This window comes from Streptomyces coerulescens, from assembly GCF_042657965.1.
GTDB classification, from domain to species: Bacteria; Actinomycetota; Actinomycetes; order Streptomycetales; family Streptomycetaceae; genus Streptomyces; species Streptomyces coerulescens.
In genome coordinates, this window is the sequence record NZ_JBHSKM010000016.1 from 170997 (window position 1) to 227924 (window position 56928).

The window sequence follows — 56928 nt, forward strand, 5'->3', positions numbered from 1 at the left end:
TGGCCGCGGCCAGAACCTGCTGTTCCCGGGCGGCCCTCGGCACGCCCTTGGTGCCGGCCTTGGAGGGGTGCGTTGTCATGGGCCCGATCTTACCCTACGGTAATTTACCGAAGGGTAAATTCCTTGGACCCGCTGGGAGCACACTCATGCCCGTCACCGCGACCGCGATCGACCCCGGCACTTCCCGCCCCCGCTCCTGGTGGGGCTGGGGCTACACCGACGCCCACCCCGACGACGCCGAGTGCGTCGAGATGGGCGCCCTGCTGCCGGGGACTCTCGCCCGCCCGCTGCCGATACCGCGGGTCGCCGACCTCTCCATCGGCCGTCCCGGCGTGACGCCCCCGCCCTCGCTCGCTCACCTTGTCACCGCCGACCCCGAGGCGCGCGCGTCCCACGCCATGGGCAAGGCCTACCGCGACGTCATCCGCGCCCTGCGTGGCCGGCCCGGCCGGATCCCCGACCTGGTCGCCCGCCCGACGGCCGACCAGGAGGTGGCCGACCTGCTGGACTGGGCCGGCGAACATGCCGTGGCCGTCGTCCCCTTCGGCGGCGGATCGTCGGTCGTCGGCGGAGTGGAGTACCGCGGGGACGCCCACCGCGCGGTGCTGTCCCTCGACCTGACCTCGATGGACCGGGTCCTGGAGATCGACACCGTCGGCCGCTCCGCCCTCATCCAGGCCGGAGCCCTCGGTCCCGTACTGGAAGGACAGCTGCGCCCGCACGGCCTGACCCTGCGCCACTTCCCGCAGAGCTTCGAGTTCTCCACCCTCGGCGGCTGGCTGGCCACCCGGGCCGGCGGCCACTACGCCACCGTCCACACCCACATCGACGACTTCGCGCAGTCCCTGCGCGTCGTCACCCCCGCCGGCGCCGGCACGTCCTGGCGGCTGCCCGGATCCGGTGCCGGACCGTCACCCGACCGGCTGTTCCTGGGATCCGAGGGCACGCTCGGCGTCATCACCGAGGCGTGGATGCGCCTTCAGGAACGCCCCCGGCACAAGACCTCCGCATCCCTCGCCTTCACCGACTTCCGCCGCGCGCTCGACGCCGTACGTGCCCTCGCCCAGTCCGACCTCGCCCCCGCCAACTGCCGGCTGCTCGACCCCGGCGAGGCACTGCTGTCCGGCGCCTCGCACGACGGCTCCTCCGTCCTGGTCCTCGGCTTCGAATCCGCGACCGCCCCGGTCGACGACCGCCTCGCGGTCGCCCTGGACCTGGCCCGTGCCCACGGTGGCATCGGCGAGGCACCGCAGGCGGACCGCGGCACTCCGGCCGACGAGGCCGTGGGCGCCTGGCGCTCGGCGTTCCTGCGCATGCCCTATCTGCGCGACGGTCTGGCCCGTATGGGCGCCGTCGTCGAGACCTTCGAGACGGCCGCCACCTGGGACCGGATCCCCGCCCTGATCGACGCGGTCCGCGCCGAGGTCGGGGCCGCCGCCCTCAAGGCCACCGGGCACGAGGCCACCGTCAACTGCCGCCTGACCCACGTCTACCCCGACGGCGCCGCCCCCTACTTCACCGTGGCCGTCGCCGGCCGCCCCGGTGACGAGGTCGCCGTCTGGGACGACATCAAGGCCGCCGCGACCGACGTCCTGCACCGCCACCGCGCCACCATCACCCACCACCACGCCGTCGGCCGCGACCACCGCCCCGGCTACGACCTCCAGCGACCGGCCCCCTTCGCCCTCGCCCTGCGCGCCACCAAGAGCGCCCTGGACCCGCACGGGATCCTCAATCCGGGGGTTCTGCTGGACTGACGACGACCGGGCCCGGTGCCTAGGGTCCGGCCTTCGCGGGCCGGGTCCCGTTCCCTGACGAGCCCTCGGCGCGGCCACGCAGTGCCTGGTGGACCGACCAGAGGACGGCCACGAACGGGACGGCCACGACGGCGCCGATGAAGCCGGCCGCGATCGCTCCGCCGACGACGGCGAGGGCCACGACGACCGGATGCAGACGTACGGCCCAGCTCATGACGATGGGATGCAGGAGGTGGCCCTCGATCTGACCGATGATCACGATCAGCGCGACGACGATGAGCGCGGTCACCGGACCCTTGGTCGCCAGGGCTACGACAGCCGCTACGGCCAGGGCGATGGGCGAGCCGATCAGCGGGATGAACGCGGCCACGAATTCCAGCAGCGCCAGCGGAACCGCGAGGGGAACCCGGAGGATGAGCAGGGCGATGCAGACCAGGAACGCATTGGTCGCCGCGACCAGCAGAATGCCGTGCGTGTAGCCGGTGAAGGTCCGCCAGGCGGCCCGGCCCGCGACCGTGAGATGCTGCCGGGCCCGCGTGGGGAGCTGATCGCAGATCCACTGCCACTGCCGGTCGCCGGAGTGGGTGAAGAAGACGGCGCAGAACAGGGCCAGGGCGAGGACGGTCAGCACTTCGAGCAGTCGGCTCGCGCCGCTCACGGCCTCGCTGATGAGGGTGGAGCGGTGGCTGGAGAGGAGCTTGCCGATCCGGGACTGCAGGTCGTTGAACGTGTCCGGCGGGAGACGGAAGGGCGGCTCCTCCAGCTGGCGTTCGATCCGGTCGATTCCCGCCACGAACTCCCTCTGGAGCCCTCTTCGCTGACCCGCCACGATCTCACCCACCAGGGCCAGCCCGCCGAAGACGACGACGAGGCCTCCGATGACCGCACTCGCCACGGCGAGCGGACGCGGCAGCTTGCGGGCCAGGAGGCCGGCGACGGGACGCAGCAACGTGGTGAGGACCAGTCCGAGGAACACGGCGACGGCGATCCGGTGGAACTGCCCGAGCACGGAGAAGACGGCACGGACGACGATCGCGACCGCGATGATCCGCCACGCGTACGCCGCACAGGTCCGCAGCCACTCCGGCACGCGCGACTCCGCGCCGCTCGGGCGGCCGTCGGACGGGGCGGGCGGATCCGGGGGCGTGGCCATCCTCATGCCCGTACCACCCTTGCCCGGTCGGATCGCGGAGCCGGCCCGGAATTCGCCCGAAGGCCGGTACCGGCCCGGTGGCGCGGTCGCCCGGCAGGTTCCCGGACCTGGCTCCGGTCGGCCCGGTGAGGTGCCGCCGGGTGGGGGAGCGTCGGGCTGCGAGCGGTGCGGGGGCGGTCGACAATTGGGCAGCGGAGGGCGTGTCCGGCCGGCCGCGTCGTGCCGTGGCTCGCTGCCGTGGTGGTGTCGGTCCGAGAGGAACGTGCTCATGGGCGCTGAGTCTTCGCCGGCCGCGCGCACGGGTGCCTTCGTCGCGGGGGCGGTCGCCCTGTTCTGTATCCAGCTCGACTTCTTCGCGCTGAACCTCGCCGTCCCCGGCATCGCCGAGGAGTTCGGGGTCACCGCCTCGGCCGCCCAGTGGACCCTCTCCGCGTACATGCTCGCCATCGGCTGCTGCTTCATCGTCGGCGGCCGGGTCGGCGACGTCTTCGGCCGGCGGGGCGCCCTGCTCGCCGGTACCGCCCTGTTCGCGGCCGGGTCCGTCGGCTGCGCGCTCGCGCCGGGGCTGTGGGCGCTGGTCGGGGCGCGGATCGTGCAGGGTGTCGGCGCGGGCTTCGTCTTCCCCGTGTCGGTCGCCGTGATCACCAACGCCTTCCCGGACGCGACCCGGGCCCGCGCGCTGGGAGCGGTGTTCGGCATCGCCAACGTGGGCACGGCGCTGGGACCGTTCGTCGGCGGCGGCTTCACCGAGGGCCCCGGCTGGCGCTGGATCTTCTGGCTGCTGGCACCGCTGAGCCTGCTGGCCCTGGTCGTGGCGTATGTGTACGTCCCCGACTCGCGGGATCCGACGGCACCACGCCAGCTCGACCTGACCGGCTGCGCGACCGTCGTGGTGGCGCTCGCCGCGCTCACCCTGGCCGTGGAACGCGGCAGCGCCTGGGGCTGGGACCACGCCCGCACCCTCACCCTGCTGGCCCTCTTCGCCGCGGCGGGCGCCCTGTTCGTACGGCGCGAGCAACGCGCCCGGCATCCGCTCATCGACCTCGGCCTCTTCCGCAACACCCCCTACGTCCTGGTGACCGGCACGGGAACCGTCACCAACATGGGCTACGCGGTCACCGTGTTCGTGTCGACGCTGTACCTCCAGCAGGTGCGGGGGCTGTCACCGCTGGAAGCGGGCGTGGTGTTCCTGGCGCCCGCCGCGCTCGTGGCGCTCAGCGGACCGCTGGGCGCCAGGCTGTCGGGACGTATGCGGCCGGTGTCGGTGATGGCCCTCGCCGGGACGGTCGCCGGTACGGGGATGATCGTGCTCAGCGTGGTGACGGCCTGGTGGCTGTACGTTCCGGTGTTCGCCTGGTGCGGGCTGGGCCTGGGGCTGGGCTGGACGTTCGCGAGTGTGGCCACCCAGCAGGTCGTGACGCCCGAGCGGGCCGGTGAGGCATCGGGCGTACTGCTGACGTTCCTCGTCACGCTCGGCGGCGTCGCGCTCGCGGCCGCCGCGTCCGCCATCACGGCGATGGTGCCGGAGCGGTCACCGGAAGCCGCGTACGACGCGATCCTGCGCTGCGGAGGCGCGGTGATTCTGGCGGCTTCGGCGGTTGTCCTGGTGGTACGGCATCGGCTCGCCGGCACTGGCAGCACCACGGGCACCGGGGGCGGGCAGCCGTCAGGCGTGGGAGGTCCGGCCGAGTCGCCGCGCTCGGCGGGCACCCGGACACCGGGCCGTGCCGACGGGCCACTGCCGTGACCAGCGGGGTGGAGCGGACCCGGATCCTGCACCGGTCGGTGCGGGTGACCCTCGCCGCGTCCGTGGGCTTCTACCCCTTCGTGTACGGGCTCGACGAACCGGTGCTCGCCCTGTACGCGCTCTTCGGGCCGATCTCGCTCGGCCTGCTGTCCCCGATCCCCGGATCCGGGCGGCAGCGGGCCGAAGTGATGCTGAAGGCACTGCCCGTGGGGCTCGGGCTGGTGGCCCTCGGGACCGTGCTGGCGGTGCACACCTGGGCGGCCGTGCTCGGCATGCTCGTCGTGGGGTTCCTCCTCGCCTTCGCGGCGATCGCGGGCCCGCGCCCTGCCGGGGCGGCGCCCGGACTCCAGCTCTTCTACATCCTGGCCTGCTTCCCGCCCTACGAACCCGACACGCTGGGGCTGCGCCTGGCCGGGCTCACCTTCGGTGTGCTCGCACTCGTGCTGTGTGAGCTGTTCGTGCTGCCGCCGCCACCGGAGCCGACGTACCGCGCGGCCCTCGCGCGGGCCCTGGCGACCGCGCGCGACACCATCACCGGGGACAACGGCCTCTCACCGGAGGAGCTGAGGGACGCAGGCGCGCAACTGCGGCTGTCCCACACTCAGCCCGCTCAACGTCCCGCCGGCCCGAGCCGCGCGGCCCGCGGCCTGGCGCAGGCGGGTTCCGCCGCCCGACGGCTGCTGGAACAGCTCGCCCATCTGACCGAGATCGGCGAGCTGCGCGAACTCGTACGGAGCGGCCCGGGGAACGAGGGCCGGGGCGGCAGGGACACGGCGCTGCGACTGCTGCTGCCGCGCGTGGTGTCCCTCCTCGACGAGACCGCCGCCGCCCTGCGCACCGGCCGGGCCGCCCCGGGCCCGCAGCGGATGGACGAGGCCATCGACGACTTCCAGCGGATACGGGCTCACCAGGCGGCGGGACCCGCCGACGAGGTACCTGCGACGGACGTCCTGCGCGGACAGGCGGCGCTGCTGGCGATCGCCGAGTCCGTGCGTGCCCTGGAGATCTCCGTGCGGGTCGGCCTCGACGGCCGGCGCACCGCCCCCATCGAACCCACGGAACTCTTCTGGTACACGCACGCCACCACGGCCCAACTGTGGCTGCGCCGGATCACCGGCAACATCTCGCTGCGCTCGGTGCAGTTCCACAACGCCCTGCGGATCGCGGTGGCGTTGGCCGCCGCACGCCTGGTCGCGGGCTCGCTCGATCTGACGCACGGCTTCTGGGTGCTGCTGGCCGTGCTCACCCTGAGCCGGACCACCGTGGGGGAGGCCTGGACGGCCATCCGCCAGGCCGTGACCGGCAACCTCGTGGGCGCCGTCGTGGCGGGCGCCCTGCTCACCGGCCTGGGCCGGCACACCGAGGCGTACGCAGCCATCCTGGCACCGGCCATGCTGATCGCCTTCGCGCTCGGGCCGCTGCTCGGCATCGCCTGGGCGCAGGGCCTGTTCACCCTGGTGGTGGCCACCGCTTTCGCCCAGATCGCCCCGGCCTCCTGGCGGCTGGCCGAGGCGCGGATCGTGGACGTGGTCACCGGCAGCGCCATCGGTCTGCTGTGCGGAATGCTCGCCTGGCCGGCCGGCGCCCGCGCCGAGGTGCGCAGAACCATGGCGGGCCTCCTGCACGAGTGCGGCCCGCTGATCAAGGGCACCGTCGGCATGCTCGCCGCCGTACCGCCCGGCTCGGTACCGGCCCCGCCCTCGCTCCCCGCGCTGCACCGGCTGCGCCTGGCCGAATCCGCCTACGCCCAGTTCCGCAGCGAACCCGGAAGTGATGTGCACGTACGCGCCGACTGGCACGCCCTACTTCTCACCGCCCATCACATCCTCCTCGGCGCCCAGTGGCTGCCCCGCTTCGACCTGCCCACCACCGCCCTTCCCCCGGAGGCCGGCGACCGGGCCCGGGACAGTGCCCGCGCGCTCGCCGGGACCACCGACCGGCTCGCCGACCTGTGCGGCGGCAGACGCCCGACGACAGCCGACGTGGCGCCGCCCGTGCGGCCGGCCGGGCCGCCGCTGCCCGTGCTGGTCGACCTCGACATGTGGCTGCGCAGCCTCACCGCACAGCTCACCCGTATCGAGGCCGGTCTGCCCGAGGCGATCCGACGACCGCAGCGCGGTCCGAAGGCCCCCGGCGCCGATGGACCGGGAAGTTAGGGGGCGCGACGTGTCCGGCCGGCACCTCCGCAGCGAGCTGCGCGGCCCCACCCTGCGCGGCTGGGTGTGGTGGCTGCCGCTGGTCGCCGTGCTCATCGACATCGCCGCCGAATTCATCGTCAGGGGCCGTGAACCGGTGAGCTTCCTGCTCGTCGCGGTCCCGGCCCTGGCCGCCGCGACGCGCGGCCCGCTGGGCACCGCACTGTCGGCGGTCGTATGCCTGGGGTTGCAGATGTGGATGGCGGCCCGTCGGCCCGGCCACTTCGACGAGCAGCACCACGTCGCGCTGTACGCCGCGACCGCCCTGATCGGCATTGCCAGTGTCGCGCTCGCTGCGCAGCGGGAGCGGACCCGGCAACACCTCATCCGCGCCAACTCGGTCGCCGAGGCCATGCAGCGAACCCTGCTGCGTCCTGTGCCGCGAAGACTCGGCCCGGTGCGTGCCGCCGGGTTCTACGAGGCCGGCGAGGGCGGCACCCTCGTCGGCGGCGATCTGTACGACGTGTGCGAGACGCCGTTCGGCGTACGGGCGATCATCGGCGACGTCCGCGGCAAGGGCCTCGGCGCGGTACAGACCGTCGCCGCGGTGCTGGGCAGCTTCCGGGTCTCGGCCCACGAATGGCAGAGCCTGAGCGCCCTCGCCGCCCGGCTGGAACTCAGCATCGCCCGCAACAGCCCGGCCGGCGACGACGGCGACCCCGAACTGTTCGTGACCGCGCTGGTGCTGGAGTTCCCACCGGACGGCGGCGAGGTGCGCATCGTCGACCGCGGCCACCCCCCGCCCCTGGCGGTCGGCCCGCACGGCGCCCGACGCCTGCCCACGGCACCCGGACTGCCACTGGGGCTGGGCGGACTGGCGCCGGACGGTGACGACACCACGGTGCACCTCCTCGAACCGTCGGAGGTGCTGGTCCTGCACACGGACGGAGTGAGCGAGGCGCGGGACGCCGACGGCGTCTTCTACCCGGTGCTCGAACGGCTCGGGCAACGGTTCTCCGGGGAGCGCACACCCGACCCCGAGGCGGTCGTGTCATTCGTACGCACCGACGCGGACCACTGGTCGGCGCAGGCCGACAACGACGACCGTGCCGTGCTCGCCCTCTCCCTGGACGCCGGGACATCCCCGCGGCAGGGCGGACGGGACACCGGCGGCGCCGACGGCGGGTAGCGTCGCCGACGCCGACCCGCGATCAGGGGTGTTCGGTCAGCCGGAAGGACTGCGCGGCCGAGTTGTCACAGGGCCGTTGGACCAACTGCACACCGTTCGCCGAACTGCCCGTCGTACTCAGGCACTTGCCGCTGTGCCGGGCGACGAAGCGGTAGCTCCCCGATGCCTCACGCTCAGGACGCCACTGCTGGTTGGTGCCGCCTCCGTAGGACCACAACTGCAACGGTGCGTTGTCGGCGGTCGAGACGCCGGTGACATCGACGATCTGCTGGGGATTGCCCCGGATCGCGATGCGGGAGTAGCCGCCGTCGGTGGGCCGGAACTGGAACTGCTGGGCCTGGGTCTGATTGCAGGTGTACTGCTGGATCGCGGTGCCGTTGGCGAGTGCGGCCGCCCGGGCGTCGACGCAGGTGCCGTTCTCTGCGTTGCTCACGGAGTACCAGGCGGTGTCCGAGATGGGATCGGTGGGTGTGGGATTGTCGCTAGCGCCGGCGAGCCACTTGAGCCCGTCGATGAGGAAGCGGTTCTGGGTGGGGCTGGCGAACGTGGACGACAGGCGGGTGTTGGTGGCGTAGTCCATGGCGTTGTGGCCGAAGTTCGCGTACAGCATCCGGTACTGGGTGTTGGTCCACAGGATCGGGTAGTAGCCGCCGTACCAGGTCTGGTTGGGGTCGGTGCCGAGGGGGAAACCCGACGGGTCGACGGAGGCCAGGATCTTGATGTTCGGGTTGGTGCGCAGGTCGTTGGACCAGCTGTACCACTCGCTGACCGCCGAGGTGAACGTGGCGGGAAGACCGGTGGTGGAGGGGTGGGTACGGTCCTCCGTGCGCAGCACGGCGGTCGTCGGACCCCAGGTGTTGGAACGGAAGTTCCCGCTGCCGAGGAAGGTGTTGTAGTACCAGGGCCAGGATCCGGCGTCGGTCGTGAACGCCGAGACGTGGAAGCCCATCCAGCCGCCGCCGGCCCGCACGTACCGCTCGAATCCGGCTCGCTGTGCCGCGTTCTGCGGCGCGTCGTCGAGGAAGAGGACGACCTGGTAGTCGTTCACGCCTCCGTTCGCGAGCAGATCCCAGTTGGTCGTCGCGGTGTAGGTGAAGTTGTTCTGGGCGCCGGTGCGCGGGAACCACTCATTGGCTTCCTTGACGAAGTCGATGTGCGCGGCGTCCCAGGTGCCGTGGTAGAAGGCGATGACCTTGAACGGGGCGGCCTCGGGCGCGGCGACGGCTTCGGGCGCGGCGGGGGACGGGGTGACCGCGAGTCCCAGCACCAACGCGAGCCCTGCCAGCAGCCGCACGGCCGGCCGCCTCCTGGGAGCCTCACCGGGGTGGCGGCGCCCGAGTGGGAGTCGAGGGAAGCGCCTTCGGTTGCGGACATGGGCTTGCGGTGGGGTGTCAGGCATGTCTTCTCCGCGTTCACATGTGCATGACAGGACTTATTTCACAGCATGATTTAAGAAGTGCTCGAAATGCCCTGTCAAGGCTTTGGTATAGGCCAATCGGCGTCGCCCGGGATCAAGCGAACTTGTTCGTGACGAACATGTTCGTTAGCCTGTGGACGTGTCCGAAGGAAGCCCCACCCCAAGCAGCCGCCGCGAGCGGCCCGCCAAGCCGGCCCTCACCTATGAGGGCATCGTCGCCACCGCCGTACGCCTGATGAAGTCCGAGGGACTCAAGCGCGTCACCATGCGACGGCTGGCTCAGGAACTCGACACCGGGCCGGCGTCGCTGTACGTGTACCTGGCCAACACGGCGGAGCTGCACGCCGCGATCCTGGAAGACCTCCTCGGCGTCGTCGACCGCACGCCGGTCGACGACGAGGGTGAATGGACCGACCGGCTCATCGCGGTGCTCGGCTCCTATACCCAGGTGCTGTTCGAGCATCCCAGCCTCGCGCACTCCGCACTGGTCGCCCGTCCCTCCGGCCCCAACTATCTGGCGCTGGTCGAGGCGATCCTGGCCCTCCTGCACGAGGGCGGGGTCCCCGACGCGCAAGCGGCCTGGGGCGTGGACGTCCTGCTGCAAGTGGCCACCGCCACCGCCGCCGAACAGTCCGCCCGGGACAGCGACAGCGCCGCCGAGGACGAGTTCCGGTCCCTCACGACGGCCCTGCGCAGGGCGTCGTCCGAGACACATCCGCGTATCGCCGCGGTGGGTGACGCGCTGGTGTCCGGCACGCCTCAGGAGCGTTTGACCTGGATCTTCCGCTCGGTCATCCAGGGGACCCTGACGACCCCCACACCGGCGGACACCACCCGTGCCGACGACGGCCGTCGCGAGCCGCCGGACTCCGGATCCACACCGAGGGGAAAGTAGACCGACCATGACCACCACCACTCACCACCCCGTCCTCGTCGTCGGCGCCGGTCTCGGCGGCCTGACGCTGGCCCGCGTACTGCACGTCAACGGCCTTCGAGCCGTCGTCCTCGACCTGGAGGCGAGTGCGCACATGCGGTCCCAGGGCGGCATGCTCGACCTCCACGAGGAGACCGGTCAGACGGCGTTGCGCATAGCCGGGCTCCATGAGCCGTTCCGCGCCAAAGTGCATCCCGGCGGACAGGCGTTGCGGGTCCTGGACAAGCATGCGCGCGTCCTGCTGGAAGAGGCGGACGACGGCACGGGAGGCCGCCCGGAGATCGACCGCGGGGATCTGCGCGAGATCCTGCTCCGCTCGCTGCCCGAGAACACGATCCGCTGGAACAGCAAGGTCGTCGGCGCGCGAGCGCTCGGCGCCGGACGGCACGAGGTGACCCTCGCCGACGGAACCGTCCTCACCACCGACCTGCTCATCGGCGCGGACGGCGCGTGGTCCCGAATCCGGCCCCTGGTCTCCGCCGCCACCCCCGAGTACAGCGGCATCTCCTTCGTCGAACTCGATCTCCTCGACGCCGACGCGCGTCATCCGGAGTGCGCCGAGCTGATCGGCGGCGGAATGTTCTTCGCCCTGGGCGACGACAAGGGCTTCCTCGCGCACCGGGAGACAGACGGCAGCCTGCACGTCTACACCGCCCTGCGAGCCGCGGAACACTGGCTGTCCGCCCTCGCCTTCACCGACCCCGACGCGGTCAGGGCCGCTCTGTCCGACTGCTTCGCCGACTGGGCCCCCGGCCTGAGGCAGCTGATCGCCGAATGCGACGGCCCGCCGGTCCCTCGGCTCATCCACGCACTGCCCATCGGGCACGACTGGGAGCGCACTCCCGGTGTCACCCTGCTCGGCGACGCGGCCCACCTGATGTCCCCCTTCGCGGGAGAGGGCGCCAATCTGGCCATGATCGACGGCGCCGAACTCGGTCAGGCGCTCGCCGCGCATCCCGGCGACACCGAGGCGGCACTGACGGTCTACGAGAAGGCGCTCTTTCCACGCAGCGAGGAGACTGCCCGGCAGTCGGCGCAGGGCTTGGAGACGATCTTCAACGACCGGGCTCCCCAGCCGCTCATCGACATGTTCGCCTCCTTCGCGACGGACTGACCTGCACACGGCGTACGTCCGCGGGCCCGCCGAAGCGGTGCACACCGGGCGTGCGTCGGTTCGCCGAGATCCGCGGCGACGGCCCAGGTGTCAAGACGACGGCCCAGGTATCAAGGTGCGTCTCCGTAGCGGGCGGCCATCGCGGTCGCGCGGTTGCCCAGGGCGGTGCGCAACGACTTCGGTGCCAGGGTTTCCGCGTCCGTGCCGAGCTGCCACAGCGCCCATTCGGCGTGCCGGGAGTCCTGGAAGGTCACCTCCAGCCGCAACCAGCCGTCCGCGTCGGGTTCTTCCGCGCGGACAGCCAGCGCAGTGTCCAGCAGTTCCTCCCGCAGCACCGGATCCACCCGGACCAGCACGGTGATGTGCTCGCCGTCGGAGAGGAACCGTGCAGAGCGTTCCCGCCAGATCCGGTCCAGGTCGACCCGGTCGGGTCGCTGCGCCGCCTCGGGGAGTTCCTCGGCCGCCAACACCCGTGACAGCCGGTAGGTGCGGTCCTCGCCGGATCTCGTGGCCAGCAGGTAACCCCGGTCGCGTACGGTGACCAGGCCGATCGGGTCCACCGTGCGCCACCGCGGTGCCCGGCCTGTGGCCGCGTAGTGGATGCGCAGCTTGTGGCCGGCGAGCACCGCGCGCCTGACCTCGATCATCGCGGTGTCGGGAACCTCCTCGGTGACCAGCCTGCGTGCGAGCAGGTCGGTCTCCGGGTCGACGAGAAAGCGCTGAGCGGCGTCGCTCGCGGAAGCCAGGTGGCCTTCGGGCAGCGCGTCGACCACCTTCCGGATCGCCGAAGCCAGTGCCGGGCGCAGGCCGAACACCTGCTCGCCGCGCCCCGATCGGGCGGTCAGCAGGGCGAGGGTCTCGTCGTGGTTCAGTCCGGTGAGCTCGGTCCGGAAACCGGGCAGCAGCGCGAAGCCTCCGTGTCTGCCGCGTTCGGCGTAGATGGGGACGCCGGCCGCGGACAGCACTTCGATGTCACGCAGCACGGTGCGGGTGGACACCTCGAGCTCGCGGGCCAGTGTGTTCGCCGTCAGCCGGCCGCGCTGGCGCAGCAGCAGCACCAGGGAGACCAGTCGGTCGGCGCGCATACGAAAACCCTAAGGGAATACGTGACCAAGGGTGTCGTGATTTGTTGGGAGGCTCGTTGACGCGACGCCGAAGCCCGTGACTACCGGGCCGAGGGGGCGTACGCACTCCCGATGAACCGAATGGAGCCGAAGTGGCAGTGGAACGAACGGCGGTCAACCCCGTGACGTGGTCGGTGGGCCTGGGATTCAACCAAGGTGAGGTCGTCTCCGGGCACACACGGACCCTGTACATCTCGGGGCAGACCGCGATGAACCGCGACGGGAAGCCCCGGCATGACGGTGACATCGCCGCGCAGTTGGCGCTGAGCATCGACAACCTGGAGGCCGTGCTGGACGAGGCCGGCATGTCCCTCGCGGACCTCGTCCGCCTCAATGTCTACACGACCGACGTCGATCTGCTGTTCCCGCACTACGGCGTGCTGGCGGCGCGGTTGGGCGCTGCCGGAGTCGCGCCGGCCACCACGATGCTCGGGGTGACGCGACTGGCGATCCCCGGCCAGATGGTCGAGTTGGAGGGCACCGCCGTCGCGTGAGGCGATCAACGACCGGCATCCAGCAGACCGTCGGAGCCTGAACTCATCGACGGCCCCGCTCAGCCGCCGGCTGTCACCGTGTCCAAGGGCAGCCACAGGGTGGTGTTCGTGGACGGGCCGACGTTCGTCTGGCGTACCCGGGTGAGTTCGGTGTTGGTGAGGGCCCGGTTCCAGACACGCACTTCGTCGATACGGCCGGTGAAGAACCCCCGGCTGTCCATGCGCTGGCCGATGTGCACGCCGAACGGCGAGTTGCGGCTGACGGATCCGGCCACGTCGGCCGTACTGATCGCCCTGCCGTCGATGAACAGGGTGAGCTGTCCGCCTCCGCGGCGCAGGGCGAGGTGGTGCCATTGGCCGTCGTTGTGCGCGGCGGTGGTGCTGACAGACGCGGACCGCACGGTCGTAGCGCCGCTGCGCACCGTCATCAGTCCGCGCACCCGGTTGTTCGCCGGTTCGCCACGGAGCCAGAACTGGGGCTGGTCGCCGCCGGTGCCGCCCATCCACAGCAGGGGCTGCTCGCCGGTCCGGCTGGTGTAGCGGAACCACAGGGAGGCGGTGAAACTCTCGGTGCCGAGCTCGAGTTGATTGCGGAACGGCAGGCGTACGGCGTCGTCGGTGCCGTCGAAGGCGAGGGCGCCGCCGAACCGGCCGGTCGTGGGCGCGGCCCCACCGAGCACGCTCGCGCGCTGGGCGGACGGGGCGCGGTCGGTGGTGGTCGGGTCGGCGCCGCGGCGCGGCCTCAGCCACTCCTCGTTGAAGCGGGCGAAGCGGATCTCGTCGCGGGCGTCGACGGTGCCGCCCTCGTACATCAGCCCCACCACGTCGCCGCCGATGTGCACCATGTCGGAGTAGCCCGACCAGTCCTGGGTCACCACGGTGCCCCGGTCCACGCTGTCCCAGGTGCTGCCGCCGTCGTAGGAGGAGCGGATCATCAAGGTCCGGCGGCGGTCGGGGTCGCCAGGGCAGGACAGCAGCAGGCGGCCGTTGGCGAGTTGGAGCGTCGAACCCTGAACCTGCGGGGTGTACAGGCTCGGCAGGGGGCGGAACCGGGAGGTGAAACTGTCTCCGCCGTCCACGCTGAAGGTCTGCGTGCGATGGCCCAGATCGGTGCCGTCCTGCTCGCGACCGCTGACCAGGATGGCACCGTCGGTGCGCTCGGTGATGGTGAGTTCGGACGGCTTCTGGTGGAAGGTGCGGTCGGTGGCGATGGGCCAGGAGTCGGTGGCACCGCGGCGCCAGGTGGTGCCGCCGTCGTCGCTGACGATGAGAGAGGCGTGGTTGGCGGTGACCCGACTGCCGTTCCAGGTCTCCGCGTTGACGCCGAAGACCAGGCGGCCGGCCCGGCTGCCGCGGGTGAGCTGGATCCCGTGGACCGGGCCGGTGGCGTACCAGGAGTTCCAGTTCGCGGGCCTGATCTGCGAGCTCAGGTTGCGCGGCCGGGTCCAGGTGCGGCCGTCGTCGTCGCTGTACTGGAGGTGGGGGCTGCGGTTGCAGGGCACGGAACAACTCGAGCCGTTCGAACTCGCCGGGTTGTGGGTCTGCGGCAGCAGGATGCGGCCGGTCGCCCGGTTCACGAGCGGGGTCGGGTTGCCGTGGGTGTTGCCGGCGCCGTCGGTGACGACCTGGAGCGGTCCCCAGGTGCGGCCGCCGTCGGTCGAGCGTTTCAGCACGATGTCGATGTCCCCGGCGTCACCGCAGGTGCCGTGCCGGCCCTCGGCGAAGGCGAGGAGCGTGCCTTGGTTGGTCTGCACGACGGCCGGGATCCGGAAGCACGCGTATCCGCCGGGGTCCTGCGACGCCCTGAAGATCACCCGCTGCTCGAACAGCGGTACGGCCTTGGCGGGTTGGGCGTGGGCGGGACCCGCAAGCGCCGCCGCGGTTGCCATGACCACGCCTGCGGCGAGGTCGGCTCTCAGATGTGCGCGAAGCCTCGACGGCATAGAGGGCCCTTCGTTGTGCCATTGTCCGAACAAACATCCCAAGTCCAATTTATTAAGATTTGGGAGTATTTGGCACAGGTGACACGCCGTAGTCGGCGAGCGAAGGACCCCTCGATGCGCAACAGCAACTGGCTGTGATTACAGGTTGGTTGGTGTGGAGGCGCGGCCAGGTGCTCGAGACTGCCTGATTACGCGTCAGATTCACCCGGATGGCCCGCAGGGCAGCGCCAGCTCTGCTCGACGTCCTTGACGAACACGATCCCGTCGATGGCGTTCAGATGGGCCGGGTCGAGCGAGGCGTACCCGAACCACGGGGAGACGCGGGGTGCGGGGCGGGTGTCGCCGAGCGCGGCGGCCAGCTGGGCGGGGTCGATGACGGAGCTGGGATGCGGACGGGCGTAGAGCAGTCCTTCCAGGGTGTCCGGCGGGGGTGTGCCGACGCCCTGGTGGTGGATCGTGCCGAGGGCCGTGGCCACGAAGGCGTAGTCCTCGCCGAGTTGGGCGCTCACCAGGGCGCCGGCGCTCCACCACTCCAGCCGGCTGCCGCCCATCCGCATCGAGCTCTTCTCCCGCTGGAGATGGGAGTTGTGGGCGTGGACGAACACCGGACCACGCTCGGCGAGGGACAGGAGGTTGTGGGCCATCATCTGGTCCCGCACGCTGACCAGCCGGGTCAGGCGGGCCGGTGAGGTGTCGGCCATCCAGTGGTGGTAGCGCAGCAGGCCGGTCGCGGTGCGGGCGTAGAGGCGGGCCCGTTGCCATTCCTCCCACGAGGACTCCGCGAGCAGCTGCGGCATCCGCTCGTCCAGCAGCGCGGCCAGATCGTCGGCGATCAGGCGCAGCTCCCCGGCTTGCGTCGATCGCCCCATGGACCGGGACGGGTCCATCATCGCGGCGGGGTCGGTCCACCGGTCGTCGGCCCCGAGCAGGCGGTCGAGTGCGTCGGCGGGGCAGGGCAGCAGGTCTCTGGCCACCCGGGCGGAGAGGTAGTCGTGGAGCCCGCTCAGAACCTGCCGGGGACTCGCTGCTTCCGTGATCTCCAGCGGGCCGTCGAAACCGGCGAAGCGGAGCTGTTCGGATTCGGGGCGGTCCTCGTTGTAGGCACGCATCCAGCGGACCAGCTCGCGGTTGCCCGTGAAGGCGCCCCAGTCGTGGCTGATCCCGTGCTCCATGGCCTCTTCGAGGGTGCCGGTGCCGGAGGTGAGGTAGTCGTCCACCAGCAGGCCCTTCAGGCAGTCGCTCTCGATCGCGATCGTCCGGTAACCCTCCTGCTCGACGAGTTGCCGGAAGAGCTCGTTGCGCAGGTCGAGCAGAGTGTCCTCCCCGTGGGTGGGCTCGCCGAGGGCGAGCAGTCGGGGTCGGGCCGGGAGCAGCCTCATCACGGAAGCAGCCTCGACGGCTTGGGCGGTGTCCTTGATGTCAGTCGCCATGCCTTCAACGGTATCGTTGAACCTTCGATGGAGACTTTGACGCGATGCCGCCCCGATATCGTCGGTTCCATGGACCGAAACCTTCAAACCGGTGAGCGGCTCCGGCCGGTCGATCTGGCGCGCCCGCACGGTCTGTCCACGCAGGCGGTCAGGAACTACGAGGACGCCGGCATCCTTCCGGCCGCCGCTCGCACGCCCCACGGTTACCGCACCTACACCTCGCTCCACGCCGGAGCCCTGCGCGCGTTTCTCGCCCTGGTGCCCGGACACGGCCACCGGACGGCGACGGCGATCATGCGGGCCGTGAACCAGGGGCTCGTGGACGAGGCCTTCCATCTCATCGACGAGAGTCACGCCCAACTCCTCGACGACCGGCGGACCCTTCAAGCCGTGGAGAGCGCCCTGCGCGACCTGGAGCGCGACGCGATGCCCGAGTCCGGCACGGCGTCCGGGTCCGGCGGCACCTTCATCGGCCCGCTGGCGCAGGCGCTGGGGATCCGGCCCGCGACGCTGCGCAAGTGGGAGCGCGCCGGGCTGGTACGCCCGCGCCGTGACCCGCGGACCGGCTACCGCGTCTACGACGAGGCGGACGTACGGGACGCCCGGCTGGCCCACCAACTCAGGAGGGGCGGCTATCTCCTGGAGCACATCGCACCGCTGATCAGCCAGGTGCGGGCGGCCGGCGGTCTGAAGCCACTGGAGGCCGCGCTGTCGGACTGGCACGACCGGCTGGCCGCCCGCGGAAGGGCGATGCTGTCCGGGGCCGCCGAGCTGGAGGCGTACCTTCGCGAGCGCGGCTGAGCGCGGTCAGCGCGGCTGAGGCCGAGAGTCACATGCTGGTGAACCGTTGGCCGACCGAACGTGCCCGGCCCCCCAACACCCTCTCCCACCTCCCGTCCGCCCCGCCGCTCGCACACGGTTCTGCTCGTCCGGCGCGCGATCGAGATGACCTAAACCGGTCCGCGGCCGACCATCCGACCGGTCCATACCAGTGGCAGTCGCACCGGCGGAGCCCGGCAGTCCGCCGAAACGGTGCTTCCCCCTCCCACCTGGGCCGCAGAGTCCGAAGCCGACCCGCCGGGCACAGATGATCCACCGTCGAGCACACGGTCCGGCGGAGCTGACCCACCCCGATGCACCTGCGTTTTTCCGTCAGGTTCCGCAGCAAGAGCACGAAAGCTCCACAGATACATCACTATTTGACGCGACGAATGCGTCGACGACCGGTCTCTGAGGGGGAAGCCGGCGTCACGCGCGGGGGTGGCGTCCGCTCAGCGGAGCAGTGCTCACCCCTGCCCGGGGAGGGGACAGCACCGCATGAAGCGGACCTTACGCACCACGCTGCTGACGACGGGCGCGCTCATAGCCGCCTTCGGTCTGCCGGCCGGACAAGCGGCGGCCGAGCCGTCGCCCCGCATCGACCTGCGGGTGCTCGTCGTCAGCGACGGCGGTCCGGCCACCGACGCCATAGCCGCCGAACTGGACACCGCCGGAACGCCGTACACCGAGATCGACCTCACCCGGTCCGACCGCCCGGTGATCGACGCCGGTTACCTCGCGGACACCGTGAACGGCCAGGACCGCGCCAAGTTCCAGGCGGTCGTCCTGCCCAACGACAACCCGTTCCCGGAGAACTCGCCGGAGATGGCCGCGCTCGTGGCGTACGAGACGGCATTCGACATCCCGCAGGTCGACGCGTACACCTACGCCCGCCCCGAGGCCGGCCTTCAGTACCCCGTCCACGGCGGCTACTCCGGCAGCGTCGACGGAGTGCAGGCCCAGGTGACGGACGCCGGGCGGGCAGGCCCCTTCGGCTACCTGGACGGTCCGGTGCCGTTCGAGGACAACTCGCCCACCGTCGGCGAGAGTTACGCCTTCCTGTCGACGCCGATGGCCGGCGCCGACTTCACCCCGTACGTGCAGGCACCGATCCCGGGCACGGCCGCGCAGGGCTCGCTCGTGGGGGAGTACCGGCACGACGGGCGCCGTGAACTCGTCGTCACGTTCGTCTACAACCAGTACCAGCAGCAGTTCCGGCTGCTGGCCCGCGGCATCGTCGAGTGGATGACCGGCGGGGTGCACCTCGGCTCCTCCCGCAACTACTTCGCCGTCCACGTGGACGACGTGTTCGCCGGGGACGACCGCTGGAACTCCACCCTCAACTGCACACCCGGTGACGTGGACTGCACGGACCCGGACGCCACGCCCGACCCGATCAGGATGACGCCCGACGACGTCGATCACGCCGTCGCCTGGCAGCGCGAGCGCGGTTTCACCTTCGACCTCGCCTACAACGGCGCCGGCAGCGTCGACCACCGCGAGGACAACAACGGGGCCGACCCGCTGGCCGACCGGTTCGTCGCCGAACGGGCCGAGTTCCGGTGGATCAACCACACCTACACCCATGCGTACCTCGGCTGCGAGCAGGACACCACGGTCGTGCCGTGGCGCTGCGCCACCAACGCCGACGGCAGCACCAAGTGGGTGAGCCGGAGCGACGTCGCCGACGAGATCGCCCACAACACCGTGTGGGGCCGGTCGGCCGGACTGCCCCTGGACAACGACGAGTTGGTGACCGGGGAGCACTCCGGACTGCGGGTGCTGCCGCAGCAGTCGGACGACAATCCCAACCTGGCGCTCGCCCTCACCGACACCGGCATCACCTGGCTCGCCTCGGACAACTCCCGCGAGCCCGGCCAGCGGCAGGTCGGCCCCGCCACCACCGTCCCGCGCTACCCGATGAACATCTTCTACAACGCGGGCCGGGCGGCCGAGCAGGTCGACGAGTACAACTGGATCTACACCAGCCGTGCGCAGGGCGGCAGCGGCATCTGCGAGGACAACCCGGCCACCACGACCTGCCTGCCCGCGCCCCTCGACACGGCGACCGGCTATCCGCAGCACATCGTGCCCCTGGAGCGGCAGATCGCGCTCGGCCACGTCCTCGGCAACGACCCCAAGCCGCACTTCATCCACCAGTCCAACCTGGCCGAGGACCGCATCGCCTACCCGGTCCTGGACGGCGTGCTCGACACCTACGACACGCTGTTCGCGCAGAACACGCCGTTGGTCAACCTGAGAATGAAGGACATCGGCAACGAGCTGAAGCGGCGCGCCTCGTGGCGGACCGCGGTGGCCGACGGGCAGGTCGCCGCCTACCGGATCGGCGACACCGTCACGATCGAGAGCCCCGCCGGCGTCGACGTCCCCGCCACGATGCCCGAGGGCACCACGCGGGCGGGCTCCGCCTTCGGCGACGCGTACGCGGGCGAACGGTCCGGGTGGACCCCGGCCGCCACACCGCTCACCCTCACCCTGCCGCAGTCCGCGGCATCCTCCACGGCCGTCGGCGGGGGCGGTTCCGCGCCGGCCACCGACCCGGCACCGGGCGCCCGGGTGCCCGAGGGCGTGGCCGAGCCCGTCTCTCCCGCGGGGAGCTGACCGACCCACCGGCAGCGAGGTCCCGGACGCCCAGCGGCGCGCCGGGACCGGCACCCCTCACCACACCTCGGCCGTGGAGCACATCAATGCACGTTGACCACGGCGCGCGACGCAATGCCGACGCGCGCGTCACCCTGCTCACCGAAGGCACCTACCCGCACAGCCACGGGGGCGTGAGCGTCTGGTGCGACCAGCTCGTCACCGGCATGCCCGACATCGAGTTCGACGTCATCGCCGTCACCGGCACCGGACGGGAGTCGATCGTGTGGGATCTTCCTGACCATGTCCGCGGCGTTCTGTCCGTCCCCATGTGGGGCGCCGCTCCCGAGGGCCGCCCGCCGCGCGGCCGATCGCGCAGGCAACTCGCCGGCGCCTACGAACGGTTCCTGACCGCACTCGTCGACCCCGGCGCCGAGCACGGCTTCGCACCCGCTCTGCACGCCCTGGCGCGCGCGGCGGCCGGCGGCGAGCTCAGCCCCTTCCTGCGGGGCGACACGGCGATAGCGATCCTGACCTCCGTATGGACACGCCCCGGGCTCGCCGTGCGGGAGGCGCGGCCGACGCTGCACGACGCGCTCACCGCCACCGCCCTGCTCGAACACGCACTGAGGCCACTGGCCGCGCCGCCCCCGCAGGACGGCGTCGCACACGCCGTGAGCGGAGGCGTCGCCGTCCTGCCGGGGCTCGCCGCACGGGAGCGGTACGGCGTTCCGCTGCTGCTCACCGAGCACGGGGTCTATCTGCGCGAGCGCTACCTCGGCTATCGCACCGCGCCGTACCGGTGGCCGGTGAAGGCGGTGGTGCTGGGCTTCTTCCGGCTGCTGGCGGAGGAGAGTTACCGCCAGGCGGCGCTGATCACCCCCGGCAACCGCTACAACCGGCTGTGGGAGGAGCAGGGCGGCGCCGACCCGGAGTCGATCCGCACGGTCTACAACGGCGTCGACCCCGCCGCGTTCCCGCCGGCCGGACCGGAGCCGGAGGCCCGCACCCTGAGCTGGGCCGGCCGGGTCGACCCGATCAAGGACCTGGAGACCCTGATCCGCGCCTTCGCCCTGGTCCGGGAGCGACTCCCCGACGTACGGCTGCGGTTGTTCGGGGGCACCCCTCGGGGCGGTGAGGCGTACCGGGAACGCTGCGAGGCCCTGGCCGCCGAACTGGGGCACGGCGGCGCGGTGACCTTCGAGGGCCGTGTCGACGACATCAAGGACGCCTACGCCGCCGGGAACGTGGTGATGCTGTCCAGCATCAGCGAGGGCTTCCCGTTCACGCTGATCGAGGCCATGTCGTGCGGCCGGGCGACCGTGTCCACCGACGTCGGCGGCGTGCGCGAGGCCGTCGGCGACACCGGGCTCGTGGTGCCGCCGCGGGACCCGGCCGCCATGGCCGCCGCCGCGCTGGAACTGCTGGGCGATCCTGAGCAGCGCCGGGCCATGGGCGAGGCGGCACGGCTACGGGTGATCGAGCAGTTCACCTTGCGGCAGACCATCGACACGTTCCGCGCCATCTACCACGAACTGGCCGCAGGGAAAGTCGAGTTGCCCGCCAGAGTCGTGCTGCCGTCTCCGGCGGTCAGCGGCACGGGGAGCCTGACGGGATGAGCGGTCCGATATCCCTGGAGCCCGGTGGCGCCGAGCGGGACACGCTCGCCCTGCGGCTGGCGCAGCCCCGCCCGCCGCGCCGCCGCCCCCGCTGGGCACTGGACGAGGCCGCCCTCGCGATCCGGCTGGCGCGGCGAGGTCCTGACGAGGAGGCCATCAGCACGCTGGCCGCCGAACTCGCCGACGCCGTCGGGCCCGCCGTGCATCCCTACGAGGTGGCGGCACTGCTGGAGGCGGAGGGCCTGTCCGCGTCGGTGATCAAGGAACGGTACGGGCACCCGAACCTCTTCTCGCTGGCGACCGCGCTGTACGAGAGGGTGCCCCGGACCTTCCCCGAACCGCCGCCCGCGACCGATCCCTGGCGGCCCGACACACTGCGCTGCCTGCTGCGCGGCGTGCTGTTCGCGCTGCCGGCGCTCGCTTACCTGCTCACCGCGCCGCTGTGGCCGCTCGACCGGCACGCACCCGTCCTGATCGTGGCGGGCATCGTCTCCTGGGCGTGGGGGCAGGCGCTCGGCCACCGTGCGCACCTGCGGCTGGTGGCGGGACGCCGGGAGGCGGCCGGCACCTTGCTGACCGGGTCCCTGCTGGGCGCCGCGGTGGCCACGTCGCTCGCCGCGCTGCCCGCCGAGAGCGCGGTGGCCGTCGGCGCGGCGGCCGCCCAGTCCCTGTATCTGGCCGCGGCGAGTGTGCTGCTCGTCCTGGCCCGGGAACGGCTGCTGCTGGCCGCGCTCAGCCCACTGATCGCGGGCGCCGCGGTGCTTCCCTGGTGGGAGCCGGGGCCGGAACTGCGGGCCGGGCTGCCCCTGCTGGCGCTCCTGGCCACACTGACGGCCGCCGGCTGGGTCCTCAGGGCGGGCCGCGTCGGCCCGGCAGCAGCCGACGCAGCACGGCCGAGGATTCTCGCGTCCGTGCCGTACGGCCTGTTCGGTCTGGCCGCCGCGGTGCTCGTCATGCTGACGGGCCGACAGCAGCCGTACATGGTGATCGTCCTGACCCTGAGCATGGGCCCCGCCGAGTGGCTGCTGTACCGCTACCGCGGCTGGTCGGTCGCGGCGCTGCGGGCCAGCGCCACCCCCGCCGGATTCCTGCTGCGCTCGGCCGCCGTCCTCGGCCTGTGCCTGTCCTGCTACCTGCTGCTGTTGCTGCCGGCCGCCCTCATCACCGGCTCCGCCGACCCGGTCACACCGCTGCTGCTCGCCGCGGTCCTGTGGACCGCCCTGCTGCTCCAGGCGTTCGGGGTGGCCTGGCCACCCGCGCTGCTCTGCCTGGCCGCCGCCGGAGCGGCCGGAGCGGTCACCCTGCTGGTCCTGCCACCGGGACCGGCCGTCCTGCCCGCGGCCTGCGCCGTGGCCGCCCTCTGTCTCGCGGCCTGCGCGATACGCCGCCTCGGCCGGCCCTCCCCGCACGCCTGACCACGCGCACGACCCCGATCGGACCGCGGACCGGCACCCACCGGGCGCCGGGACTCCGGTCCGGCAACGACTATGAAAGGACCAAGAGTTGACCTCCGCACCGCTCGCCGCCGTCACCGGAGCCGAAGGCTTCATCGGCTCGCATCTCACCGAGGCGCTCGTCGCCTCCGGCCACCGCGTCAGGGCCATGGCCCAGTACAACTCCTTCTCCTCCTACGGGTGGCTGGAGACCCTGCCCGCCGACGTCCTGGACCAGGTGGAGATCGTCCTCGGCGACGTACGCGACCCGGGCTCGGTGCGCGGCCTGCTCGACGGCGCCGACTGCGCCTACCACCTCGCCGCGCTCATCGCGATCCCGTACTCCTACCAGGCCCCGCACAGCTACGTGGACACCAATGTCACCGGCACGCTCAACGTGCTCGAAGCGGTGCGAGCGCTGCAGACCCCCCGCCTGGTGCACACCTCGACCAGCGAGACGTACGGCACCGCGCAGACCGTGCCGATCACCGAGGACCACCCCATCAACACCCAGTCGCCGTACGCCGCTTCGAAGGCGGGCGGCGACCGGCTGGCCGACAGCTACCACGCCAGCTTCGGCACGCCCGTGGTGACGCTGCGCCCGTTCAACACCTTCGGGCCGCGCCAGTCGATGCGAGCGGTGATCCCCACCGTCATCGGCCAGGTGGCCGCCGGGCAGCGCACCCTCACACTCGGCGACCTGCGCCCCACCCGCGACTTCACCTTCGTCGAGGACACCGCGCGGGCGTTCCTCGCCGTCGGCACCGCGCCCGCGGACCAGGTGGTGGGCCGCACCTTCAACGCCGGGACCGGAGGCGAGATCTCCGTCGGTGATCTGGTCGCCCTGATCGGCAAGGTCATGGACGCCCCGCTCGACGTCCGCGAGGACTCCGCGCGACTGAGGCCCGCGGCCTCCGAGGTGATGCGGCTCGTCGCCGACGCCACCCGGCTGACCACGGCGACCGGCTGGCGACCGGACAGCACGCTGGAGGAAGGGCTCGCACGCACCGCGCAGTGGTTCACCGACCCGGCCAACCTGGCCCGCTACAAGACCGGCATCTACAACATCTGACCCGACCGGCACGTACCGCAGGAGGTATGCCATGCACGCAGTGATCCTGGCCGGGGGTAAAGGCGTGAGGCTGCGGCCGTACACGACCGCGCTGCCCAAGCCACTCGTCCCCATCGGCGACCAGCACGCGATCCTGGAGATCGTGCTGCGTCAGCTGTCCACGGCCGGCTTCACCCGCTGCACCATCGCCATCGGCCACCTGGGCGAGATCATCCGCGCCTACGTCGGCGACGGGTCCCAGTGGGGCCTGAGCGTGGACTACGCGACCGAGGAGAGCCCGCTGGGCACCATGGGCCCGCTGCTGACCCTGCGCGACCGGCTGCCCGAGCACTTCCTCGTCATGAACGGCGACGTCCTCACCGACCTCGACTACGCCGATGTGCTGCGCACCCACGAGGCCTCCGGCACGCCACTGACGATCGCCACGTACGCCCGCAAGGTGCACATCGACTTCGGGGTGCTGACCACCGACGCCAGCCGGGTGGTCGCCTTCACCGAGAAGCCCAGCATCGACTACCGGGTCTCCATGGGCGTCTACGGTGTCTCCCGCACCACCCTCGACCACTACACCCCCGGGCTGCCCCTCGGCTTCGACGAACTGGTGATGGACCTGCTCGCCGCGGAACGCCCCCCGCACGCCTACGAGTTCGACGGCTACTGGCTGGACATCGGCCGCCCCGACGACTACGACCGGGCCAACGCGGAGTTCACCAGCCGCAAGTCGCTCCTGCTCAAGGGGGCCTGAGGAGAGTCATGCACATCCTCGTACTCGGTGCCACCGGCTATCTGGGCGCGCATGTCGCCGAGGACCTGCGCGCCCTGCCGGACGCGCGGGTCCTCGTCGCCGGCCGCTCGCCCGCCGCCGACGTCACCGTGGACCTCGCCACCGACCGGCCACGGGACCTGGCGGCCGTGCTGGCCGAGGCCGCGCCCGACGCCGTCGTCAACTGCGCGGGCGCGACCGGCGGTGACGCCGTCACCCTCGCGGAGGTCAACGCCCGCGGCCCCGCCGTGCTGTGCGCTGCGTTGCGGGCGGCGGCGCCGGGAGCCCGCCTGGTCCATCTGGGCTCGGCCGCCGAGTACGGGCCCACCGAGCCCGGAGTGCGGGTGACGGAGTCGGCGGCGACCCGGCCGGCCGGCCCGTACGGCGCGACCAAACTGGCGGGCACGGTGGCGGTGACCGCGTCCGGGCTGGACGCGACGGTGCTGCGGGTGGGCAACCCGGTGGGCGCGGGGGCCCCGTCCACCGGGCTCCCCGGCCGGGTCGCCCGTCTGCTCGGCGACGCCGGGGACGACCCGGACAAGGAGCTGCGGCTCGGCGACCTGTCCGCGCACCGCGACTTCGTGGACGCACGCGATGTGGCACGGGCGGCCCGTCTGGCGGTCACGGCCGCCGGAGGGCTGCCGCCCGTGCTGAACATCGGCGGCGGCGACGCCCACCCGGTCCGCGACCTGGTGCGCGCGCTAGCCCATGCGGCCGGTTTCCGGGGCCGGATCGTCGAGGCGGGAACCGGCGGCTCCACCCGGTCCGCGCAGGTGTCGTGGCAGTGCTCGGACGTCACCGCGGCGCGGGACGCCCTCGGCTGGACGCCGACGCACACCCTCGACGCCTCCGTGGCCGCGCTGTGGGCGACCGCCTTTGCGGCCGAGGGGGTGCCGGCGCGGTGAGCCTGCTGATCCCGCTGTACGTGCATCCGGCCGAGGACCCGGGCGCCTGGCACCGGCTCATCACCTGCGCCACGCGTACCTACGCCGTCGTACTGAACCCGGCGAACGGACCCGGCAGTGCCCCGGACCCGGCGTTCGCCACGGCCGCCGAGGCACTGCGCACCGCGGGGGCCCGGGTGCTCGGCTACCTAGACACGGACTACGGCGCCCGCGACCCCGCCCGGATCACCGAGGATCTGCGCAGGCACCAGGAGTGGTACGGCGTCGACGGCTGCTTCCTCGACCAGGCGCCGGCCGCTCCGTACGGACTGCCGGACTGCCGTCGCCTGGTCCGCTCCGCCCGCCGGCTCGGCGCCTCGACGGTCGTCCTCAACCCGGGCGTCCACCCGGCCCCCGGCTACGCCCGGCTCGCCGATCTGACGGTCACCTTCGAAGGCCCCTGGTCGAGATATGTGTCGGACTTCAGCCGCCCCTCCTGGACCGAGCGGCTGCCCGCCGAGCGCCTGTGCCACCTGGTCTACGGCGTACCGGAACCGCTGGTACCGCTGGCCATGCGAACGGCGGGGGAGCGGGGTGCGGGAGTGTGCGGGCCGGTCACGGGTGACCTGCCCAACCCCTGGTCGCGGCTGACACCGGCACTGGCCGAGGCGGACCGGTGAGGCGAGCCGCCCCGGCCGCCGTGGCCTCCTTGCTGTCCCTGATCACCCTGGCCTGCCTGGCCGCCTGCTCCGGCGGCCCAGCCCCCGTCCCCGTTCCCGGCAAGGCCACGGCCACCGGCGCGCGCTGGCAGCCACGCCCCGGGGTGGCGTGGCAGTGGCAGCTGGACGGCAAGGTCGACCCGTCCGTCGACGTGCCCGTCTACGACATCGACGGATTCGAGAACGGCGCCGACGACGTGGCACGCCTGCACCGGGACGGCCGCAAGGTGATCTGCTACATCAACGTCGGCGCGTGGGAGAACTTCCGCCCCGACCGGCGTGCCTTTCCCCGCTCCGTGCTCGGCCGGCCCAACGGCTGGCACGGTGAACGCTGGCTGGACATCCGCCGGTTGGCGGTCCTTCGCCCCCTCATGGAACGCCGCTTCGACATGTGCCGGGACAAGGGCTTCGACGCGGTGGAGCCGGACCTGGTCGAGGGGTACGCCAACAACACCGGCTTCCACCTCACCGCGCACGACCAGCTGCGCTACAACCGCATGATCGCCGACATCGCGCACGAGCGCGGCCTCGCCGTGGGCCTCAAGAACGACCTGGCCCAGATCCCGCAGCTGGTCGCCGACTTCGACTTCGCGGTCAACGAGGAGTGCGCACAGTACGGCGAGTGCGAGCTGCTCGAACCGTTCATCGCGGTGGACAAGGCGGTCTTCCACGTGGAGTACGCCGAGCCCACGTCCCGCTTCTGCCGGTCCTCCCGCAAGCTGCGCCTGTCGTCGATGCTGAAGCGGCTGGAACTGGACGCCTGGCGCAGACCGTGCTGACGCGCCCACTCGAAGGCCGCCGCTTCAGGCGGCGGCCTTCGGGTCGATCCACAACGCCTCGGAGACGCCGCACAGTTCACCCTCCGCCGTGGCGAGCGCCACGCCCATCGTGTGCTTGCGGCCGCTCTCCGACACGAGCCACGCGTAGGAGATGTGCGGCTCACCCGTGACGACCGGACGCAGCACCGTGCCCGTCAGGGATGCGGTGACCGCGCCCGGCCGCAGGGTCCCCAGGAAGCGGCCCGCCCAGTGTCCCGGGCAGTCCAGGGCACCCCAGACCAGCTGGTTCGGGAGCAGACCGTCCGCGTCGGCGAAGACGCGGGACGGAATCCAGGCGGAGGCCACCACGCCGAGGTCGGGCACCGGAGTGCCGTGCACCCGCAGACCGCGGTCGGTGGTCCGCAGACCGCAGCCGAAGCAGTCCACCACCCCGGACGGCGGCGCCGCCCGGAACCTCTCCGCCGCCGCGGCCGCCTCGTCCCAGGACGGCGCGGCCGGCACCTCGAGCGGCAGTTCGGCGGGGCGCGCGGCGGCGAGGGGCCGCTCCGCCGCACCCAACTCCACGTCCCCGTCGGCCGTTTCCGCGATCCGCACGGGCACCTCGACCGGTACCGGCCCACGGAAGTCCACCCGTACCGTCCGCGCCCCGGACCTCTGCGCCAACACTCCAGCGACATAGCCGCCGAAGGCCACCTGGGGGTAGCCGACGTACAGCTCGGGCACCACGATCGCGTCACTCGTCGTCATGATCCCCACCTCACCACACCCGACGAGCACGTTCACGCCGGCCGGCCGTACCCGACGCAGGCCGGTCCGGGTGACGGCGTCAGGAGTCCGTCACCAGCAGGCGATAGCCGACGTCGAGGGAGCCGAGGGCGAGGAGGTCGGCGTGACGGTGGTGCCAGCGGCCGGTCGCCAGGTCTTCGGCCAGTGCCGCCAGGCCGGGAGCGAGGACGTCCTCGCCGGTCTGGGCGAGCATGGAGATGCCCGAGCGCACCCGTGGGTCGAGATAGGCGTCGGGGCGGCGCCAGAACGCCGCGCCGAAGCCGTCCACGCAGTCATGGGGGATGTGAACGGGCACCTGGCGGGCCCCACCGAGCAGACGGGCCAGCCGATCGGTCGGGACGGCGCGGGTGTCGTCGAAGGCGGCGGCCTGGGGCAGGTACTCCCGCACGAGCCAGAACCGCTCGCGGAAGATCTGCTGGTCCCAGGTCAGGACGACGATGCGGCGCCGCGCGACCCGGCGCAGTTCGGTGATGCCGGCTTCGAGGTCGCTCCAGTGATGGACGGTCAGCAGCGCCATGACGGCGTCGGCGGCGTCGTCCCGCAGCGGCAGCCGCTCGGCGACCGCGCACACGGCGGGCGCGGACCCGGGCGGGCGCTGGGCGAGCATGACCTGGCTGGGCTCGACGGCGAGAAGGGTCTGGGGCGGCTCGTAGGAGCCGGTGCCCGCTCCTACGTTGATGACGTCGGCGGCGTTCCCGAGCGCCGCGTGGATCTGGTCGGCGATCCGCGGATCCGGCTGCCGGGTCCGGCCGTACGTCGTGCCGAGGGTGTCGTAGATGGCCATGCTCCGAGTATGAGACGAAGCCTTCGGCCGGGGTGGGGGGGTCGGCGAGGCCGACGAGGCCACACCCCGGCGCTGTGTCAGGTCGTGGCGAGAGACGCTTCGTCGGTCAGCCGACGGGTGGCATGTCCGTCGGGCTGGAGTCCAGTCCGGGCCGTTTCGCGGCCCAGGCGCCGCGGGTGAAGTCCGGGATGTCGACCGGGCGGCCGTCCCGCGCCAGGGACGCCGCGCTCAGTGGGACCGCCGAGCACCAGGCGGCGGAGTCGTACACGTCGATGTCGGGCACCAGCCCGGCGCGCAGCAGCTGGACGGTCCGCCACTGCAGGACGTAGTCCATGCCGCCGTGCCCGCCGTTGTTCGCCGCGTCGTCACCGACCTTCCGCCACAGCCAGTGGTCGTACTCCTTGCGGTAGTCGGCGAAGTCGCGCCAGGTGTGGCCGGCATGGTCCGGTTCGAGATAGACGCGCGCGCCGGTCGGGCCGGGCCCGGTGTAGTCCTCGACGATCCCGCGGCTGCCGGCGAGCGTGTTGATCCTGCTGTACGGGCGGGGTGAACTCACGTCGTGCTCGGCCCTGATGACCCTGCCCTTCTCGGTCTCGATGAGACAGGTGATCAGATCGCCGTTGATGTACGTCTCCTTCCAGGACGGATGGTCCCGGGGAATGTTGCGCTCGCGGTAGTCGGCGAGCCCCTTCGGCGCGGTCGCGGTGGCGCGCAGGGTGGCCATACGGTCACCGCGGTTGACGTCCATGGCCGCCGCGATCGGCGCCAGGCCGTGCATGGGGTAGAAGGACGCGATGCTGCGGGTGTGCCACAGCCGCCGCCAGGAGTCGGTGTAGTACGTGTCGGAGAAGAGGAGTTCACGCAGGTCGTGGAGGTAGCCGCCATGGCCGTTGGTGATGTCTCCGAACACACCGGCGTGCGCCATCCGCAGCATGGCCAGTTCGTTGCGGCCGTAGTTGCAGTTCTCGGCGAGCAGCAGGTGCTTGCGGGTGCGCTCGGAGGTGTCGACCAGGTCCCACAGCTGGCGCAGTTCGGTCGCGACGGGGAGCTCCACGACGGCGTGTCTGCCGCTGAGCAGCGCCGCCCTGCCGTGCTCGTAGTGGAACTCCCACGGCGTGGCGACGTAGACCAGGTCGATGTCGTCGCGCCGGAGCATCCGCGCGTAGGAGTCGGCCGATCCGCCGTACTCGGCGGGGCGGGGCTCGCCCTTGCTCACCAGCCGGTCGGCGGCGCCGCGTGCGCGTTCGGCGCGGATGTCGCAGACGGCGGTCACGGTGCAGCCGGGCACGGCGGCCCAGCCCATGACCATGCCCGAGCCGCGGTTGCCGAGGCCGATGACGGCGACGCGGACGGTTCTGTGGACCTCGAAGGGCACGCCGATCATCGACTTCTGGCCGGGACGGCGGCGGGGCGCCGGTCCGGTCGCGGCGGAGGCGGCCGGCGCCGCGGCGGTCATTCCGGCCGCGAGCGCGCCGGTGGCGACGGCTCCGCCCAGGAGCAGTCGGCGTGAGACAGCGGGTGTTTCGGACATGACGGCAACACTCCTCGGTGGGGTGGCTTGCATCACTGCCGGTGCACTGTCGTGACTGTGGGGACGCGGGGACTGTCGGTGCACGACTCTGCTGGCTTCGACGCTTGCATGTCAATACGTGCTCGATAGAGAGTAGTTCCAAGCACGATCGAGCATCGCCGTGAGCGTTCCGGAGCAACCGGACCACCGTCTGCCGGCCGCCGGACGGGTTTTCGCGCGTCAGCCCGTCGCCGAAGCGACGGGCTGACGCGGGGGCATGCACGGGTGGCTGTCAGGGCAGCACGACGATCTTGCGTCCCTGACCGGCGGCGAACTGTTCCAGCGCCTGCGGGTACTCCGTCAGCGGCAGTCGGTGGCTGATGAAGACCTGCGGATCGAGCACCCCTGCGGCGAACAGTTCCGCCGCGCGCTCGTAACTGTGCAGCACCGCCATCGAGCCGGTGATCGTGATCTCCTGGTTGTAGATCCGGTACGGCGAGATGGTCGCCTTCGTCGCGTAGTCGGAGACTCCGAACTGGAGGAACGTGCCCGCCTTGGCGACGCGCTCCAGGCCGTCCTGGATGGCGGCGGCGTTCCCGGTCGCGTCGACGACCACGTCCCAGCCCCCCGCTCGCCCCAACTCGTCGGCCGACAGGGCCACTTGGGAGCAGCCCAGCTTCTCGGCCGTCGCCAGTCGCTCCGGGTTGACGTCGACGACCTCCACCGAGGCGGCGCCGGTGCGCTTGGCCAGCTCCAGCATCATCAGGCCCATCGTGCCGCTGCCGTAGATCAGCACGTGGGAGCCCAGCCTGCTGTTGAGCACGTCGTAGCCGCGCACCGCGCAGGACAGCGGTTCGATCAGGGCCGCGTCCTGGACGTCCACGTGGTCGGGCAGCCGTACGCAGTTGGCGACGGGGGCGACGGCGTACTCGGCGGCGCCACCGGCCACCGTCACACCGATCGCCTGCCACCGGTCGCACAGGTTGTTGCGGCCGACCCGGCAGTATCGGCACTCGTGGCAGTAGAGCGAGGGGTCGACGGCGACCCGGTCGCCGAGGGCGAGTTCGGTGACCTCGCTGCCGAGGCCCACGACCTCACCGGCGAACTCGTGGCCCGGTACGACCGGCAGGGTCGGTGCGAACTCGCCCTGGAGGATGTGCAGATCCGTCCCGCACAGCCCGCAGGCCGCCACGTCGACCACGACCTCGCGCGGCCCGGGGGTGGGGTCGGGCACCGTGGTGACGGTGACCTTGCCGGGTGCTTCGATGACAGCGGCTTTCACTTGACTGCTCCTAGGGACAGCCCTCGGACCAGCTTGTCCTGGGCGGCGAAACCGGCGATGAGGACCGGCAGGGAGACCAACGTGGCGGCTGCGCACAGCCGGGCGAGGAAGAGGCCCTCGCTGGTGATGAAGCCGACCAGGAAGACCGGCGCGGTCGACGCGTTGGTCGCCGTGAGGTTGACGGCGAACATGAACTCGTTCCAGCTGAAGATGAAGCAGATCAGCGACGTCGCGGCGAGCCCCGGCATGGCGACCGGCGCGACGATCCGCAGCAGCACGGTGGGCAGGCCGGCGCCGTCGACCTCGGCGGCCTCGAGGATCTCCTTGGGCACCTCGGCGAGGAACGAGCGCATCATCCACACCGCGATCGGCAGATTCATGGCGGTGTAGAGGATGATCAGCGTCCACACGTTGTCCAGCATCCCGGCGTCCTTGACGATCAGGTACACCGGAAGCAGGGCCGCGATGGCCGGCAGGAACTTGGTGGACAGGAAGAAGAACATCACGTCCGTCCACTTCTCGACCGGCTTGATGGACAGCGCGTACGCCGTCGGCACCGCCAGGACCAGCACGAGCAGCGTCGAAATGACGCTGGCCATGGAGGAGTTGAGGAGGAACGGCGTGATGTCCCGGCTGAACAGCAGCTTGTACTGGTCGAAGGTGACCGGCGCCAGCAGGCTGGGCGGGTTGGTCGCCGCATCCGCCTCCTGGTGGAAGGAGGTCAGCACCATCCACGCCACCGGCGCGAAGAACGCCAGCGTCGCGAGCCAGGCGACGAACGTCCACAGCGGGGACAGCCGCGGCGTGCCACCGTGGTCCTCGCCGCGTCGAAGGACCTTCTTGAGTCTCGCGCCGGGCGCGGCGACTGTCGCGTGAGCGCTCATCGGGACACCTCCTCGCGGAACAGCGACGCGATGGTGCGCAGCGCGAAGGTCGCGATCACGATCGAGCCGAGCACGACGACCACACCGGCGGCGGCCGCCTGGCCGTACTCGTACTTGCGGAACATGGTCAGATAGATCTCGTAGGGCAGGTTCGTGGTGCGGGAGCCGGGCCCGCCCTGGGTGATGGTGTAGACCGCGTCGAAGGTCTGCACGACGTAGATCGTGCCGAGCAGGATGCCCAGTTCGAGGTACTGACGCAGATGCGGCAGCGTGATGAAGCGGAAGGTCGCCATCGGCGACGCCCCGTCGACGCGGGCCGCCTCCAGGACGTCACCGGGCTGCGCCTGAAGACCGGCCAGGATGATGAGCATCATGAACGGCGTCCACTGCCAGACCAGCGACAGCACCACGGCGGGCATGGGGTACGAGGACACCCAGTCGATCGTGGGGCCGTTCTCCGCGCCGAACAGGCGGTACACCGCGTTCAGGGTGCCGTTGAGCAGGCCGTAGTCGGGGTTGTAGATGGCGTGCTTCCACAGCAGCGCCGCGGCGACCGGCATGACCAGGAACGGTGCGATGAGCATCGTCCGGGCCAGACCGCGGCCGAGGAACCGGCGGTCGAGCAGCATCGCCAGGCCCAGGCCGAGGACCACGCTGATGAGGACCACCGACGCGGTGAGGACGACGGTGTTGAGCACCGCCGTGCGCAGCCGCTCGTCGGTGAAGACGAACTTGAAGTTGGACAGGCCGACGAAGTGCCGCTCGCCCGGCTTGAGGACGTTCCACTGGAGCGTGGAGATCACGAGCGTGGCGACGAACGGCAGCTGTGTGACGACGATGGTGAAGACGAGCGCCGGAAGCAGCGGGATACGGCGGCGCCACTTGCCGCTGCCGGCGGGTGTGCGCCGGTGGCTGGGCGGTGGTGCGGTCTTGGGGGGTGCGGTGAGCGTGGTCATGGAGGTTTCCTCTGCCAGTGACGGCCGGGATGGGGAAAGCGGGCCCGGCCGGCCGAGCCGCCGGCCGGGCGTTGACGGTCACTGGTAGTTCTTGGCGACTTCCTCGGCGAGCTTCTGGCCGTCGTTGAGCGCCTTGTCCACGCTGGTCTTGCCGGCGATGGCGGCGGAGATCTCCTGCGTGACCTTCGTTCCCAGGTCCTGGAACTCCGGGATGGCCACGTACTGGACGCCCACCGTCGGCCGCGGCTGGAGGCCCGGGTCCGCCGGGTCGGCCTGCTCGATGGACTTCAGCGTGATGTCACCGAACGACGCGGCGGCCTTCTGGTACTCCGGGAGCTCGTAGGTGCTGGCCCGCTTGCCGGCCGGGATGCGCGACCAGCCGAGCTTCTCGCCGACCGTCTTCTCGTACTCCTTGCTGGAGGCCCACAGCATGAACTTCGACGCGGCGTCGGCGTTCTTCGTGGTCTTGGGCATGGCCCACGCCCAACTCCACAGCCAGCCACTGCTCTTGGTCTCAGCCGTCGGCGCGTAGGCGTAGCCGACCCGGCCGGCGATCTTGCTGGAGTTCGGGTCCTCGAGGGATCCGGCCGCGCTGGTCGCGTCGTACCACATCGCGACCTTCTTCTGGCTCATGGCGTTGAGGCACTCGGTGAAGCCGGCCTGCGCCGCGCCCGCCTCGCCGTGCTTGCGGACCAGGTCGACGTAGAAGTTCGCCGCCTTCTTGAACTCCGGGGAGTTGACCTGCGCCTTCCAGTCCTTGGTGAACCAGGTGCCGCCGTAGGTGTTGACCACGGTCGTCAGCGACGCGCCGAGTTCGCCCCAGCCGGCCAGACCGCGCAGACAGATGCCCCGCATGCCCGGCTCCGCGCCGTCCACCTTGGCTGCGATGTCGGCTATCTGCTGCCAGGTCGGGCGCTCGGGCACCTTGATGCCCTTCGCCTCCATGACGTCCTTGTTGTACATCAGGAACGAGGACTCGCCGTAGAACGGCAGGGCGTACAGCTTGCCGTCGGAGCCGGACAGGGAGGTGACCATCGGCTTGAGCAGGTCGGCCTTGTCGAAGCTCGCGTCCTTGTCGGCGTAGGAGCTGAGTTCGTGCAGCCAGCCGTTCTTCTCCCAGATGGGTACCTCGTAGGCGCCGATGGTGGCGACGTCGTACTGGCCGGCCTGGGTGGCGACGTCCTGGGTGACCTTGTCACGCAGCTCGTTCTCGGGCAGGACCGTGAAGTTCACCTTGATGCCGGTGTCCTTCGTGAAGGTGTCCTTGGTCAGCTTCGCGATGTCCTCCATCTGCGGGTTGCCGACCATCAGCACGTTGATGCTCTTGCCGCCGCCGCCACCGGAGCTGGAGGAGCCGCCCGCCCCGCTGCAGGCCACCAGCAGCGAGCTCGCGGCCGCCGCCGTGGCGACGACGTGGATCATTCTTCGTGTGCGCATGACTGACTCCAGTGATGTGTTTCGAGGGCGCGGGGAACCAGGCCCACGGACTTGCGGGGATGGAGTGGGTTACGGAGTTGGACCGCTGCTCAGACCCGGACGACCTCGGGGCCCAGCAGTGAGTAGCGGTGTGCCTCGGCGGCGCTCAGGCCGGCGTCGGTGACGATCGCCTCGAACTCCGTGACGTCGGCGAAGCGGCAGAAGCTCACGGCGCCGAATTTCGTGTGGACACCGGAGAAGACCCGGCGCCTTGCGGTCCTGAGGACCTGGGACTTGACCTCGCTGACGGCGGGGTCGGGGGTGGTGAGTCCGTATTCGCGGGAGATCCCGTTCGCGCCGACGTACGCCAGGTCGATGACGAGGCCGGCCAGCATGCGCGTCGCCCAGTGGTCGACGGTGGCCAGGGTTCCGCCGCGCACCCGGCCGCCGAGCAGCAGCACGGTGATGTTGTCGGCGGACGCCAGGTCACCGGCCGTGGCCAACGAGGAGGTGACCACGGTCAGTTGGCGGTCGCGGGGGAGCGCCGCGGCGATGAGCTGCGGGGTGTAGCCCTCGTCGATGAAGACGGTCTCGGCGTCCCCGAGCAGGTCGGCCGCCGCTGCCGCGATCCGGGACTTCTCGGGAACCTGCATGGTGGTGCGGAAGGCGAGCGTCGTCTCGAAGCTGCGGCTCTCCACGGGATGGGCGCCGCCATGAGTACGGCGGACCAGCCCATGCCCTTCCAGCAGATTCAGATCCCGCCGCACGGTCTCCTTCGAAACTCCGAGATCGGCTGCGAGCTCTCCCACATCGACGGATCCGGAACAACGCGCCCGTTCCAGAATTCCCCGTCTTCGTTCCTCGGCGTCCACGGCGACACCTCCGTTCCACGCGCCGCGCGATGTTTCCGCGCCGGCTGATTCCCGGAGCCCGTCCCATTCGGCTTCGGTGGCCAAATTTCTACAAGGGGATCACGGGTAGTGACCAGGTTCGCCGTAGAGCGGTTCATGACCGAATGTGCCCGTATTTCAACGTGCGCAACGCCGAACTGATGGAGGTGGGGGCTATTCGGCGGGGGAGGGCGCAGCCCGTTTCCCAACCGACCCGTGACCATTTGATGCCTGTTTTCCCGACCGGTTTCGGCCAGCGGGCCGGAATCAGCGGCAGTCGTAGCTGAAATGGGTGGTCAGCGCGCTGTGGGCGGGCGAGATGATCCGCAGCTCGGCACGTGCCGCGCGGTGGCCCTCGCCCTGGAAGGTCCACAGCAGGTGAAGGCGTGCCTGCCGCTGGCCGCGGACCATCACTTCGCGCAGGACCGGGGAGGTGGTGCCGTCGCTTCGGGTCCAGCGGTAGGAGAGCGTGCCCGGACGGCCGTTCGTCGTGACGAGGCCGACGATGTCCGCCGTGTCGTCGCACCCCAGAACCGTCGGCCGAGCCGTGACCGCCACCGACCTCACCTCTACGGACGGACCGAGCCGCTGCCAGGCGAGGAACGCGAGGACGCAGAGCAGCACCAGCGCGGGCAGCGCGTGTCGGCGCAGCCGTCGGCGAGGGGGCGCCGGGGGTGCGGTCACGGCGGGGATCGTCCGATGAGTGCGTTCCGCGACGGCGGCGGTGACTCCTGGGCCGAAACGCAGCACCGTGCCTTCGACGCGATCCGGCGGGGGAGACGGCCGGGTCGCCGAGGCCCCCGGTTCCACGAGTGTGTCATCCGTTTCCGGCCGCTGTATCCAGTGGCTGGCCAGCACGGTCGCGCTGTACTCGGCCCCGTCCGAGTCGGGTGCGCCGCTCTTCGCGCGGGCTGCGTCGGGGCCGAGCGGCAGGGTCGCGGCGTGCTCGTCGGAGCCCGCCAGGACCCGCGTCGGCTCCTCCTCGCCGGGTGTGGGAGTGCGGTCGTGCTGAGCAGTCATCGGATGTCACACCGCCTGGTCAGAAGCTGCTGAGAGGCACCTCCGTCGGCGGAGCCCGGCTCGGTGGTGGCCTGAACCGTCCAGTAGCAGCCGGCGTTCTGGAAGGTGTGATCGACAGGGATCGAGTACTGGGTGGCGCCACTGCGCGTGAAGGTCTGGGGGGCTCCGTCGGCGGCGCCCGGCAGGCCCACGACGTTGCCCGTGAACCACGAGACGGTGATGGAGACCGGCCCGGTGCCGTCCGTGACGACGTCGATGGTCGCGGTCGCGGTCGACGAGCCCGTCTGGACGAAGCCCGACACGGAGACATCCTTGACTGCGGGTGCGGCGGGCGACGGGGGAGAGTCGGTCGGCGGCGGCGTCGTGCTCTCGGTGCCCGTGGGCGGCGTCGGCTCCTCACCTCCGGCCGGGGGCGCCGGAGCCGAGGGATCCGTGCCGTCGGTTTCCGCCGGTCCCGAGGACGACTCGCTCGGTGACGCCGACGGGGCGACCGACTCGCTGGGCGACGGGGACGTGGACGAGGAGGCCGACGCGGTCGGCGCGGTGGTCCCGGCCGGCTCCGCGCCGGGCTGGGCGCTGGTCGTGGCCAGAGCCCGCTCCGCACGCTGCGCGGCCGTCCCCGGGGCGAACGGGACGCCGTAGGTCAGCAGGACCGCGAGGAGTACGGCGGCACCCGAAACCAGCATGCCGGGGCGGCTGGGCAGCCACGACCGCGCCGGGGTGAGGGAGTAGCCCGGCTCCGGGCGCAGAACCGTGCGAGCGGTGTCCGTGGTGGTCCGGGGAACGCCGCGGGCGGAAGGCAGCAGCAGGGGCAGCAGAGCCACCAGCGCGGCGAGCCGGCCGCGGCCGCGCTCCTCCCAGTCGGGTCCGTAGGCGGTGCCCGCGACGGCTTCGAGTTCCGTCACGAACTCCTCGGCCTGCGCGGGCCGCTGCGCCGGGTCCTTGGCCAGACCGCGGCGCACCAGCCCCCGTACCGCCTCGGGCGCCTCGTCGGCGGGAACGGGCGCCTCGACGTGCTGGAGCGCCAGCTCGGCGAAGTTCTCGCCCGCATACGGCTTACGGCCCGTCAGGCACTCGAAGAACGTGGCCGTGGCCGCGTACACGTCGGCGGCGGGCGAGGCGGGCGCGCCCGTCCACTGCTCCGGGGCCATGTAGGACGGGGTTCCCGCCACACCGGCGCTGGTGCCGGAGTCCACCGCGATCCCGAAGTCGACGAGCCTGGACGACCCGTCGGGCGCGACCAGCACGTTCTCCGGCTTGTAGTCGCGGTGGACGACACCGACGCGGTGGGCGTCGGCCAGACCGAGCAGCGATCCCTTGAGGATGACGAGCGCGGCCTCGGGGCCGAGCGGGCCCTGACGGCTCAGCAGGGTCCGCAGGGAGATCCCGTCCACCAGTTCCATCACGATGGCGGCGCCGTGCGGGCTCTCCACGTACTCGTACAACCCGGTGACGTACGGGCTCTCCAGCCCGCCCAGCAGCCGCGCCTCCGCCCGGAAGTCGTGCACGAAGCCCGGCCGGGTGCGAAGTGCCTCGCTGAGGTACTTCACCGCGACCGCGACGCCGGTCTCCTCGTGGACGGCCAGGACGACCCGTCCGCTCGCCCCCGAGCCGAGTTCGAGCGACTCGGTGTATCCAGGCACTTCCCACATGCTCATTACGTCCCCCAGGCCGCTTGCCGGCGCGCCGCGGCAGCTCACCCACTCCGCGGCGACCGGGCCACGCGCTCTGAGACACATTTTCGGCCACGGCGGTTGCGTGGCCAGAGGTATCGGCGAGGCGTACCCCGACCGTGACATCGGCGACCGTGGTCAGGCCGAGGGGCACATCACCGGACCGTCCGCGGTGCCGCCTCGGACGCCCCGCCGCTAGCCGGCCGGCGCGTAGTGCGGGCGGCCGGCGGGCCGGTAGACCTGGATCGTCACGCCCTTCGAGTCGGCTCGTGATGCGACCAGGTCCAGGGCGATGTCCGGGCCGTCGGCGGGGAACAGACGCGTTCCCTGGCCGAGGACCACCGGGACCACGAGCAGGGTGAGTTCGTCGACGAGGTCCGCGGCGAGCAGGGAGCGGATCAGGGCACCGCTGCCGTGCACCTGGAGCTCACCGCCCGGCCGGGCCTTCAGCTCGCGGACGGCGGACATGACGTCACCTGAGAGGACGGTGGTGTGTTCCCACCGCGGGTCGGTGACCGTGGTGGACGCGAGGTACTTGGGCCTGGCGTTCAAGGCCGCCGCGATCTGGTGGTGGTCCGGATCCGCCGCCGCGGCACGAGCCCTCTCCTCCGCACCCCAGTAGGGGGCGAAGATCTCGTACGTCCGTCGGCCGAACAGGAACGCGTCGGCACGCCGGTAGGTCTCGTTGATGAGCGCCATGCTCTCGTCGTCGAAAGCCTCCATCGCCCATCCGCCGCGATCGAATCCCTGCTTACGCTCCTCATCCGTCGCGTGACCGTTTCCCTGCATCACTCCGTCGACGGTGACCTGCGTCATGGTGGTGAGCTTCATCGGTTCGCCCCTTCGCCGTGGTGGTCCTGGAGCTATGACCGCCGCGGGGCGTCGGGCTCATCGGTCCAGGGCGAACGATCAGGCCTGTTCCGCCGCCCGGCACACCGGGCAGGTCATCCGTCTGGCCGGCCGGTCGTGGATCACTTCGCCGGGCTGGGCGGTGCCCCGCATGACCACCGACTCGGTACGCACGTGCTCCAGGCAGACAGCGGCTCCGCACACTCGGCAGACGGCCACTGCCTCCGTCGTGCGCCCCGACCGGGCGCATTCATAGCAGCTCATCCACGTGCCTCCCAGCTGTGCGGCAGACAGCACGAGCGTATCGCCGGAGGGCCGGACCCGCTTGTCGTGGCCATCGCCCTCTCGGTCCACGCCCCGGCGCCTCACTCCTGCGGGCGTGTCGGGCAGGACATGGTGGCCGGGGGCCGCCAGGCTGGAACGGTGCTGGGCTCCGTCGCGTCTACCGGTCGGTGATACGTGCCCTGTCCATGCCGGTATCCCCGATGTAAGGGAGAGGTATGAACGAGACAGATTCCGACGGGACCAGCAGCGGTCGGCCTGCGGCGTACCGCGATCCGGAGTCCGCCACCACCGACCTGAGGCGCGTCGGGGCGAACCCGGACTTCTGGTACCCGGTCGCACGGTCCGGCCAGGTGCGCCGCGGCCGGGTGATCGCGACGGCGTTCGCAGGTGAGCGCATCGCGCTCTACCGAGGGCAGAGCGGCGCCGTCCATGCCCTGGAGGACCGGTGCGCCCACCGGCAGGTGCCGTTGAGCATGGGCGTCGTCGAGGGCGACACGCTGCGCTGTTGCTACCACGCGTGGGCCTACCGCGGCGACGGCCGTATCTCGCAGATCCCCTACCTGTCCAAGGGCGACGGCCGGCCGCCGCGCGGCGTACGCGGCTATCCGGTCCGCGAGGCGTACGGCCTGGTGTTCGTCTTCCCCGGCGAACCGGAGAAGGCGCCGGACACCCCGCTGCCCATGTTGCCCGCATTCGGCTCACCGCAGTACAGGACGATGACGTTCTCCCGAACGGTGCGCTGCCATTACTCGTTCATGCACGAGAACCTGCTCGACATGAACCACCAGTTCCTCCACCGCGGAGTTGTCGGCAAACTCCACCCCGAATTGCTGGGGTACGAGACTTCCGCGCGGTCGGTTCAGGCCCGTTATCTGTTCACCCACGCAGGAGGAAAGCGGAACCGTGGCGCGGGCCTGCTGGCCGCGGAGGGTTTCGGCGGCAAGGACTCCGCCGATGTCATGACCATCCGCACCGAATACCCGTATCAGACACTCGACCTGGTACCCGAGCACGCCCAGCGCCCGGCCTTCCGGCTCTGGGCCGTGTACGTGCCCGAGGACGCCGAGCAGCGCACCTGCCACGCCTACGGCCTGCTGATGATCGAGAAGCCCGGCATTCCCGGTGCGCTGCACCTGGCCTGGCCACTCATCAGGCGCTTCACCGAGCGGGTGTTCGCCGAGGACCGCATGGCCGTCGAGGCCGAGCAGCGGGCATGGGAGGAACAGGGAGAGGACCGCAACCACGAGGTCTTCCCCCTGATCCTCGACGTCCGCGAGGTGCTGCGCGGCAACGGTGTCCCTCTTCGCCCGCGGGCCGCCGGGTGCGGGAGCGTCGACGGCGAGTGTTCGTACCGCCCGCGGCTCGGCTCCCGCTAGAAGCCTCCGAGGGCCGGGGAGCCGATGCTGCAAGATGGCGGCATGGAACGTGTACTTGGAATCGGCGGATACTTCCTCAGGGCCGCGGACCCGGCGGCCCTGACCGCGTGGTACCGCGACTGCCTTGGCCTGGACGCCGACGAGCACGGCCTGTGGCGCCCCGAACCCGGGCTCACGGTGTTCGCGACGTTCGAGTCGGGGACCGACTACTTCGGATCCCGCGACCAGCGAACCATGCTCAACTTCCGCGTGCGCGACCTGGACGCGATGCTCGCGCAACTGCGCGCCAAGGGTGCGGACGTGGCCGAGGAAACCCAGGACATGGACGGCGTCGGCCGCTTCGGCTGGGTCACCGACCCCGAGGGCAACCGCATCGAACTGTGGCAGCCTGCCTGAGCGTGTGGCCGAAGCCGCACGCGCCATGTCGGCAACAGATCGGTCGTCCGGTGGTCGGATCAGCCCGAAGGGCGAACAGGTGGGTCAGGCGCTCACAGGGTTCCGTCACCACGGACGCCATGCACTCCGCCTTCAGGAAGCCGCCCGTCCCCGAGGCCGCCCAGCACACCGGTTCCTGGCGACCGTGCGGAACATGCCGCCTTTGGCGTAATGGACCGGTCGGGTCGGAGGACTGCGTCACCCTGTCCGGGTTGATCACGGTCGTAACCAGGGGACTGTGGGCGAACAGAGCGCGGCGCGGGACGACGAAGGGCACGAGTGCATGACTCCCACCGAGGCCGTTGAGACCATCGGACGTCTGTGATGGCGGGCGACGTGGAAGAGCCCGGACGGTCGCCCGCTGCCGACGCGGCGCCGCAGCCGGCCGGGCAGCTGGAGCAGATCGCCGAGCAGTTGCGGGAGCTGGCCGTCGCCAAGGACCGCCTCCAGGGCCTGCTGGAGGCGGTGCTGGCGATCAGCCGGGAGATGGATCTGCCCACGGTCCTGCACCGGATCGTCACCACCGCGATGGAGCTGGTCGGCGCCCGCTACGGCGCGCTGGGGGTGCTGGACGAGTCCGGTGAGCAGCTGGCGCAGTTCATCACGGCGGGACTGTCGGAGTCGGAGCGCGGCGATCTGGCGGGGATCGAATTCCCTCGCGGCCGAGGGGTTCTGGGGCATCTGATCCACCACCCCGAGCCCTTGCGCGTCGAAGAGATCGGCTCCCACCCCGCCTCGGTGGGGTTCCCGCCCGGCCATCCCCACATGAGTTCACTGCTGGGTGTCGCCATCAGCGTCCGCGGCACCATCTACGGAGACCTGTACCTGTCCGAACGCCGTGACGGCCGGCCCTTCGACCGTGACGACGAGGACATCCTGGTCGCTCTGGCCGGCGCCGCCGGTATCGCGATCGAGAACGTCCGGCTGTTCGAGCAAATCCGCGACAGCGCCGAACACTTCCAGCGCCTGCTGCTTCCCACACTGCCCGACCTGACCCCTTTGACCGCCGCGGCCGTCTACCGTCCCGCTCTCACCCCGGCCCACCTGGGCGGGGACTGGTACGACGCGCTCTGGCTGCCCGACGACGCGTGCGCGGTCGTGATCGGTGACGTCGTCGGTCACGACATGCGCGCGGCCGCCGCCATGGCCCAGACCCGCAGCATGCTCCGGGCGTTGCTGTTCGACCGATTCACCCCGCCCAGTGGCGTCCTCACCCAACTCGACCGCACCCTGCACGCGATCACCGATCTGCCCGTCACCACCGCCTGTCTCGCCCGGATGGAACCGGGGCAGGACGGCTGGATACTGCACTGGAGCACGGCAGGACACCTCCCCCCGCTGCTGATCACCGCCGAACGGCACACGGAGTACCTCGACGTCGAGCCCGGCCTGCCGCTCGCGGTCGACACCGGCGTGCACCGTCCCGACCACACGCATCCCGTGCCCGCCGGTGCCACCGTGCTCTTCTACACGGACGGGCTCGTCGAACACCCCGAGTTCCCCATCGACCACGGCCTGGCTCGGCTCGCCGAACTCGCCGCGGAACAAGTCCACTTGCCGCTGAACGACTTCGTGTCCTTCCTCGCCGACAACCGTCCAAGCGACGGCCATGACGACATGGCCATCCTGGCCCTGCGCACCCCGGACGACTGAGACCGCGCACGGCCGGCCGATCCCGGTTCGATCTGGTCCAACCAGTTGACCAGTACGGGTCCGCCGGTCAAGGTGTGTCCATGACAGAGCAGCGCATCCGGCGTGAAGCAGTCTCCGAGCAGCTGTTCACGCTGCTGCGGGACCGCATCCTGAGCGGCGACCTCGCGGCCGGCGTCCCCCTGACCGCCGAGCGTGAACTGGCCGCGGAGTTCGGGGTGAACCGGCACGCGGTACGGGAGGCGGTGAAGCGTCTCCAGCAGGCGAGACTGGTCGAGGTCAGCCACGGCGGACGCACCATGGTGCTCGACTGGCGGCGGACCGCCGGTCTCGACCTCGCCCTGCAACTCGCCCACACCGAGCAGCTGTCCACGTCCTACGACCTGCGCCGCGACGTCCTGGAGATGCGCGCCTCCATCGGGGCGGACGCGGCCCGACTGTGCGCCGCCCGCTGCCCGGACCGGACGGCTACCGAGATCGTCAGCGCCGCGGCCGCCTACATCAACACCGGACCCGACCTGACCGAGCTCGCCGCGGCCGACGTCCACTGGTGGCGGCTCATCATCGAGGGCTCCGGCAACATCGCCTACCTCCTCGCGTTCAACAGCCTGGTCGACGAGCGCTTCACCGCCGGCGAGGTGCCGACGGAACTGCGCGCCACCGAACTGCTGGACGTCGCCGGGCACATGAAGCTGGCCGCACTCATCGCCGCACGCGACGAACAGGGCGCCGAGACCGCCGCCCGCGCACTGCTGGCCCGCAGCGTCCCGGCCACCCCCCACACCCGGGAACCAGAAGGAGGCACGCCGTGATACCCGCCGTCGTCTACGCCATACCCGCCTTCGTCCTGCTGGTGGCCGTGGAGGCACTGTCGTACCGCTTCCTGCCGGACGACGACGAACGCGGCTACGAGGCCCGCGACACCGTGACCAGCATGTCGATGGGCGCGGGCAGCCAGGTGATCGCGCTGCCGTGGAAGGCTGTCACGATCGTCGCCTTCGCCGCCCTGTACAGCCTGGCGCCCTGGCAGCTGTCTCCCGCGTCGGTGTGGACCTGGGTGCTGCTCTTCTTCGCCGAGGACCTCGCCTACTACGCCTTCCACCGCTCGCACCACCGGGTCCGGGTCCTGTGGGCGAGCCACGTGGTGCACCACTCCAGCGTGCGGTTCAACCTCTCCACCGCGCTGCGGCAGAGCTGGACGCCGATGACCACCCTGCCGTTCTGGCTGCCGCTCGCCCTGCTCGGCATTCCGCCCTGGATGATCCTGCTCCAGCAATCGGTCAGCCTCATCTATCAGTTCTTCCTGCACACCGAGCGGGTGGACCGCCTGTGGCGGCCGATCGAGCTCGTCCTCAACACGCCCTCGCACCACCGGGTCCACCACGGCTCCAACAACACCTACCTGGACCGCAATTACGGCGGCATCCTCATCGTCTGGGACCGGATCTTCGGCACGTTCCAAGCCGAGGGCGAGCGCGTCGTCTACGGCCTCACCAAGAACATCGACACCTACAATCCGCTGCGCGTCGCCTTCCACGAGTACGCGGCCACCTGGCGCGACGTACGCAGCGCCACGCGCTGGCGCGACCGCGCGGGCTACGTCTTCGGCCCGCCGGGCTGGACCCCGAACGCGAGCAACAGCTGATCCGACCGATTCCCGCAGTCCTGCCGAGCCCAGGTGTTGGTGGTGTCACCCTCCCTCCGGCTCATCCAGCCGCTGGTCGCCAGTCCGCTTCGCGAGCCAAGTGGGGTCGCACAGGAGCAAGCCGTCGTCCGTCCCGAGGGGCAACGAACCGGTGGTCAGCGCCGTTTCGGCGATGTGGTTGCCGAGTTCCCCGCAGGGGAGGTCGAAGAAGGAGCGCGGCGTCGTGGGCCGGTGTGGGGACGTTGCCCCGCGCAGAGTGTCGACCGTCAGCAGGCCGGTCGCCTCCTTGAGTGCCTCGGTGGTCAGGACGCTGAAGATACGTACCGTCTCGCCCAGGTTCTCCCAACCGGCGACGTCGAGCAGCCCGGGTCGCACCTGCAGGGCGGGAACCTCGGCCGCCCGAACACGCAGGGCCACCATCGGCCAGGGCCCGTGAGGGAGGGCGACCAGGACCAGGACCTGCTCGCACGCCGCGTCCAGGAGCCGCATGGCCGGCTCGGCATGTTCTTTGATCATCTCCTGCGCCTCCCACCCTTGCCGGGCCGTGGCGGTGGAGATGAGCAGGTGCACGAGCAACGGCTCGACGAGATGAAGAGCCAGGTCCCGGCCCAGGAAGACGGTGTCCGGGGCGGGATCGGCAACTGTGTCGCCGGAGTTCGGCGGGTTGGCGATCACCAGTCGGGCGCGGGCGCTGTAGTCCACGGGCCGACGCAGGAAGTCGTCCCGCAGTGTGCCGGTGGAACTCGGGCGGGCCATGAGCGAGTCCGCGAGGCTCACGAGCGGTCTCCGGTTCTCGTCCAGGGTCGGGTCCGGCTGGCGGCCGTTGTCCAGCAGCGCGCTGACCTTGCGTTGGAGCAGGCGGCGTCCGCCCATCAGCACGTCCAAAGGAGCGCCGAGGTCCTCCAGGCGGCGGAGCTGGGCGGACTTGGAGAGCACCGCGCCGTAGAGGCTGTTGAGGTCGCTTCCGATCGTCCGATGGGCCTCGAACACGTGGGGTCGCAGATCCGGGGGGAGGACCGGCAGCAGCTGAAAGGTGACCGTGTCCGGGGACAGACCGGGCGGGATGGCACCGCCGGCCCGACGGAGCAGGAAGTTCACCGCCTGTCCGCCCGTCACGGCTGCGGCCTGGGGCCGGTCGGCGGTGGCGCCCCACTCCTTGACGCTCAGCAGCTGTCCGGTGGTCAGCGCCGTGGGGCCAGGGTCGGTGACCAGGACCAGCTCGCAGTCCGCGAGCTGTTGGAGCTCCTCCTCGGTCAGCCGTAGGGAGCGCGCGAGCCGGGCACCGGCCGGGCCGCGCAAGCACCAGCTGTGGACCACCGGCATGGGGAGCGCGATATGGCCGAGGCGACGGCCCCGCTCGTCGGGCATGGTCGGAACGCGTCCGCAGGCGTCGCATGTCGCGTCGTCGTCCCAGTTGCGGCGGCGCTCCCCGCAGGCGCACTCGTTCTCACGGACCTGGCCGAAGATCTGCTGGCAGAAGGGCCCGCCCGGCCAGGGGCGTCTGGTGCGCATGTTGTAGAAGACCTCGCTCACGACTTCGCCCTGCGACAGACGCGCCACGTCGGCGTCGGTCATCAGACGCACGCCGATCCGATCGGCCTCGAGCCGCGGCACGACGCGGGCGGCGCGCAGTGTGAGGTCGATCCGACGGAACGCACGGGCCGGCGAGTCGAGCAGAGTGACGGGCCGGTGGCGGGGTGGGCCGAGCGCCTGGCCGCCTTCCTCCAGTGCGGTGCGCAGGTCGTTCCGCCAGTCCGGACAGTCACCGCGCGGCCCGTAGATCTCCATCGCCACGTGCCGGGCTCCGTGCGCGAGGAGCCATCGGAATTCCCTGGGCTCGATCATCTGCGCGGTGTCGTCGGCCCCACTCGACAGGGGCTGGTCGAGGACCGCGGAGTAGACGCCCGCGGACCGGGCGCCGGTGTCCCGTACCGCGAGACCGTGGGCGGCGAGACGGATCCGGATGGTGTGGCCGGTTTCGCCCGATGGCGGGGCCCAGGGGTGGTCGGGCGCGACGACCAGGTCCGGCTCGTCGGGACTGCCCACGAGCCGCCGGAGCGAGGGCCCGCCCGCGAGACCGCACACGACCGCGGAGGCGCCGGACTCGTCGTCCAGCGTGTCCCCCTGCTGCACCGGCTGGTCGACGGCGACAGTGACGGTGATGTGCGTCCCGGACCCGCCACCCCGCAGGTGCCGACCGGGCACGGCCGGGATCGCGTCGGTCGCCAGCGCACCGCTGATCCGCTGCGCCAGGACGTGCCCGGGCCGCCGTCCGGACATTTCCAGAGACCTGTTCAGCAGCGTCCTGCGCAGCGCCTCGTCTCCGAACAGGGCGTACAGCAGGCGCTCCTCGGGGGTGCGCAGCGTTTCGTCATCCGTCACGGGTGAGGCGGCCCCCACCAGGAGCTGGCCGGGTCGCACCGGTCTGCCCGGGGTGATCAGGCCCTCCCTGCCAAGGCTCGACGCCTGCTCGGGGGCCACGGTCGGCGGTCTTGAGGTGAGGACGGTGCCATCGGGCAGGGTCGTGCTCAGCTGAACCAGTGTCGGGATCGACAGCGCGTCCGGGTCCGTCAGCCGCCTGTTGACCAGGGCCGCCCTGCCCTGCAGGCTCGGCGAGGCGACGACGGTGCACTGCGCGGACACCGCGCCGCGGCTCACCAGATCGCCGAGGGCGAGGTCCCGCACGGTCACGCGTTGCAGCCGGCTCCAGAACCCGCGCGTGTACTCGGAACTGCTCCGGTACTCGGACCCGGTCCAGGGCCGCCGTCTGAGGGGACGGGTCTGCCCGGGCGGCCCCGCGAGCACGTCCTGCCGCAGTTCATCGGCGAACTGGGCGTAGCCCTGCCGGTACCCCAGCAGGGTGCGGCGCAGCAGAGCTTCGAGGATGGGCCGCAGTTCGGTGCGGCCGTCGTAGCGCAGTGTGTCCTTCAGTCCGAGGAAGCGGTCCCCCGAGGACCGCCGGTACCACAGCTCCGCGCTCGGGCTCGCCCAGAAGACGGTGGGTGCGTGGAAGACGATCTCGCCGTTCCGTTCCCGCAGGCCGATGGGGAGCGGCAGGTACATCAGCAGGTGGCGCGCCCGCTTGACGGGTCCTTGCTCGTCCTCGACGACGAGGTCCAGGGTGAGGGGAATCAGGAAGTCGTCGGGGTCGGCTCCGCCGCGTCGTATCCGCCAGAGGTTCGTCAGGGTCACCCTGGTCCGGCAGGTGGGGCAGACGACGTAGTCGACGGGTCCGGCGCAGGTGGGGTCCGGGCAGCCGGGTGTCGCTTCCGTGATCCTGCCGTGCCCCGAGACCGCCGTACAGGGGCAGGCGTGGTCGTAGCGCCGGGCCAGGCCGGTCAACGCGCCGCAGGAACAGCTCCATTCACCGAGCTGGTACCCGGCCAGCCGTGGAGCGGTGGGGGAGGTGGCGGTGAAGAAGCGCCCCAGAACCTTGTGCAGGCCGGTGTCGAGCCGCTCGTGCGGGAGCCGGTCGAGCTGGAGGAACTCGGCGAACTCCCGGCAGTGCTGCTGCTGGACATGGGTGCTCTCGGGAGTGCCGAAGGGGCGCTGCTCCAGGAGGAGCACCTGTACGTACCTGACCAGATCGGGTCGGCGCATCAGGGAGTACGTGCGCGCGATGTGCAGATCGGCCCGCAGCGCGTTGACACCGAAGAGGCGCTGTCGCGTGCGCCGGAACTCCTCGTCGAGGACCGTGTCGTGGAGGTCGTCGCCACGCCCCTCCTGCGCCGCCAGCCGGATGGCGTTCTCGATGGTGTACGGGGTCGGGCACTGACGCCAGTTCCGCACATGGGCCGAGAGATCGGCACGGGTGCGCCCACTGGACACCAGCGCGCCGACCTCGTCGCGAAGGGACCGCATCCGCTATCCGATCCCGGCGCGGCCCCGGAAGTACTGCCGGAACCGGTCGTGGCAGAAGCTGTACTCCTCGCTGCCCCGCTGCGCTTGCACGCCCGGCAGGGCCCGCCGGTGAACCAGCAGGAAGCGGTGGATCTCCCGCAGAACGGTGTCGAAGTTCAGCCAGGTCAGCCCCTCGACCAGGTGGTACAGATCGAACGCGGAGAGCGTGCCTGCTTCCAGCAGGAACCCCAGGATCTCGACGTGCTCGGTGCGGTGGGCGCTGCGGTTGAGCTGCTCCAACTGCTGGTCCAGATAGCCTTCGAGACCGGTGGGAGCACGCTCGACGTTGTCGCGGGTGAGCCGGCCGACGGCCGCGTCCTCCACCAGAAAGCGCAGATAGAAAGGGTCGCCCTCGGAGACACGGTGCATCTCGGCGACGAAGTCGGCATCCTGCGCCAGTCCCGCCGCCGCACCGCCCGCCATCCGGAGCAGGTCCACGAGCGCGGCCCGGTCCAGGCCCTCCAACCGCAGGTGCAGGCCCACGTCCGCCGGGGACAGCGCGATGTCGGTGAGGCAGGTCCGATCGCCCTGGGCGCGGGCCGAGAGGACGAGCACCAGGCCGTGCGGCAACTGCGCCGGCAGCAGGGTGCGGAGCTGGTCCGGTGGATCCAGTTCGTCGACGGCGTCGAGCACGACGACCGTCGGCTTCCGCGGAGGACGGGTCATCAGGCCGCGGAACTGCCGCTCCAGGCTCTTCAGCCCCGCGCCGCGCACATGGGAGGGGTCCAACTGCTCACAGAGACACTCCAGTACGTCCTCGGGGCTGGTGGGGTCGAAACCGCCGCCCCTGCGCCGGTACGCCTGGCTGATGAAGTGGTAGCAGAACTCGGGGTTCTGCCTGACCAGATCCGCGAGGAGGGAGGTCTTGCCGTATCCCGAGAGCGCCTCCACGAAGACGTAGCCGGAGGCGTGGTCCCGTATGAACTCCTCGATCCGCGCGCTCTCGGCCTGCCGGCCCGCGAACAACTGCGTGTGTTTCTCGATGAGATCACGGAAGAAGTCCCGTGTCGGGGCCTCCTGCCACGCACCTCGGCGGCCGGCCTCCGCCGCCTGGTCCCACAGGTGCAGCAGCGGATCCGGATCCATTTTCAGGGCGTTCGCCAGCGCGATCACGGTTGCCCTGGTCGGAATGTTCGGTCCGTTGAATGCCTTGCTGACGGTGGTGTGTCCCAGGCCCGTCAGCCGCTCCAGGGAGAGCATCTTGACGCCGCGCGCATCCCGCTGATCCCGTAAGCGCTGTTGGAGCTGAGCCACCATGGCATCGCCGTCGGGTGTGCCCTCCAGGGATCGCACCGGACCTCCTTGACGGTCGGACATATCGATGAGCGATCCCGTACAGATTCGTTCGCCCGTACGCCAGCGTACGGGGACCTCGGCATCTTCGTTCCCGGACAACAGCCCTTCAGGGAACGGAGAAAGACTCATGTCCGTCTCACCGGCCTCGCCGTCCGTGCGCGCCCTCGCTGTGATCGCCGCGGTGCTCACTGCGGCTCTTCTCGCACTCCTGGCCGCGATCTGCGCGGGGTTCCTCGCCCGCTGGGACGGAGCGTCCCTCCCCGGCGCCCTCCGTCACGCGGGCACAGTCTTCGGCGCCACCCTCACCCTGCTCTGCAGCCTCATCGCACTCGGCGTCGCCACGCTGACCTGACGTCAGTCACGCCCGCAGGCTGCGGAACACCGTGGGGGTCGTCCAGCCGCGGAGCGTGGCGTGGATCGCGGATCGGAACGCGGCGTCCGCAGTGGGGGTGTCGAGGGCTCCGGCGAGCTCAAGGGTCACCAGCCCGTGCAGGGTCACCCAGAGCGAGAGGGCGATCGACGTCGCCGGTCCGTCGAGGACGGACTCTGCCACGGCCCTGTCGATTGCCGCGAGGAGCGGTCGAATCGGGTCACTCGTACCGACCGCCCCCGACGGCTTGAAGGACTGCACCCCACCGAACAGCACTGAGTACAGGTGACGGTGTTCGCGTCCCCATCGGCGGTATGCCTCGGCCAGTGCGTAGAGGCCGTCGAGCGGGTCGTCGGCCGCAGGCACCGCGGTCACGGACTGGAAGAGGCCGGCGACGGCTTCGTCGCGTACCGCTTCGATCAGCCCGTCCTTGCCGCCGAACAGCGAGTACACGGCCGCCGTCGACGTCCCGGCAGCCATGGCCACGGCACGGACCGTGACCGACTCCCGGGGGCGGGTGGCGAGCAACTCGGTGGCGCTCTCCACCAGTCGCTCCTTCACCGTCTCGTCGTTCGTTCTCGGCCTACCCATGACGAGAAGCCTACCGTCTTTGATAACGTCGTTTTGAAACAGCGTTTTGAAACCTTGGAGGACCGCTGTGCCCACGTTCGTCATACGCCTCGCCCGCCTCACCGGCCGCTTCCTGCTGGGCCTCGCCGCAGCCGTGGCGCTGGTGGTCGTCTTTCTCGTCTTGATCGTCCTCACCGACGGAGCGGGCTCAGGACTCGGCGCATGGTTAGCGGCCCTCGGAGTCGGGACCGTTGCCGCACTGTGGCGGAGCCGGCGACGCACCCGGGCGGCGCGGCTCGTGCCCTTCCTGCCGGTGGTCGTCGCGGCAGCGTTGACCGCGTCGGTCTGCATACCGACGGTGCCCACGGACCGGCAGCGACCGCCCGCCCTGCCCTTCGTGGCAACGCAACACTGGAGTCTGGCGACGGGCAGCCGGGTGGCGGTGTATCACTACCCGCCCGCGAAGCGCGCCGCCCGGCATCCCATCCCGCTCGTGTACCTCAACGGCGGCCCGGTCCGCGGTATCTCACTGCTCGACCACCGGTTCCTGCGACTTCTGGCGCGGCAGGGCTACGACGTCTACGCCTACGAGCAGGCCGGCGGCGGACGAAGCGACCTGCTTGCCATGGACCAGTACACGATCTCCAGGTCGGTCCGCGACCTCGGCGCCTTCATCGACCGCCTGGGCAAGGGCAAGGTCGACATGCTCGGGTTCTCTTCGGGCGGGGTCGTGCTCACCCGAGCCCTGGCCGACGCCGACGTCAGCGCGCGTCTGCACCGGGCGGTCATCGCCGAGCCCGGCCCGATGGACGGCCCCACCGCGGGGATCAGCGGGCACAAGGGCCGGGATTCCGCGCGTGGCCTCGCGCCGGCCATGACCGGACCGCGATCGACACACGTCCCCCGGTACGCCGTGGGATTCGGCCTCATGCGACTGGGACTCCTCACCCCTGACAACGGACTGATCGGACAGGCCGAAGGCGACAACGCGTTCACCGCCGCCGACCTCGGCAGTGACACCGCGTCCGCCTACTGCGCGCGCGACGCCGGCCGCATCCCCGTCGAGGACACCGCGCAGAACTTCTCCTTCAGCCCCGCCGCCAGCCTCCGTGTCCAGCGGACGGTCAAGGACTCCGGTTCCATCGCCCCGCAACTGAGGCGCTCCCGAACGCCCGTGATGCTGATGATCGCCGAATGCTCCTCCCAGGTCCGCCAATGGGCGACCGCCATCCTTGCCGACGACCCGGCCGTCCAGCGCACCCAGTACATGCCCGGTGTCGGACACCACATGTGGAACGGCCTGGACGACAACAACGACCGAGCCGTCGCCGTCATCACCGCGTTCCTCCAGAACAAACCGGCTCCCCTGCCGAACTACCCGACCCGCGACGAGATCCCTGCCTTTCTGCGTGGCCACAAGTAGAAGGCGTGGAAACCCGCCTCCCGCTCCGGGCCGTCGTGCTGCCCGGACTCCCAGCCTGTGGGGCCGTGGTGTGAGGGTGGTGCAACTGAACGTCTCCTGTGGTCTAACAGCGGGGAAACCGCCTGGGGCGGGGGTCGCACTAGCGTCGTGACGTATGAGCGTGTGGGGGGTACTACGACCATTGGTGGACGGGCTCGGTGCGATCGGCAAAGGGCGGTCGGGCGGCGGTTCGTTACGCCACCGTGGTGGCCGGGCAAGCCCGGGCCGGCGGCCGGTGCCGGGCTGGCGCAGTGTCAGGGCCCGGGTCGCCGTGGTTGTCACGGTGCCGATCTGTCTGCTGCTCGCGGTGGCGGGCTTCGCCGTGCAGGGCCGTGGTGCGGCACTCGGGGACGCCCGGACGACCCGTGCCGAGGTGGGCCTCAGCTTGCGGGTCCAGGCCCTGGTGCACCAGCTGCAGCGTGAACGCGGCCTGACCAACGGCCTGTTGGGAGGCGAGAAGAGCTTCCGCCAGGCTCTGGTGGCCACCCGCGAACGGGTGGACGCGGCGCTGGAGACCATGCGCGACGACACCGCCGTCGAAGAGGTTCTCAAGCGCCGACTGGGGCGCCTGTCCGGCATCCGTGCCGCCGCCGACGCAGGCGGCGCGGACCGGGCCGCGACGCTGACCTTCTACACAGCCGCGGTCGGCGCGCTCAACACGGTCGACCCGGTGGCCGGCAACGCGACCCGCGGCGACCGGCAACTGGGCGACGGACTGGCGGCGTTGAGGGAGCTGGCCTCAGCGAAGGAATCCGTCGCACTCGAACGCGGCCTCCTCAACGGGGTGTTCGCCGACGGCACCTTTCACGGCCGTGAGTTCCTCACCTTCACCGAGGTACGCGCCACCCGCATCGCCGCCCTGGCACGCTTCCGCCAGGTCGCCACCGCACCCCAGCGCGCTGAACTGCACCGGGCCTTCCGGACCGCCGATGCCAGGGGCGTCACCGCCTACGAGGACCAGGCGCGGGACGCCGCCGACGGCTCCGCACTGCACGCGGACGCCGCCACCTGGTGGAATGCGATGACCGTCCTCGTCGACGACCTGTACGCCGTCCAGCAGTCGGTGGGCGACGACGTACAGGAGCGGGCCGACCAGCTCAGCGAGGACGCCGAGTCGGCGCTGGTCGCCTACCTCGCCGCCGGATTGGTCGTGGCCGCCCTCCTCGCGGGCCTGGCCGCCTACGCCTCCCGTTCCCTCACCCGCCCGCTGAGCGCGCTGGCGCAGGCCGCCCATGACATCGCGGAACACCGCCTGCCGCAGGCCGTCGCGCGGATCCAGCAGTCTCCACCGGGCGACGGGGATCTCCTTGCCGCCTCGGACGCCGAGGACGGGGCCGACGCGCAGTTGCCGGGGGATGGCGTGGCCGAGGCGCGGTTGCCGGGCGGTGGCGCGGCCGAGATCACGAAGGTCGCCGCGTCGCTGCGCCGGGTGGAACACACGGCCCTGCGTCTCGCCGTCCAGCAGGCCCGGCTGCGCCGCATCACCACCGAATCCCTCGCCAATCTCGGCCGCCGCAACCAGAACCTCGTACGGCGTCAACTCGCCCTCATCACCCGCCTGGAGGGGCAGGAACTCGACCCGGACGCCCTCGCCGAACTCTTCGAACTGGATCACCTCGCCACCCGAATGCGGCGCAACGCCGAGAACCTGCTGGTGCTGGCCGGGCAGAACCCGCCACGACCCACCGCGCTGCCGGCCGGTGCCCGGGATGTCGTCCAGGCGGCCGTCGCCGAGGTCGAGCAGTACCGACGGGTGCTCATCGCGGCCGTGGAGCCGCTGCGTCTGCGCGGACACGTCGTAGCCGACGTCGCCCACCTCCTGGCCGAACTCATCGAGAACGGACTGACCTTCTCACCCCCGGAACACCCGGTCGAGGTGCACGGGTGGCACGACAGCGAGGACGACACGTACTGCTTCGCCGTCGTCGACCACGGTGTCGGCATGTCCGAAGCCGACAAGGACCGGGCTCACGCCTCCTTCCGCGACTCGGGCGAACAGGCTCTCCTCGCCGCACCCACCCGGTTCCTGGGGCACCTCGTCGTCGGGCGGCTCGCCCACCGCCTCGGCGACGGCGCCCAGGTCCATCTCTTCGACACCCCCGGCGGCGGTCTGTCCGCACTCCTGGTCCTCCCCGGCCGCCTGCTGACCCCCGCCGAAGAGGCCCTCTTCCCGCCGCCGGCCACCCGGCCCGCAACTTCCGCCCTGCTCAACGGGTTTCGGGCAGGCGTCGCCCGGGCCGAGGCCCGAACCGCCCAAGGAGCGTCATCGTGACCACCGCCGTCCAGAGTTTCGGCTGGCTCATCTCCGAGTTCGTACGCACCACCGACGGTGTCACCGACGCCGTCGCCGTCTCCTCCGACGGCCTGCTCATGGCCGCTTCCGACAGCCTCGACCGTGACCGCGCCGACCATCTGGCCGCCATCGTCTCCGGCATCACCAGCCTCGCCCAGAACGCCGCCACCGCACACGGCTTCAGCGGCATGAAACTGGTCATGATCGAAATGCTCGGAGGCTTCCTCATGGTCGGCCGCGTCCGCGACGGCAGCTGCCTCGGCGTGCTCGCCGCCGACGGATGCGACGTCGGCCTGGTCGGCTACGAAATGGCGGTCCTCGCCGACCGGGCCGGCGAACTGCTCACCCCTCAACTGGTACGCGAGCTCCACGCCGCACCCGTGGCTGCAGCGCGATAGCGCAGCCCAGGGCAGCGTTTGGGGGAGTCCCTCGACTCCGCCCGGCTCGAGCCGCCGGAGATCAGTCGGCAGATGTGCTGCCAGAGGTACTGCGATCCGGGACGAACACCCGCGTGACCAGCTCCCGCCTGCTGCGTACACCGGTCTTGGCGAAGATGGATTTTAGGTGTCCCTGGACCGTGTGAGGTGAGATGAACAGACGTGTCGCGATCTCGCCTGTCCCGCAGCCCTGCAGGACCAGGTCGATCAGTTCGCGCTCGCGTGGGGTGAGTCCGTAGGCGGCGGACAGCAGGGGCACCACGGACGGGGCGGTGGCGGATTGCAGGATGACGGCGATCCTGCCGGGTGCGCCGCCGGAGGCCGGTGAGGCGTGCAGTTCGACCCAGCCGCCCGACTGACCGCGGACCCGCACGCTTGCGTCGGCGGCGGAACTTCGGGCGCGCTCGGCCGCCATGAGGAGTGCATAGGGCAAGGGGGCTTCGTCCAGCGGGCCGTGACAGCCGAGTTCGTCGAGCCAGTGACGGGCCGGGGCGGTCGCCGACTCGATCCGCCGGCCCTCGTCGAACAGCAGCAGCCCGGGCCAGAACTCCACCGTCGCGCCATTGCTCCTGGCTTGGACCACCGCACCCCGGAATCCGGCGCCCAGCAACGACGCCAGGTCGTGGGCGAAGTCCTGTTCTTCCTCGGTGAAGTCGGCCGGGGCTTCCCGGAAGAACGCGAAGTTGCCCCAGCACGTGCCGTCGACGACGCAGGACGTGCGCAGTTCGCCGGTGACGTTGTGCGGGCGCAGCAGTTCGCGGTAGCGCCGACTCCGTTCCGGACGGCCACCGGTGACCGCGGTGAGAACACCGCTGTGGCGGTCGGCCCGCGCGAGGGAAACGAACGAGTTGAAATCGTCGGGCAGATAGGCGAGCGCGGCGACATCGGCGTCCGGGGCGTGCGGCATGTCCTCCAGATGGAAGCCCGTCTCGATGAGGGTCGCCGGATCCATGGTGTGCCAGCAGGCCGAGTCGTGGGGCAGAGCGTGTGCGAGGACCGAGGACGCCTCGTCCAGGAAAGTCGGCAGGTCGAGTTGGGCGCCGGTGAGCCGTGCCACCCGCTCATAGGCGCGTGCCCGGGTGCTGTGGTTCACGCAACCCATCGTGACACGAGCCCTTACGGCAGAACACCAGAAAAGTGGTATAGGCAGCCCTTTCGCCCCCTTCTAACGTCGTGAGCAGGCAGTTCACGGCAACGTGAGAAGGGAGGCACGATGACCGCGGTCAATGAAGTGTCGACGCGGGCCCGTCATGTGCGATCCGGAGAGGGCCGCTCACTGTGGGTGGTGGGGGACACGTACACCATCAAGGCGGCCGGGGAGGAGACGAACGGTGCGTTCGCCCTGATCGAGGCATCGGTTCCGCCCGGCGGGGGACCGCCGCCGCATGTCCACAGCCGCGAGGACGAGGCCTTCTACCTGCTCGACGGTGAGCTGGAGGTCCTCGCCGGGCGGTCGACGACGTCGGTCCGCGCCGGCGACTTCGTCCTGCTGCCACGGGGCCTCGTGCACGGATTCACCAACCCCGGCGTGACGGCGGCCCGCATGCTGATCCTCACCGCGCCTGCCGGCTTCGAGCGGTTCTTCGCCGAAGCGGGGACCGCGGCCCGGCCCGGCGAGCAGGCACCCCCGCTCGACCCCGCCGACTTCGCTCGCATCGCCGAACTCTCCCGGGCCTACGGCGCGTACGTCGAGGGCCCGGCCGACAGCCCTCCACCCGGACAGGAGACGACATGACCACCGCAGATGCCACCACCGCCCTCACGCCCGACGCGCTCTTCGCGAAGATCGACCGGGGTGAACTGCACGCGGTTGCCGATCTCTTTGCCGAGAACGCCACCATGGTGTTCGGCAACGGCGAACCCCTCGTGGGGCGCGAGGCCATCCTGACCGCCAACCTCGCGTTCATGGAGACCGTCGCAGGCCTGCGCCATCGCATCGTCGACGCCTGGACCGTCGACGCGACGACCATCGCCGTCACCGACGTCACCTACACCAGGCTCGACGGCAGGGAAGTGACCGTGCCCGCGGTGTC

Annotated in this window: 49 protein-coding genes (2 of these 49 running past the window's edge); 27 read left to right on the forward strand and 22 right to left on the reverse strand. The window is 71.1% G+C overall.

Features of this window, described 5'->3' with window-relative positions:
* A protein-coding gene (locus ACFPQ9_RS22255) for a TetR/AcrR family transcriptional regulator (RefSeq protein ID WP_380855807.1) crosses the window boundary here: on the reverse strand, nucleotides 1-79 show its start. The gene continues 560 nt to the left of window position 1, outside the view; 79 of the gene's 639 nt are visible here — the first part of the coding sequence; its start codon is at nucleotides 77-79; the stop codon falls past the left edge of the window.
* Nucleotides 80-146: 67 nt separating this feature from the next.
* Between ACFPQ9_RS22255 and ACFPQ9_RS22260 the strand changes: the two genes are divergently transcribed.
* Nucleotides 147-1757: an FAD-binding oxidoreductase gene (locus ACFPQ9_RS22260; protein ID WP_380855810.1), complete on the forward strand. Its 1611-nt coding sequence runs from the start codon at nucleotides 147-149 to the stop codon at nucleotides 1755-1757.
* Nucleotides 1758-1776: 19 nt separating this feature from the next.
* Here the strand turns inward: ACFPQ9_RS22260 and ACFPQ9_RS22265 are convergent, their stop codons facing one another.
* Entirely contained in the window at nucleotides 1777-2916 is a 1140-nt protein-coding gene (locus ACFPQ9_RS22265) for an AI-2E family transporter (RefSeq protein WP_380855813.1), read from the reverse strand.
* 262 nt (nucleotides 2917-3178) lie between these two features.
* Here ACFPQ9_RS22265 and ACFPQ9_RS22270 point away from each other — a divergent pair, with 262 nt between their 5' ends.
* The 3 genes from ACFPQ9_RS22270 to ACFPQ9_RS22280 are packed head-to-tail and all read left to right on the forward strand — an operon-like array spanning nucleotide 3179 to nucleotide 7981.
* The gene (locus ACFPQ9_RS22270) at nucleotides 3179-4657 is read left to right on the forward strand and encodes an MFS transporter (protein ID WP_380855816.1); all 1479 of its coding nucleotides are present in this window, start codon (nucleotides 3179-3181) and stop codon (nucleotides 4655-4657) included.
* The gene (locus ACFPQ9_RS22275) at nucleotides 4654-6813 is read left to right on the forward strand and encodes an FUSC family protein (RefSeq protein WP_380855819.1); all 2160 of its coding nucleotides are present in this window, start codon (nucleotides 4654-4656) and stop codon (nucleotides 6811-6813) included. The genes ACFPQ9_RS22270 and ACFPQ9_RS22275 overlap by 4 nt, the downstream gene beginning before the upstream one ends.
* 10 nt (nucleotides 6814-6823) lie before the next feature.
* Complete coding sequence (locus tag ACFPQ9_RS22280; RefSeq protein ID WP_380855822.1) at nucleotides 6824-7981, forward strand: PP2C family protein-serine/threonine phosphatase; 1158 nt, start codon at nucleotides 6824-6826, stop codon at nucleotides 7979-7981.
* A 22-nt stretch (nucleotides 7982-8003) separates the two neighbouring features.
* Here the strand turns inward: ACFPQ9_RS22280 and ACFPQ9_RS22285 are convergent, their stop codons facing one another.
* The gene (locus ACFPQ9_RS22285; protein WP_380855825.1) at nucleotides 8004-9275 is read right to left on the reverse strand and encodes a ThuA domain-containing protein; all 1272 of its coding nucleotides are present in this window, start codon (nucleotides 9273-9275) and stop codon (nucleotides 8004-8006) included.
* A gap of 262 nt (nucleotides 9276-9537) precedes the next feature.
* Between ACFPQ9_RS22285 and ACFPQ9_RS22290 the strand changes: the two genes are divergently transcribed.
* Nucleotides 9538-10293, forward strand: coding sequence for a TetR/AcrR family transcriptional regulator (locus ACFPQ9_RS22290; RefSeq protein ID WP_380855828.1), 756 nt, complete (start codon nucleotides 9538-9540; stop codon nucleotides 10291-10293).
* 7 nt (nucleotides 10294-10300) lie between these two features.
* Nucleotides 10301-11446 (forward strand): FAD-dependent oxidoreductase, encoded by a 1146-nt coding sequence (locus ACFPQ9_RS22295; protein ID WP_380855831.1) that lies wholly within the window; start codon nucleotides 10301-10303, stop codon nucleotides 11444-11446.
* 110 nt (nucleotides 11447-11556) lie between these two features.
* On the opposite strand, the gene ACFPQ9_RS22300 is transcribed toward ACFPQ9_RS22295, so the two are convergent.
* On the reverse strand, nucleotides 11557-12531 hold the full coding sequence (locus ACFPQ9_RS22300) for a helix-turn-helix transcriptional regulator (protein WP_380855833.1): 975 nt from the start codon (nucleotides 12529-12531) through the stop codon (nucleotides 11557-11559).
* 137 nt (nucleotides 12532-12668) lie between these two features.
* Here ACFPQ9_RS22300 and ACFPQ9_RS22305 point away from each other — a divergent pair, with 137 nt between their 5' ends.
* Nucleotides 12669-13064 carry a RidA family protein gene (locus tag ACFPQ9_RS22305; protein ID WP_380856280.1) on the forward strand — a complete coding sequence of 132 codons (396 nt, stop codon included), beginning with the start codon at nucleotides 12669-12671 and terminating at the stop codon, nucleotides 13062-13064.
* 59 nt (nucleotides 13065-13123) lie between these two features.
* Here the strand turns inward: ACFPQ9_RS22305 and ACFPQ9_RS22310 are convergent, their stop codons facing one another.
* Together ACFPQ9_RS22310 and ACFPQ9_RS22315 are read right to left on the reverse strand one after the other, a co-directional pair.
* Nucleotides 13124-15007 carry an exo-alpha-sialidase gene (locus tag ACFPQ9_RS22310; protein ID WP_380855836.1) on the reverse strand — a complete coding sequence of 628 codons (1884 nt, stop codon included), beginning with the start codon at nucleotides 15005-15007 and terminating at the stop codon, nucleotides 13124-13126.
* A 188-nt stretch (nucleotides 15008-15195) separates the two neighbouring features.
* Nucleotides 15196-16437 (reverse strand): erythromycin esterase family protein, encoded by a 1242-nt coding sequence (locus ACFPQ9_RS22315; protein WP_380855839.1) that lies wholly within the window; start codon nucleotides 16435-16437, stop codon nucleotides 15196-15198.
* Nucleotides 16438-16506: 69 nt separating this feature from the next.
* Between ACFPQ9_RS22315 and ACFPQ9_RS22320 the strand changes: the two genes are divergently transcribed.
* The 9 genes from ACFPQ9_RS22320 (at nucleotide 16507) to ACFPQ9_RS22360 (ending at nucleotide 27126) form a co-directional block, all read left to right on the forward strand.
* Nucleotides 16507-17238 carry a TioE family transcriptional regulator gene (locus ACFPQ9_RS22320; protein WP_380855842.1) on the forward strand — a complete coding sequence of 244 codons (732 nt, stop codon included), beginning with the start codon at nucleotides 16507-16509 and terminating at the stop codon, nucleotides 17236-17238.
* A gap of 516 nt (nucleotides 17239-17754) precedes the next feature.
* Nucleotides 17755-19878 (forward strand): hypothetical protein, encoded by a 2124-nt coding sequence (locus ACFPQ9_RS22325; protein ID WP_380855845.1) that lies wholly within the window; start codon nucleotides 17755-17757, stop codon nucleotides 19876-19878.
* Nucleotides 19879-19964: 86 nt separating this feature from the next.
* Nucleotides 19965-21476 (forward strand): GT4 family glycosyltransferase PelF, encoded by a 1512-nt coding sequence (gene pelF, locus ACFPQ9_RS22330; RefSeq protein WP_380855848.1) that lies wholly within the window; start codon nucleotides 19965-19967, stop codon nucleotides 21474-21476.
* Nucleotides 21473-22891, forward strand: coding sequence for a hypothetical protein (locus ACFPQ9_RS22335; protein WP_380855851.1), 1419 nt, complete (start codon nucleotides 21473-21475; stop codon nucleotides 22889-22891). Before pelF ends, ACFPQ9_RS22335 begins: the two co-directional genes overlap by 4 nt.
* Before the next feature lie 88 nt (nucleotides 22892-22979).
* The gene (locus ACFPQ9_RS22340) at nucleotides 22980-23981 is read left to right on the forward strand and encodes a GDP-mannose 4,6-dehydratase (protein WP_380855853.1); all 1002 of its coding nucleotides are present in this window, start codon (nucleotides 22980-22982) and stop codon (nucleotides 23979-23981) included.
* Nucleotides 23982-24012: 31 nt separating this feature from the next.
* Nucleotides 24013-24726 (forward strand): nucleotidyltransferase family protein, encoded by a 714-nt coding sequence (locus ACFPQ9_RS22345; protein ID WP_380855856.1) that lies wholly within the window; start codon nucleotides 24013-24015, stop codon nucleotides 24724-24726.
* Between the two features lie 8 nt (nucleotides 24727-24734).
* Nucleotides 24735-25649 carry an NAD-dependent epimerase/dehydratase family protein gene (locus ACFPQ9_RS22350; protein ID WP_380855858.1) on the forward strand — a complete coding sequence of 305 codons (915 nt, stop codon included), beginning with the start codon at nucleotides 24735-24737 and terminating at the stop codon, nucleotides 25647-25649.
* A complete protein-coding gene (locus ACFPQ9_RS22355) occupies nucleotides 25646-26308 on the forward strand; it encodes a spherulation-specific family 4 protein (protein WP_380855861.1) in 663 nt (220 codons plus the stop codon). Before ACFPQ9_RS22350 ends, ACFPQ9_RS22355 begins: the two co-directional genes overlap by 4 nt.
* Nucleotides 26305-27126, forward strand: coding sequence for an endo alpha-1,4 polygalactosaminidase (locus ACFPQ9_RS22360; protein WP_380855863.1), 822 nt, complete (start codon nucleotides 26305-26307; stop codon nucleotides 27124-27126). The genes ACFPQ9_RS22355 and ACFPQ9_RS22360 overlap by 4 nt, the downstream gene beginning before the upstream one ends.
* A gap of 24 nt (nucleotides 27127-27150) precedes the next feature.
* Here the strand turns inward: ACFPQ9_RS22360 and ACFPQ9_RS22365 are convergent, their stop codons facing one another.
* From ACFPQ9_RS22365 to ACFPQ9_RS22420, 12 genes are all read right to left on the reverse strand, one after another.
* Nucleotides 27151-27873 (reverse strand): hypothetical protein, encoded by a 723-nt coding sequence (locus tag ACFPQ9_RS22365; protein WP_380855866.1) that lies wholly within the window; start codon nucleotides 27871-27873, stop codon nucleotides 27151-27153.
* A gap of 79 nt (nucleotides 27874-27952) precedes the next feature.
* Complete coding sequence (locus ACFPQ9_RS22370; protein WP_380855869.1) at nucleotides 27953-28696, reverse strand: class I SAM-dependent methyltransferase; 744 nt, start codon at nucleotides 28694-28696, stop codon at nucleotides 27953-27955.
* A 106-nt stretch (nucleotides 28697-28802) separates the two neighbouring features.
* On the reverse strand, nucleotides 28803-30227 hold the full coding sequence (locus tag ACFPQ9_RS22375; protein WP_380855872.1) for a Gfo/Idh/MocA family protein: 1425 nt from the start codon (nucleotides 30225-30227) through the stop codon (nucleotides 28803-28805).
* Nucleotides 30228-30498: 271 nt separating this feature from the next.
* On the reverse strand, nucleotides 30499-31488 hold the full coding sequence (locus ACFPQ9_RS22380; RefSeq protein WP_380855875.1) for a zinc-dependent alcohol dehydrogenase family protein: 990 nt from the start codon (nucleotides 31486-31488) through the stop codon (nucleotides 30499-30501).
* Entirely contained in the window at nucleotides 31485-32372 is an 888-nt protein-coding gene (locus ACFPQ9_RS22385; RefSeq protein WP_380855878.1) for a carbohydrate ABC transporter permease, read from the reverse strand. The genes ACFPQ9_RS22380 and ACFPQ9_RS22385 overlap by 4 nt, the downstream gene beginning before the upstream one ends.
* The gene (locus ACFPQ9_RS22390) at nucleotides 32369-33328 is read right to left on the reverse strand and encodes a carbohydrate ABC transporter permease (RefSeq protein ID WP_380855881.1); all 960 of its coding nucleotides are present in this window, start codon (nucleotides 33326-33328) and stop codon (nucleotides 32369-32371) included. The genes ACFPQ9_RS22385 and ACFPQ9_RS22390 overlap by 4 nt, the downstream gene beginning before the upstream one ends.
* Nucleotides 33329-33406: 78 nt before the next feature.
* On the reverse strand, nucleotides 33407-34765 hold the full coding sequence (locus ACFPQ9_RS22395; RefSeq protein ID WP_380855884.1) for an ABC transporter substrate-binding protein: 1359 nt from the start codon (nucleotides 34763-34765) through the stop codon (nucleotides 33407-33409).
* A gap of 89 nt (nucleotides 34766-34854) precedes the next feature.
* Entirely contained in the window at nucleotides 34855-35616 is a 762-nt protein-coding gene (locus tag ACFPQ9_RS22400) for a DeoR/GlpR family DNA-binding transcription regulator (RefSeq protein WP_380855887.1), read from the reverse strand.
* A gap of 285 nt (nucleotides 35617-35901) precedes the next feature.
* A complete protein-coding gene (locus ACFPQ9_RS22405; RefSeq protein ID WP_380855890.1) occupies nucleotides 35902-36654 on the reverse strand; it encodes a hypothetical protein in 753 nt (250 codons plus the stop codon).
* Complete coding sequence (locus ACFPQ9_RS22410) at nucleotides 36651-38312, reverse strand: serine/threonine-protein kinase (protein WP_380855893.1); 1662 nt, start codon at nucleotides 38310-38312, stop codon at nucleotides 36651-36653. Before ACFPQ9_RS22410 ends, ACFPQ9_RS22405 begins: the two co-directional genes overlap by 4 nt.
* A 210-nt stretch (nucleotides 38313-38522) precedes the next feature.
* Complete coding sequence (locus tag ACFPQ9_RS22415; RefSeq protein WP_380855896.1) at nucleotides 38523-39158, reverse strand: dihydrofolate reductase family protein; 636 nt, start codon at nucleotides 39156-39158, stop codon at nucleotides 38523-38525.
* A 78-nt stretch (nucleotides 39159-39236) separates the two neighbouring features.
* On the reverse strand, nucleotides 39237-39440 hold the full coding sequence (locus ACFPQ9_RS22420) for a DUF2180 family protein (protein ID WP_380855899.1): 204 nt from the start codon (nucleotides 39438-39440) through the stop codon (nucleotides 39237-39239).
* A 236-nt stretch (nucleotides 39441-39676) separates the two neighbouring features.
* On the opposite strand from ACFPQ9_RS22420, the gene ACFPQ9_RS22425 reads away from it, so the two are divergent.
* The 5 genes from ACFPQ9_RS22425 (at nucleotide 39677) to ACFPQ9_RS22445 (ending at nucleotide 44567) form a co-directional block, all read left to right on the forward strand.
* Nucleotides 39677-40837, forward strand: coding sequence for a Rieske 2Fe-2S domain-containing protein (locus tag ACFPQ9_RS22425; protein WP_380855902.1), 1161 nt, complete (start codon nucleotides 39677-39679; stop codon nucleotides 40835-40837).
* 42 nt (nucleotides 40838-40879) lie between these two features.
* The gene (locus ACFPQ9_RS22430) at nucleotides 40880-41233 is read left to right on the forward strand and encodes a VOC family protein (RefSeq protein ID WP_380855905.1); all 354 of its coding nucleotides are present in this window, start codon (nucleotides 40880-40882) and stop codon (nucleotides 41231-41233) included.
* Nucleotides 41234-41596: 363 nt separating this feature from the next.
* Entirely contained in the window at nucleotides 41597-42925 is a 1329-nt protein-coding gene (locus ACFPQ9_RS22435; RefSeq protein WP_380855908.1) for a PP2C family protein-serine/threonine phosphatase, read from the forward strand.
* Between the two features lie 80 nt (nucleotides 42926-43005).
* Complete coding sequence (locus ACFPQ9_RS22440) at nucleotides 43006-43734, forward strand: FadR/GntR family transcriptional regulator (protein WP_380855911.1); 729 nt, start codon at nucleotides 43006-43008, stop codon at nucleotides 43732-43734.
* A complete protein-coding gene (locus ACFPQ9_RS22445) occupies nucleotides 43731-44567 on the forward strand; it encodes a sterol desaturase family protein (RefSeq protein WP_380855914.1) in 837 nt (278 codons plus the stop codon). The genes ACFPQ9_RS22440 and ACFPQ9_RS22445 overlap by 4 nt, the downstream gene beginning before the upstream one ends.
* A 45-nt stretch (nucleotides 44568-44612) precedes the next feature.
* On the opposite strand, the gene ACFPQ9_RS22450 is transcribed toward ACFPQ9_RS22445, so the two are convergent.
* Together ACFPQ9_RS22450 and ACFPQ9_RS22455 are read right to left on the reverse strand one after the other, a co-directional pair.
* Complete coding sequence (locus tag ACFPQ9_RS22450) at nucleotides 44613-48428, reverse strand: hypothetical protein (protein WP_380855917.1); 3816 nt, start codon at nucleotides 48426-48428, stop codon at nucleotides 44613-44615.
* Nucleotides 48429-48431: 3 nt separating this feature from the next.
* A complete protein-coding gene (locus ACFPQ9_RS22455) occupies nucleotides 48432-49760 on the reverse strand; it encodes a helix-turn-helix domain-containing protein (protein WP_380855920.1) in 1329 nt (442 codons plus the stop codon).
* Between the two features lie 130 nt (nucleotides 49761-49890).
* On the opposite strand from ACFPQ9_RS22455, the gene ACFPQ9_RS22460 reads away from it, so the two are divergent.
* Nucleotides 49891-50115, forward strand: a complete 225-nt coding sequence (locus ACFPQ9_RS22460) for a hypothetical protein (RefSeq protein WP_380855923.1) — start codon at nucleotides 49891-49893, stop codon at nucleotides 50113-50115.
* 6 nt (nucleotides 50116-50121) lie between these two features.
* Here ACFPQ9_RS22460 and ACFPQ9_RS22465 read toward each other — a convergent pair whose 3' ends face one another.
* Nucleotides 50122-50724, reverse strand: coding sequence for a TetR/AcrR family transcriptional regulator (locus tag ACFPQ9_RS22465; protein ID WP_380855926.1), 603 nt, complete (start codon nucleotides 50722-50724; stop codon nucleotides 50122-50124).
* A gap of 67 nt (nucleotides 50725-50791) precedes the next feature.
* Between ACFPQ9_RS22465 and ACFPQ9_RS22470 the strand changes: the two genes are divergently transcribed.
* From ACFPQ9_RS22470 to ACFPQ9_RS22480, 3 genes are all read left to right on the forward strand, one after another.
* Complete coding sequence (locus ACFPQ9_RS22470) at nucleotides 50792-52126, forward strand: alpha/beta hydrolase (protein WP_380855929.1); 1335 nt, start codon at nucleotides 50792-50794, stop codon at nucleotides 52124-52126.
* A 310-nt stretch (nucleotides 52127-52436) separates the two neighbouring features.
* Nucleotides 52437-54437 carry a sensor histidine kinase gene (locus ACFPQ9_RS22475; protein WP_380855932.1) on the forward strand — a complete coding sequence of 667 codons (2001 nt, stop codon included), beginning with the start codon at nucleotides 52437-52439 and terminating at the stop codon, nucleotides 54435-54437.
* Nucleotides 54434-54856: a roadblock/LC7 domain-containing protein gene (locus ACFPQ9_RS22480; protein ID WP_380855935.1), complete on the forward strand. Its 423-nt coding sequence runs from the start codon at nucleotides 54434-54436 to the stop codon at nucleotides 54854-54856. The genes ACFPQ9_RS22475 and ACFPQ9_RS22480 overlap by 4 nt, the downstream gene beginning before the upstream one ends.
* Before the next feature lie 61 nt (nucleotides 54857-54917).
* Here ACFPQ9_RS22480 and ACFPQ9_RS22485 read toward each other — a convergent pair whose 3' ends face one another.
* Nucleotides 54918-55988 (reverse strand): LuxR C-terminal-related transcriptional regulator, encoded by a 1071-nt coding sequence (locus ACFPQ9_RS22485; RefSeq protein ID WP_380855938.1) that lies wholly within the window; start codon nucleotides 55986-55988, stop codon nucleotides 54918-54920.
* A gap of 120 nt (nucleotides 55989-56108) precedes the next feature.
* On the opposite strand from ACFPQ9_RS22485, the gene ACFPQ9_RS22490 reads away from it, so the two are divergent.
* On the forward strand, nucleotides 56109-56630 hold the full coding sequence (locus tag ACFPQ9_RS22490; protein ID WP_380855941.1) for a cupin domain-containing protein: 522 nt from the start codon (nucleotides 56109-56111) through the stop codon (nucleotides 56628-56630).
* A protein-coding gene (locus ACFPQ9_RS22495) for a nuclear transport factor 2 family protein (protein WP_380855944.1) crosses the window boundary here: on the forward strand, nucleotides 56627-56928 show its 5' portion. The gene runs 79 nt beyond the window's last position; 302 of the gene's 381 nt are visible here — the first part of the coding sequence; its start codon is at nucleotides 56627-56629; its stop codon lies off the right edge, out of view. The genes ACFPQ9_RS22490 and ACFPQ9_RS22495 overlap by 4 nt, the downstream gene beginning before the upstream one ends.

Excerpts from the sequence above, each read along its gene's own strand:
- ACFPQ9_RS22260 (WP_380855810.1), top strand. The coding sequence starts at position 147 with ATGCCCGTCACCGCGACCGCGATCGACCCCGGCACTTCCCGCCCCCGC.
- ACFPQ9_RS22265 (WP_380855813.1), bottom strand. The coding sequence starts at position 2,916 with ATGAGGATGGCCACGCCCCCGGATCCGCCCGCCCCGTCCGACGGCCGC.
- ACFPQ9_RS22270 (WP_380855816.1), top strand. The coding sequence starts at position 3,179 with ATGGGCGCTGAGTCTTCGCCGGCCGCGCGCACGGGTGCCTTCGTCGCG.
- ACFPQ9_RS22295 (WP_380855831.1), top strand. The coding sequence starts at position 10,301 with ATGACCACCACCACTCACCACCCCGTCCTCGTCGTCGGCGCCGGTCTC.
- ACFPQ9_RS22300 (WP_380855833.1), bottom strand. The coding sequence starts at position 12,531 with ATGCGCGCCGACCGACTGGTCTCCCTGGTGCTGCTGCTGCGCCAGCGC.
- ACFPQ9_RS22310 (WP_380855836.1), bottom strand. The coding sequence starts at position 15,007 with ATGCCGTCGAGGCTTCGCGCACATCTGAGAGCCGACCTCGCCGCAGGC.
- ACFPQ9_RS22315 (WP_380855839.1), bottom strand. The coding sequence starts at position 16,437 with ATGGCGACTGACATCAAGGACACCGCCCAAGCCGTCGAGGCTGCTTCC.
- ACFPQ9_RS22320 (WP_380855842.1), top strand. The coding sequence starts at position 16,507 with ATGGACCGAAACCTTCAAACCGGTGAGCGGCTCCGGCCGGTCGATCTG.
- ACFPQ9_RS22325 (WP_380855845.1), top strand. The coding sequence starts at position 17,755 with ATGAAGCGGACCTTACGCACCACGCTGCTGACGACGGGCGCGCTCATA.
- pelF (WP_380855848.1), top strand. The coding sequence starts at position 19,965 with ATGCACGTTGACCACGGCGCGCGACGCAATGCCGACGCGCGCGTCACC.
- ACFPQ9_RS22335 (WP_380855851.1), top strand. The coding sequence starts at position 21,473 with ATGAGCGGTCCGATATCCCTGGAGCCCGGTGGCGCCGAGCGGGACACG.
- ACFPQ9_RS22345 (WP_380855856.1), top strand. The coding sequence starts at position 24,013 with ATGCACGCAGTGATCCTGGCCGGGGGTAAAGGCGTGAGGCTGCGGCCG.
- ACFPQ9_RS22350 (WP_380855858.1), top strand. The coding sequence starts at position 24,735 with ATGCACATCCTCGTACTCGGTGCCACCGGCTATCTGGGCGCGCATGTC.
- ACFPQ9_RS22365 (WP_380855866.1), bottom strand. The coding sequence starts at position 27,873 with ATGACGACGAGTGACGCGATCGTGGTGCCCGAGCTGTACGTCGGCTAC.
- ACFPQ9_RS22370 (WP_380855869.1), bottom strand. The coding sequence starts at position 28,696 with ATGGCCATCTACGACACCCTCGGCACGACGTACGGCCGGACCCGGCAG.
- ACFPQ9_RS22375 (WP_380855872.1), bottom strand. The coding sequence starts at position 30,227 with ATGTCCGAAACACCCGCTGTCTCACGCCGACTGCTCCTGGGCGGAGCC.
- ACFPQ9_RS22385 (WP_380855878.1), bottom strand. The coding sequence starts at position 32,372 with ATGAGCGCTCACGCGACAGTCGCCGCGCCCGGCGCGAGACTCAAGAAG.
- ACFPQ9_RS22390 (WP_380855881.1), bottom strand. The coding sequence starts at position 33,328 with ATGACCACGCTCACCGCACCCCCCAAGACCGCACCACCGCCCAGCCAC.
- ACFPQ9_RS22395 (WP_380855884.1), bottom strand. The coding sequence starts at position 34,765 with ATGCGCACACGAAGAATGATCCACGTCGTCGCCACGGCGGCGGCCGCG.
- ACFPQ9_RS22405 (WP_380855890.1), bottom strand. The coding sequence starts at position 36,654 with ATGACTGCTCAGCACGACCGCACTCCCACACCCGGCGAGGAGGAGCCG.
- ACFPQ9_RS22410 (WP_380855893.1), bottom strand. The coding sequence starts at position 38,312 with ATGAGCATGTGGGAAGTGCCTGGATACACCGAGTCGCTCGAACTCGGC.
- ACFPQ9_RS22415 (WP_380855896.1), bottom strand. The coding sequence starts at position 39,158 with ATGAAGCTCACCACCATGACGCAGGTCACCGTCGACGGAGTGATGCAG.
- ACFPQ9_RS22420 (WP_380855899.1), bottom strand. The coding sequence starts at position 39,440 with ATGAGCTGCTATGAATGCGCCCGGTCGGGGCGCACGACGGAGGCAGTG.
- ACFPQ9_RS22425 (WP_380855902.1), top strand. The coding sequence starts at position 39,677 with ATGAACGAGACAGATTCCGACGGGACCAGCAGCGGTCGGCCTGCGGCG.
- ACFPQ9_RS22430 (WP_380855905.1), top strand. The coding sequence starts at position 40,880 with ATGGAACGTGTACTTGGAATCGGCGGATACTTCCTCAGGGCCGCGGAC.
- ACFPQ9_RS22435 (WP_380855908.1), top strand. The coding sequence starts at position 41,597 with ATGGCGGGCGACGTGGAAGAGCCCGGACGGTCGCCCGCTGCCGACGCG.
- ACFPQ9_RS22440 (WP_380855911.1), top strand. The coding sequence starts at position 43,006 with ATGACAGAGCAGCGCATCCGGCGTGAAGCAGTCTCCGAGCAGCTGTTC.
- ACFPQ9_RS22450 (WP_380855917.1), bottom strand. The coding sequence starts at position 48,428 with ATGCGGTCCCTTCGCGACGAGGTCGGCGCGCTGGTGTCCAGTGGGCGC.
- ACFPQ9_RS22460 (WP_380855923.1), top strand. The coding sequence starts at position 49,891 with ATGTCCGTCTCACCGGCCTCGCCGTCCGTGCGCGCCCTCGCTGTGATC.
- ACFPQ9_RS22465 (WP_380855926.1), bottom strand. The coding sequence starts at position 50,724 with ATGGGTAGGCCGAGAACGAACGACGAGACGGTGAAGGAGCGACTGGTG.
- ACFPQ9_RS22490 (WP_380855941.1), top strand. The coding sequence starts at position 56,109 with ATGACCGCGGTCAATGAAGTGTCGACGCGGGCCCGTCATGTGCGATCC.